Origin of the sequence: Flavobacterium frigidarium DSM 17623 (assembly GCF_000425505.1) — a bacterium.
In the GTDB taxonomy this organism is placed as follows: Bacteria; Bacteroidota; Bacteroidia; order Flavobacteriales; family Flavobacteriaceae; genus Flavobacterium; species Flavobacterium frigidarium.
Genome location: NZ_AUDO01000001.1, coordinates 403699 through 461369 on the forward strand (window position 1 = coordinate 403699; position 57671 = coordinate 461369).

At 34.2% G+C, this 57671-nt stretch carries 50 protein-coding genes (1 of these 50 running past the window's edge); 21 read left to right on the forward strand and 29 right to left on the reverse strand.

The genetic code is table 11. The features are described from left to right. Positions 1–8: 8 nt before the first annotated feature. The 13 genes from rpmC to rpsL form a co-directional block, all read right to left on the reverse strand. Positions 9–200, reverse strand: a complete 192-nt coding sequence (gene rpmC, locus H603_RS0101985) for a 50S ribosomal protein L29 (protein WP_026707011.1) — start codon at positions 198–200, stop codon at positions 9–11. A gap of 13 nt (positions 201–213) precedes the next feature. Beyond that, positions 214–639, reverse strand: a complete 426-nt coding sequence (gene rplP, locus H603_RS0101990; RefSeq protein ID WP_016989325.1) for a 50S ribosomal protein L16 — start codon at positions 637–639, stop codon at positions 214–216. An 18-nt stretch (positions 640–657) separates the two neighbouring features. Beyond that, complete coding sequence (gene rpsC, locus H603_RS0101995) at positions 658–1407, reverse strand: 30S ribosomal protein S3 (protein ID WP_026707012.1); 750 nt, start codon at positions 1405–1407, stop codon at positions 658–660. Positions 1408–1413: 6 nt separating this feature from the next. After that, entirely contained in the window at positions 1414–1824 is a 411-nt protein-coding gene (gene rplV, locus H603_RS0102000; protein ID WP_026707013.1) for a 50S ribosomal protein L22, read from the reverse strand. Positions 1825–1830: 6 nt separating this feature from the next. Further along, positions 1831–2109 (reverse strand): 30S ribosomal protein S19, encoded by a 279-nt coding sequence (rpsS, locus tag H603_RS0102005; protein ID WP_007136562.1) that lies wholly within the window; start codon positions 2107–2109, stop codon positions 1831–1833. A 6-nt stretch (positions 2110–2115) separates the two neighbouring features. Further along, positions 2116–2940: a 50S ribosomal protein L2 gene (gene rplB, locus H603_RS0102010; protein WP_026707014.1), complete on the reverse strand. Its 825-nt coding sequence runs from the start codon at positions 2938–2940 to the stop codon at positions 2116–2118. A 9-nt stretch (positions 2941–2949) separates the two neighbouring features. Beyond that, entirely contained in the window at positions 2950–3240 is a 291-nt protein-coding gene (gene rplW, locus H603_RS0102015; RefSeq protein WP_026707015.1) for a 50S ribosomal protein L23, read from the reverse strand. Positions 3241–3246: 6 nt separating this feature from the next. Further along, positions 3247–3876: a 50S ribosomal protein L4 gene (rplD, locus tag H603_RS0102020; RefSeq protein ID WP_026707016.1), complete on the reverse strand. Its 630-nt coding sequence runs from the start codon at positions 3874–3876 to the stop codon at positions 3247–3249. Continuing rightward, on the reverse strand, positions 3876–4493 hold the full coding sequence (gene rplC / locus H603_RS0102025; RefSeq protein WP_026707017.1) for a 50S ribosomal protein L3: 618 nt from the start codon (positions 4491–4493) through the stop codon (positions 3876–3878). The genes rplD and rplC overlap by 1 nt, the downstream gene beginning before the upstream one ends. A gap of 156 nt (positions 4494–4649) precedes the next feature. Continuing rightward, entirely contained in the window at positions 4650–4955 is a 306-nt protein-coding gene (gene rpsJ, locus H603_RS0102030) for a 30S ribosomal protein S10 (RefSeq protein WP_007803605.1), read from the reverse strand. 10 nt (positions 4956–4965) lie between these two features. Next, entirely contained in the window at positions 4966–7122 is a 2157-nt protein-coding gene (fusA, locus tag H603_RS0102035) for an elongation factor G (RefSeq protein ID WP_026707018.1), read from the reverse strand. A gap of 10 nt (positions 7123–7132) precedes the next feature. Further along, positions 7133–7609, reverse strand: coding sequence for a 30S ribosomal protein S7 (gene rpsG / locus H603_RS0102040; RefSeq protein ID WP_026707019.1), 477 nt, complete (start codon positions 7607–7609; stop codon positions 7133–7135). A gap of 73 nt (positions 7610–7682) precedes the next feature. After that, a complete protein-coding gene (gene rpsL / locus H603_RS0102045) occupies positions 7683–8066 on the reverse strand; it encodes a 30S ribosomal protein S12 (RefSeq protein ID WP_007136570.1) in 384 nt (127 codons plus the stop codon). An 847-nt stretch (positions 8067–8913) separates the two neighbouring features. On the opposite strand from rpsL, the gene H603_RS0102050 reads away from it, so the two are divergent. From H603_RS0102050 to H603_RS0102070, 5 genes are all read left to right on the forward strand, one after another. Beyond that, positions 8914–12039, forward strand: coding sequence for a SusC/RagA family TonB-linked outer membrane protein (locus tag H603_RS0102050; RefSeq protein ID WP_026707020.1), 3126 nt, complete (start codon positions 8914–8916; stop codon positions 12037–12039). A 17-nt stretch (positions 12040–12056) separates the two neighbouring features. After that, the gene (locus H603_RS0102055; protein ID WP_026707021.1) at positions 12057–13640 is read left to right on the forward strand and encodes a SusD/RagB family nutrient-binding outer membrane lipoprotein; all 1584 of its coding nucleotides are present in this window, start codon (positions 12057–12059) and stop codon (positions 13638–13640) included. An 84-nt stretch (positions 13641–13724) separates the two neighbouring features. After that, on the forward strand, positions 13725–14459 hold the full coding sequence (rlmB, locus tag H603_RS0102060) for a 23S rRNA (guanosine(2251)-2'-O)-methyltransferase RlmB (protein WP_026707022.1): 735 nt from the start codon (positions 13725–13727) through the stop codon (positions 14457–14459). A 932-nt stretch (positions 14460–15391) separates the two neighbouring features. Continuing rightward, positions 15392–18646: a SusC/RagA family TonB-linked outer membrane protein gene (locus H603_RS0102065; protein ID WP_026707023.1), complete on the forward strand. Its 3255-nt coding sequence runs from the start codon at positions 15392–15394 to the stop codon at positions 18644–18646. Between the two features lie 4 nt (positions 18647–18650). Beyond that, complete coding sequence (locus H603_RS0102070; RefSeq protein WP_026707024.1) at positions 18651–20102, forward strand: SusD/RagB family nutrient-binding outer membrane lipoprotein; 1452 nt, start codon at positions 18651–18653, stop codon at positions 20100–20102. A gap of 71 nt (positions 20103–20173) precedes the next feature. Here H603_RS0102070 and H603_RS0102075 read toward each other — a convergent pair whose 3' ends face one another. Continuing rightward, positions 20174–20941, reverse strand: coding sequence for a rhomboid family intramembrane serine protease (locus H603_RS0102075; RefSeq protein WP_026707025.1), 768 nt, complete (start codon positions 20939–20941; stop codon positions 20174–20176). 216 nt (positions 20942–21157) lie between these two features. Here H603_RS0102075 and H603_RS0102080 point away from each other — a divergent pair, with 216 nt between their 5' ends. Further along, positions 21158–22435 (forward strand): replication-associated recombination protein A, encoded by a 1278-nt coding sequence (locus tag H603_RS0102080; RefSeq protein WP_026707026.1) that lies wholly within the window; start codon positions 21158–21160, stop codon positions 22433–22435. 62 nt (positions 22436–22497) lie between these two features. Here H603_RS0102080 and H603_RS0102085 read toward each other — a convergent pair whose 3' ends face one another. From H603_RS0102085 to H603_RS0102110, 6 genes are all read right to left on the reverse strand, one after another. Continuing rightward, positions 22498–23274, reverse strand: a complete 777-nt coding sequence (locus H603_RS0102085; protein ID WP_026707027.1) for a hypothetical protein — start codon at positions 23272–23274, stop codon at positions 22498–22500. A 3-nt stretch (positions 23275–23277) separates the two neighbouring features. Then, positions 23278–23967, reverse strand: coding sequence for a YjjG family noncanonical pyrimidine nucleotidase (locus H603_RS0102090; RefSeq protein WP_026707028.1), 690 nt, complete (start codon positions 23965–23967; stop codon positions 23278–23280). Positions 23968–23977: 10 nt separating this feature from the next. After that, entirely contained in the window at positions 23978–24670 is a 693-nt protein-coding gene (gene radC / locus H603_RS0102095) for a RadC family protein (RefSeq protein WP_026707029.1), read from the reverse strand. A gap of 70 nt (positions 24671–24740) precedes the next feature. Further along, the gene (locus H603_RS0102100) at positions 24741–25202 is read right to left on the reverse strand and encodes a GNAT family N-acetyltransferase (protein WP_051219093.1); all 462 of its coding nucleotides are present in this window, start codon (positions 25200–25202) and stop codon (positions 24741–24743) included. A 3-nt stretch (positions 25203–25205) separates the two neighbouring features. Then, positions 25206–26561 carry a UDP-N-acetylmuramate--L-alanine ligase gene (locus H603_RS0102105; RefSeq protein WP_026707031.1) on the reverse strand — a complete coding sequence of 452 codons (1356 nt, stop codon included), beginning with the start codon at positions 26559–26561 and terminating at the stop codon, positions 25206–25208. Positions 26562–26583: 22 nt separating this feature from the next. Then, on the reverse strand, positions 26584–27267 hold the full coding sequence (locus tag H603_RS0102110; protein WP_026707032.1) for a tetratricopeptide repeat protein: 684 nt from the start codon (positions 27265–27267) through the stop codon (positions 26584–26586). A gap of 235 nt (positions 27268–27502) precedes the next feature. Between H603_RS0102110 and H603_RS0102115 the strand changes: the two genes are divergently transcribed. The 4 genes from H603_RS0102115 to H603_RS17010 all read left to right on the forward strand — a co-directional run bounded on the left by H603_RS0102115 (position 27503) and on the right by H603_RS17010 (position 36412). After that, the gene (locus tag H603_RS0102115) at positions 27503–28492 is read left to right on the forward strand and encodes a glycosyltransferase family protein (protein ID WP_026707033.1); all 990 of its coding nucleotides are present in this window, start codon (positions 27503–27505) and stop codon (positions 28490–28492) included. 202 nt (positions 28493–28694) lie between these two features. Further along, positions 28695–29156, forward strand: a complete 462-nt coding sequence (locus tag H603_RS0102120; RefSeq protein ID WP_026707034.1) for an Mpo1 family 2-hydroxy fatty acid dioxygenase — start codon at positions 28695–28697, stop codon at positions 29154–29156. Between the two features lie 100 nt (positions 29157–29256). After that, a complete protein-coding gene (gene lysM / locus H603_RS0102130) occupies positions 29257–29715 on the forward strand; it encodes a peptidoglycan-binding protein LysM (protein WP_026707035.1) in 459 nt (152 codons plus the stop codon). A gap of 193 nt (positions 29716–29908) precedes the next feature. Next, positions 29909–36412: an alpha-2-macroglobulin family protein gene (locus H603_RS17010; RefSeq protein WP_026707036.1), complete on the forward strand. Its 6504-nt coding sequence runs from the start codon at positions 29909–29911 to the stop codon at positions 36410–36412. 78 nt (positions 36413–36490) lie between these two features. Here the strand turns inward: H603_RS17010 and obgE are convergent, their stop codons facing one another. The 4 genes from obgE to hpt form a co-directional block, all read right to left on the reverse strand. Next, positions 36491–37492 (reverse strand): GTPase ObgE, encoded by a 1002-nt coding sequence (obgE, locus tag H603_RS0102140; protein WP_026707037.1) that lies wholly within the window; start codon positions 37490–37492, stop codon positions 36491–36493. 110 nt (positions 37493–37602) lie between these two features. Then, complete coding sequence (locus tag H603_RS0102145) at positions 37603–38889, reverse strand: hemolysin family protein (RefSeq protein WP_084157701.1); 1287 nt, start codon at positions 38887–38889, stop codon at positions 37603–37605. 84 nt (positions 38890–38973) lie between these two features. Continuing rightward, the gene (locus H603_RS0102150) at positions 38974–39546 is read right to left on the reverse strand and encodes an adenylate kinase (RefSeq protein ID WP_026707039.1); all 573 of its coding nucleotides are present in this window, start codon (positions 39544–39546) and stop codon (positions 38974–38976) included. A gap of 16 nt (positions 39547–39562) precedes the next feature. Further along, positions 39563–40093, reverse strand: coding sequence for a hypoxanthine phosphoribosyltransferase (hpt, locus tag H603_RS0102155; RefSeq protein WP_035675140.1), 531 nt, complete (start codon positions 40091–40093; stop codon positions 39563–39565). A 111-nt stretch (positions 40094–40204) separates the two neighbouring features. Between hpt and H603_RS0102160 the strand changes: the two genes are divergently transcribed. From H603_RS0102160 to purE, 3 genes are all read left to right on the forward strand, one after another. After that, a complete protein-coding gene (locus tag H603_RS0102160; RefSeq protein WP_026707041.1) occupies positions 40205–40735 on the forward strand; it encodes a hypothetical protein in 531 nt (176 codons plus the stop codon). A 54-nt stretch (positions 40736–40789) separates the two neighbouring features. Continuing rightward, the gene (locus H603_RS0102165) at positions 40790–41941 is read left to right on the forward strand and encodes a 5-(carboxyamino)imidazole ribonucleotide synthase (protein ID WP_026707042.1); all 1152 of its coding nucleotides are present in this window, start codon (positions 40790–40792) and stop codon (positions 41939–41941) included. Positions 41942–42044: 103 nt separating this feature from the next. Then, on the forward strand, positions 42045–42527 hold the full coding sequence (purE, locus tag H603_RS0102170) for a 5-(carboxyamino)imidazole ribonucleotide mutase (protein ID WP_026707043.1): 483 nt from the start codon (positions 42045–42047) through the stop codon (positions 42525–42527). 151 nt (positions 42528–42678) lie between these two features. On the opposite strand, the gene H603_RS0102175 is transcribed toward purE, so the two are convergent. Further along, positions 42679–43347 carry a hypothetical protein gene (locus tag H603_RS0102175; protein ID WP_026707044.1) on the reverse strand — a complete coding sequence of 223 codons (669 nt, stop codon included), beginning with the start codon at positions 43345–43347 and terminating at the stop codon, positions 42679–42681. Between the two features lie 221 nt (positions 43348–43568). Between H603_RS0102175 and H603_RS0102180 the strand changes: the two genes are divergently transcribed. Continuing rightward, the gene (locus tag H603_RS0102180) at positions 43569–45596 is read left to right on the forward strand and encodes a M3 family metallopeptidase (RefSeq protein ID WP_026707045.1); all 2028 of its coding nucleotides are present in this window, start codon (positions 43569–43571) and stop codon (positions 45594–45596) included. Between the two features lie 129 nt (positions 45597–45725). On the opposite strand, the gene H603_RS0102185 is transcribed toward H603_RS0102180, so the two are convergent. Next, complete coding sequence (locus tag H603_RS0102185) at positions 45726–46538, reverse strand: hypothetical protein (protein ID WP_026707046.1); 813 nt, start codon at positions 46536–46538, stop codon at positions 45726–45728. A 138-nt stretch (positions 46539–46676) separates the two neighbouring features. Between H603_RS0102185 and gcvP the strand changes: the two genes are divergently transcribed. From gcvP to H603_RS0102215, 6 genes are all read left to right on the forward strand, one after another. Next, positions 46677–49520: an aminomethyl-transferring glycine dehydrogenase gene (gene gcvP / locus H603_RS0102190; RefSeq protein WP_026707047.1), complete on the forward strand. Its 2844-nt coding sequence runs from the start codon at positions 46677–46679 to the stop codon at positions 49518–49520. A gap of 293 nt (positions 49521–49813) precedes the next feature. Beyond that, a complete protein-coding gene (locus tag H603_RS0102195; RefSeq protein ID WP_026707048.1) occupies positions 49814–50872 on the forward strand; it encodes a 3-oxoacyl-ACP synthase III family protein in 1059 nt (352 codons plus the stop codon). A 175-nt stretch (positions 50873–51047) separates the two neighbouring features. Continuing rightward, positions 51048–51569, forward strand: a complete 522-nt coding sequence (locus H603_RS0102200) for a methyltransferase domain-containing protein (protein WP_026707049.1) — start codon at positions 51048–51050, stop codon at positions 51567–51569. 87 nt (positions 51570–51656) lie between these two features. Next, entirely contained in the window at positions 51657–52505 is an 849-nt protein-coding gene (locus H603_RS0102205; protein ID WP_026707050.1) for a glycosyltransferase, read from the forward strand. A gap of 78 nt (positions 52506–52583) precedes the next feature. Further along, complete coding sequence (locus H603_RS0102210) at positions 52584–53333, forward strand: MlaE family ABC transporter permease (RefSeq protein WP_035675149.1); 750 nt, start codon at positions 52584–52586, stop codon at positions 53331–53333. Further along, complete coding sequence (locus H603_RS0102215; RefSeq protein WP_026707052.1) at positions 53330–54091, forward strand: ABC transporter ATP-binding protein; 762 nt, start codon at positions 53330–53332, stop codon at positions 54089–54091. Before H603_RS0102210 ends, H603_RS0102215 begins: the two co-directional genes overlap by 4 nt. Positions 54092–54157: 66 nt before the next feature. On the opposite strand, the gene H603_RS0102220 is transcribed toward H603_RS0102215, so the two are convergent. The 3 genes from H603_RS0102220 to H603_RS0102230 all read right to left on the reverse strand — a co-directional run bounded on the left by H603_RS0102220 (position 54158) and on the right by H603_RS0102230 (position 56703). Then, entirely contained in the window at positions 54158–54757 is a 600-nt protein-coding gene (locus H603_RS0102220) for a SprT-like domain-containing protein (protein WP_026707053.1), read from the reverse strand. A gap of 15 nt (positions 54758–54772) precedes the next feature. After that, a complete protein-coding gene (locus H603_RS0102225; protein WP_026707054.1) occupies positions 54773–55450 on the reverse strand; it encodes an SDR family NAD(P)-dependent oxidoreductase in 678 nt (225 codons plus the stop codon). 113 nt (positions 55451–55563) lie between these two features. After that, complete coding sequence (locus H603_RS0102230; RefSeq protein WP_026707055.1) at positions 55564–56703, reverse strand: acyl-CoA dehydrogenase family protein; 1140 nt, start codon at positions 56701–56703, stop codon at positions 55564–55566. Positions 56704–56919: 216 nt separating this feature from the next. Between H603_RS0102230 and H603_RS0102235 the strand changes: the two genes are divergently transcribed. Next, positions 56920–57671: the 5' portion of an anhydro-N-acetylmuramic acid kinase gene (locus H603_RS0102235; RefSeq protein ID WP_026707056.1), read on the forward strand. It continues 322 nt past the right edge of the window; 752 of the gene's 1074 nt are visible here — the first part of the coding sequence; it begins with the start codon at positions 56920–56922; its stop codon lies beyond the right edge, outside the window.

A 57671-nucleotide genomic window follows, 5' to 3' on the forward strand; every position in this document is an offset into this window, starting at 1 on the left:
GATTACAATTATTGTAACTCTCTTTTTGTAAGTTCTGTAGCTAATCTTGCAACTGTTCTTCTTACACCTCTAATTTGAAGTGGGTTCTCAATTGGAGAAATAGCGTGAGCCATTTTTAGGTCGGCATATGCCTTCTTAGTTTGACTAAGTTTTTCTTGCAACTCCGCTGCAGAAAGATCTTTTATTTCTGATTGTTTCATAATATAATATAGATTATGCTTCGAAATCTCTAGCAACAACGAATTTAGTTTTTACTGGAAGCTTTTGAGCCGCAAGACGTAACGCCTCTTTTGCAACTGATAAAGGAACTCCTCCAACTTCAAACATAATTCTTCCGGGTTTAACAACGGCAGCCCAATACTCAACTGCACCTTTACCTTTACCCATACGTACCTCAAGAGGCTTCTTAGTAATTGGTTTGTCTGGAAATATTTTGATCCATAATTGTCCCTCTCTTTTCATGAAACGAGTAGCAGCAATACGAGCTGCCTCAATTTGACGAGAAGTTAAAAACATTCCATCTTCATGTACAGATTTAATACCAAACATTCCATTAGAAAGTTCATGCCCTCTTCCAGAGTTCCCTTTCATTTTACCTTTTTGTACCTTACGGTATTTTGTTCTTTTAGGCTGTAACATTTTTCTTTAATTTAAAAATTACTTTCTTTTACGAGCGTCTGGTTTTCCACCTTTATTAAAGTTAGATTTCCCACGAGGAGAATCTCCACCTTTTCCGCCAGATTGTTTCTTGTCCATTCCAGCAAGCGGAGAAAGATCTCTCTTTCCGTAAACTTCACCTTTCATGATCCACACTTTGATACCCATTCTACCATAAGTAGTATGCGCCTCAGCTAGTGCATAGTCAATATCGGCTCTGAAAGTTGATAAAGGAACTCTTCCTTCTTTGAAACCTTCTGAACGTGCCATCTCAGCACCATTCAAACGACCAGAAATCAAAACTTTGATACCCTCAGCGTTCATACGCATAGAAGCAGCAATAGCCATTTTGATTGCACGTCTGTAAGAAATACGGCTTTCGATTTGACGACAGATGCTTGTAGCAACTAGATACGCGTCAAGTTCAGGTCTTTTGATTTCAAAGATGTTGATTTGAACCTCTTTGTCAGTAATTTTCTTAAGCTCTTCTTTTAACTTGTCTACCTCTTGACCACCTTTTCCGATAATAATACCAGGTCTAGCAGTAGTGATAGTAACGGTTACAAGTTTCAAAGTTCTCTCGATGATTACTTTTGATACACTAGCTTTTGATAAACGAGCATGGATATACTTTCTGATTTTGTGATCTTCGGCAAGTTTATCACCATAATCATTTCCACCATACCAGTTTGAGTCCCATCCTCTGATGATACCAAGTCTATTTCCAATTGGATTTGTCTTTTGTCCCATCTTGTATTAAATTGCTTGTGTGTTATTAATAGATCCAAGCACGATTGTTACGTGATTAGAACGTTTTCTAATTCTGTGCGCACGACCTTGTGGAGCTGGACGAAGTCTTTTTAACATCATACCACCATCTACTCTGATCTCCTTAACAAATAAACCAGCTTCTTCTAAATTAGCATCAGCATTTTTCTGCTCCCAATTGTTGATTGCAGATAAAACTAACTTTTCTAATTTTCTTGAAGCTTCTTTAGAACTAAATCTTAAGATGTTAAGTGCTCTTTCTACCTTCTGACCTCTTACCAAGTCCGCTACTAAGCGCATTTTTCTAGGTGAAGTAGGGCAGTTATTCAATTTCGCGAAAGCAATAGACTTATTAGCCTCTTTTCTCGCATCTGCTGTTTCTCTTTTACGAACTCCCATTGCTTCTTATTTTTTACCTTTATTTTTTGCTCCAGCATGACCTCTAAAAGATCTAGTTGGTGAAAATTCTCCTAATTTGTGACCTACCATGTTTTCAGTAACATAAACCGGTACGAATTGACGCCCGTTATGAACTGCAATAGTTTGTCCAACAAAATCCGGAGTAATCATAGAAGCTCTAGACCATGTCTTAACAACTCCTTTATTTCCACCTGCTATATTTTCTTGAACTTTCTTGTCTAACTTATAATGAACGAAAGGTCCTTTTTTTAATGAACGTGCCATATCTTATTATTTCTTTCTACGTTCTACGATATACTTGTTACTCGGGTTTTTCTTAGAACGAGTTCTATAACCTTTTGCTGGTATTCCATTTCTTGAACGTGGATGTCCACCAGAAGAACGTCCTTCACCACCACCCATTGGGTGATCGACAGGGTTCATCGCTACAGGTCTTGTTCTAGGTCTTCTACCTAACCATCTTGTTCTACCTGCTTTACCAGATACAACTAATTGGTGATCAGAATTAGAAACAGCTCCAATAGTAGCCGAACAAGTCAACAAGATTAACCTTGTTTCACCAGAAGGCATTTTAATTGTAGCATATTTTCCATCTCTTGCCATTAATTGAGCAAATGTACCAGCCGAACGTGCAATAACAGCACCTTGACCTGGACGTAACTCAATACAAGAAATAACAGTTCCTAATGGAATTTTACTCAAAGGTAACGTGTTACCAATTTCTGGTTGAGACTCAGGTCCTGAAACCAATTTTTGACCAACTTTTAATCCATTTTGAGCTATAATATACGTTTTCTCACCATCAGCATAAGCTAATAAAGCGATAAATGCAGTACGATTTGGATCATATTCAATTGATTTTACCGTAGCAGGAATTCCTTCTTTAGTACGTTTAAAATCAATGATACGATATCTCTGCTTGTGACCACCACCCGTATAACGCATGGTCATCTTTCCTTGACTATTTCTACCTCCAGAGTTTTTTATCGGCGCTATCAAAGAGCGTTCCGGCTTATCAGTTGTAATAGCGTCATAACCATTCACAACTCTAAATCGCTGACCTGGGGTAATAGGTTTTAATTTTCTTACTGACATTTTTCTATCTTAGATATTGTTGTAAAAATCAATTGTTTCTCCTTCTTTTACTTGAACAATTGCTTTCTTAATTGCATTTGTTTTTCCAGTAATTAAACCACTTTTAGTGTATTTTGTAGTTCTATCCGGTCTTACGTTCATCGTGTTAACACTCAAAATAGTCACACCATAAGCAGCTTCTACAGCTTTCTTAATCTCAACTTTATTTGCTTTTTTGTTAACAACGAACCCGAAGCGGTTTAAAACTTCACTTTCTTTGGTTACTTTTTCCGTTACTATAGGTTTAATTATGATACTCATATCCTATTATTTACTTAAATTTTCTTCAATTACTTCCAAAGAACTCTCCAAAAGCACTAAATTATTAGCGTTTAATATAGCGTAAGTACTTAACTCTAAACTACTTACAACACTAGCCGCTTTTAAATTACGTGACGACAAATATACGTTTTTATTCGTATTGCCCAACACAAACAATGATTTTTTATTCTCTAACTCTAATGCTTTCAAAACGTTAATGAAATTTTTAGTGTTTGGAGCATCAAAATTAAAGTCTTCAAGAACGATTATGTTTGACTCTTTTGCTTTCATTGAGAATGCAGATTTTCTAGCTAAACGTTTCAAGTTTTTATTCAATTTGAATGAATAACTTCTCGGTCTAGGTCCAAAAACTGTTCCTCCTCCTTTAAACAATGGATTCTTTGCACTACCCGCACGAGCAGTACCTGTTCCTTTTTGTTTTTTAATCTTACGTGTACTTCCTGCTACTTCAGCTCTTTCTTTAGCTTTGTGCGTTCCTTGTCTTTGATTAGCTAAATATTGCTTAACATCAAGATATACAGCGTGATTGTTTGGTTCAATTGCGAATACTGAATCAGAAAGTTGAACTTTTCTTCCAGTATCTTTTCCGTTGAAATCTACTACTTTTACTTCCATTACTTGTGAATGATTACATAAGAGTTATTATGACCAGGAACACATCCTTTGATCACAAGTAGATTCTTTTCAGTAACTACTTTTAAAACTCTAAGGTTTTGAATGTTTACATTTTCTCCTCCCATACGTCCAGCCATACGCATTCCTTTGAATACTCTAGATGGATAAGAAGAAGCTCCTACAGAACCTGGCGCTCTTAAACGGTTATGTTGACCATGAGTTGCTTGACCAACACCACCAAAACCGTGACGTTTTACAACCCCTTGAAAACCTTTACCTTTAGACACACCTTGTACATCTACAAATTCTCCTTCTACAAACATAGAGACATCAATAAGATCCCCTAATTTTTGTTCTGTTGCAAAATTTTGGAATTCAACGACTTTTTTCTTAGCTACAGTTCCAGCTTTTTTAAAGTGACCTAAAGCCGCTTTAGTGGAATGTTTCTCGTTTTTGTCATCGAAACCAAGTTGCAACGCTTCGTACCCGTCAACACCTTTGGTTCTGACTTGGGTAACAACACAAGGACCAGCTTCAATTACTGTACAAGGAATATTCTTCCCGTTTTCATCGAAAATGCTAGTCATGCCGATTTTTCTACCAATTAACCCAGACATAAATATTAATTATTAATTATTAAATATAAAAATAGAACACATCATTTAAGTGAACTCTTATTTTTAAAGTGGTGCAAAAGTATAACTTATTTACACACAATCCAAAAAAAGTTTTCACTTAAACGAAGTGCTCTTGATTTTCCTTGAAAAAGATACTTAAACTTTGATCTCTACTTCAACTCCACTAGGTAATTCTAATTTCATTAAAGCATCAATTGTTTTAGATGAAGATGAATAAATATCAATTAATCTCTTATATGACATTACTTCAAATTGTTCTCTCGCTTTTTTGTTAACGTGTGGAGAACGCAATACTGTAAAAAGTTTTTTGTGAGTTGGCAATGGGATTGGCCCTGTAACAACTGCACCAGTAGTTTTAACTGTTTTTACAATCTTTTCAGCAGATTTATCTACCAACATATGATCGTAAGATTTTAGTTTTATTCTGATTTTTTGACTCATTTTCTTAAAATTAAGCGTTTCCTTTTGCTTTTTTGATTACTGCTTCTGAAATATTAGAAGGCGTTTCTGCGTAGTGTGAAAATTCCATAGTTGAAGTTGCACGACCTGAAGATAAAGTTCTTAAAGTAGTAACATATCCAAACATTTCAGATAATGGCACATCAGCTTTAATTGTTTTTGCTCCATTTCTATCACCCATGTCATTAACTTGACCTCTACGACGGTTGATATCACCTACGATATCTCCCATATTTTCTTCAGGAGTAATAACTTCCATTTTCATGATAGGCTCAAGAATTACAGCACCAGCAGCTTTTGCCACCTCTCTATAACCCATTCTTGCAGCTAACTCAAAAGAAAGCGCATCTGAATCCACAGGATGGAAAGATCCATCCAATAAAGTTACTTTTAAACTATCAACCTGATATCCTGCTAAAGGACCAGTTTTCATAGCTTCTCTAAAACCTTTCTCTACAGAAGGAATATATTCCTTAGGAACGTTACCCCCTTTTACAGAGTTAACAAATTGTAATCCAACCGGAGCTTTACCATCAACTTCATCAGCAGGCTCTAAAATAAATACGATATCACCGAATTTACCACGACCTCCAGATTGTTTCTTGTAAGTTTCTCTATGTTGAGCAGTTCTAGTAAATGCTTCTTTGTATTCAACTTGAGGCTCTCCTTGGTTTACTTCAACTTTGAATTCACGACGCATTCTATCTACTAAGATATCCAAGTGAAGCTCACCCATACCAGAAATAATAGTTTGCCCAGAAGCTTCATCAGTTCTAACAGTAAACGTTGGATCTTCTTCAGCTAACTTAGCTAAAGCCATACCCATTTTGTCCACGTCAGCTTTAGTTTTAGGCTCAATAGCAATACCAATTACTGGCGCAGGGAATTTCATAGACTCAAGAATAATTGGGTGTTTTTCATCACACAATGTATCTCCAGTTTTAATATCTTTAAATCCAACTGCCGCCCCAATATCTCCAGCTTCGATATAGTCGATTGGATTTTGCTTGTTGGCATGCATTTGATAGATACGAGAAATTCTTTCTTTGTTTCCTGAACGCGTATTCAATACATATGAACCAGCATCTAAACGTCCTGAATAAGCACGGAAGAAAGCTAAACGACCTACGAATGGGTCAGTAGCAATTTTAAACGCTAAAGCAGCAAAAGGCTCTTTAACATCAGGCTTACGTAAGATTTTTGTTTGATCTTCTTCTAAAAGCTCAGCATCGTCAGGGTGAATTCCTTCAATCCCGTCTTTATCCATTGGAGATGGTAAGTATTTACATACTGCATCTAACATGAACTGAACTCCCTTATTTTTGAAAGATGAACCAGCAATCATCGGAATGATAGCCATATCCATTACAGCAGCTCTTAAAGCGATGTTAATCTCTTCCTCTGTAATAGATTCTGGATCTTCCATATACTTGTCTAGCAAATTCTCATCATAATCAGCAACTGCTTCGATAAGAATATCTCTGTATTCTTTTACTTCATCAACCATATCAGCAGGAATATCAACAACTTCATAAGTTGCACCCATTCCAGCATCATCCCAAACAATAGCTTGGTTTCTTACCAAATCCACAACACCTCTGAAATCATTCTCTTCACCAATAGGTAAAGTGATTGCAACTGCGTTAGATTTTAACATATCTCTTACTTGTTGACATACCATCAAAAAGTTAGATCCTTGTCTGTCCATTTTATTAACGAATCCAATACGTGGAACTCTATATTGATCAGCTAATCTCCAGTTAGTTTCTGATTGAGGCTCAACACCATCAACAGCACTAAACAAGAAAACTAATCCATCAAGAACACGTAACGAACGGTTTACTTCAACTGTAAAGTCAACGTGTCCCGGCGTATCGATAATATTGAAGTGATAAGGTAGCGTCTCAGGTAAAATTTTACCTTGAGTAGTTGGAAAATTCCACTCACAAGTAGTAGCAGCAGAAGTAATTGTAATACCTCTTTCTTGCTCTTGTGCCATCCAGTCCATTGTTGCAGCACCATCGTGTACTTCACCAATTTTGTGTGATTTTCCCGTATAGAATAATATACGCTCAGTAGTTGTTGTTTTACCAGCATCAATGTGAGCAGCAATTCCTATGTTTCTTGTATATTTAAGTTCTCTAGCCATTTCTTAAGAATTAAAATCTAAAGTGAGAGAAAGCTTTATTAGCTTCTGCCATTTTGTGAGTATCCATTCTTTTCTTAACTGCAGCACCTTCTTCTTTAGCCGCAGCTAAACATTCTGAAGCTAATCTCTGAGCCATTGATTTTTCGTTTCTTCTTCTTGAATAAAGAATCAACCATTTCATCGCCATAGAAATTTTTCTATCTGGACGAATTTGCATTGGAATTTGGAATGTAGCTCCACCAACTCTACGACTACGTACTTCTACGTGAGGCATAACATTAGTTAACGCATCTTTCCAAATTTCTAACGAAGGTTTTTCTGCATCTTGCTTCTTAGCTTCTATAATGTCAATTGCATCATAAAAAACTTTAAAAGCTGTTGATTTCTTACCATCCCACATTAGGTTATTCACAAAACGTGTTACCAATTGGTCGTTAAACCTAGGATCTGGTAAAAGTGGTCTTTTCTTTGCCGCTCTTTTTCTCATGTCTTTTTTTTAATAAAATACCATACCGATACAATTGCAATAAATCACAACTATACTAGTACATTACTTTAAATTACTTTTTTGCTTCTTTTGGGCGTTTTGCTCCGTACTTAGATCTTCTTTGCGTTCTTCCTGCTACTCCTGACGTATCAAGTGCACCACGAACGATGTGATATCTAACTCCTGGTAAATCTTTTACCCTTCCACCCCTAACTAATACTATCGAGTGCTCTTGTAAATTGTGTCCTTCTCCAGGGATGTAGGCATTTACTTCATTACCATTTGTCAAACGTACACGCGCTACTTTACGCATTGCAGAGTTTGGTTTTTTTGGTGTTGTAGTGTAAACACGCGTACAAACCCCTCTTCTTTGAGGACAAGAATCTAAAGCAACCGATTTACTCTTCTTAGTTATCTGAGTTCTTCCTGTTCTTACTAATTGTTGAATTGTTGGCATAATTAATACTAAAAATTTATTATGTATATTTAATTCCCGCTTTTTACGGGGTTGCAAATGTATAAAATATTTTTTACCCTGCAAACCATAAATCATTAATTTTCAACAACATTATTTATTTAAAGACCAAGCGTTTGCGAATTGACCTATATATTGAAAATATATAATGACATGATGCACCATGAAACTAACATTAATTCTTCGCCAATCTAGTACTAAAAAAAATAATCTTGCACAAAAACTAAAACACCCTAATTACTATATGACAACACTAGCCTAACCACAATAAACGAAATACCACAAAATATTTATTTTCCTTAAATAGCTCAAGGACAAATAAAGCCCCCCATACTTAAGTGTTAAGTTAAGAAAACATAAAATCAAAAGTTTGACTAGTAAATTTTACCTAAAATTCACGCAAGAATTAAGACTTCAAAATGTTAAAATTTTAAGAAGAATTCGCACCATTTACGACAGCCTTTGTCATAAGTCCATCTAACATTCGAAATAAAACGCTACAGATTAACAAATAAAAATTTTATAAAAGAACATTTTAAGATTTAAGCCAAGTAACACCTTGCTCTTTACTAATAAATAAATAAAATGCTTCTGAAGTTCATTACCATGAAAAACCTATCTAAAATCACAAATAAACAAGAGTAAACAATTAATTTTTGATAATTAACAATTATAACGCAATAAATAAAAACGTTTGATTGCACCCGTAATACATTGATAACATATTCAAACGTTAAATTTTACTTTACATAGAAAAATACTACAGCAGTTATTAGGATAGTTAACGAATTATTAAGATTTTCGCAATACTAATTCAAATAAACATAAAATGAAACTAAAATTCAATGGAATCTTAGTGTTATTATTAACGCTAATGGCGCAATTAACCTTCGCGCAAGAAAGGTCTGTAACAGGAAATGTTTCTGACGACTCAGGCATGCCTTTACCAGGTGTGAGTGTATTAATCAAGGGAACACAAAATGGTACGCAAACGGATTTTGATGGTAAGTTTACAATCAAGGCAAGTCCTACTCAAACAATTGTTTTTACTTACATCGGAATGAAATCTCAGGAAGTAAAGGCATCTTCAACTACTTTAAACGTTAAATTAGAAAGCACTGCACAAGAGCTTGAAGGCGTTGTTGTAACGGCCTTAGGTATAAAGAGAGAAAAGAAATCTCTTAGTTACGCCGCACAAGAGGTATCAGGAAGCACTTTAAGCGAAGGTGGATCTAACAATGCAGTCGCTGCATTGTCAGGAAATGTTGCAGGTGTGCAGGTAACAGCACCTTCTACAATGGGTGGATCTACTCGAATTGTCCTTAGAGGAATTGGTTCAACAACAGGAGAAAATAGACCATTGATTGTAATTGATGGAATACCGCTAGATAATGGAAACTATAATTCTACTAGCACTCAAAGAGGTGCTGGTGGTAGAGATTATGGTGATGCTTCTGCAGATATAAACCCTGATGATATAGCTTCCGTTACTGTTTTAAAAGGTGGGCCAGCTGCAGCATTATATGGTAACAGAGCAGGAAATGGAGCTATTTTATATACTACTAAATCTGCAAAAAGCGGAGCAGGTAAAGCAGAAATCTCAGTAAACACGGGTATTACGTTTGAAAGTATTAATGTAATGCCAAATTTACAAACAGAATATGGTGGAGGTAGCTCAAGTACTTTCCAACAAGAAACAATCAATGGTAAAACATATAACATTGCTGATTATGCAACTGATGAAAGTTGGGGACCAAAATATGATCCTAATTTAAAGTATCTAGCATGGAATGCATTTGACCCAGAGTTTGCAGATGAATATTTAAAGGAAAGATCTTGGGTTAATCCTAAAAATGGTGTGAGATCGTTTTTTGATACTGGAATAACTAGAAACAACTCTGTTTCATTCTCAAAATCAGCTGTAGATTCAGGCGTAAGATTCTCATTCGCAAATCAAAAGACAGAAGGAATAGTTCCAAATTCAACTTTAAGCAAGAACACTTTCTCATTGAATGGTAATGCTAAATTATCAGAAAAACTTAAGGTAGAAGGAATGATGACATATGTTCAAACTAGAGGTTTTAATAGACCTGAAGTTGGATATGGAGATAACGGACTAGCTCAGAAATTCTTTCAATGGAGCCAAAGACAGTTAGATTTTGACGAGTTGAAAAACTACAAATTGGCAAGCGGAGCACAACGCTCATGGAATAGAATAGCATTTGATAATGCTACACCTAACTATTCAGACAACCCATATTGGATTATAAACGAAAATACATCTTCAGATAAAAGAAATAGAGTTTATGGTAATGGGAAAATTACCTATAACTTTACTCCAGAGTTTTATGCTGTAGGAAATGTTTATGGAGACACTTATTCACTTAACATTGATGAAAGAGTAGCAATTGGTTCTCAAGCAACATCTAGTTATGAGACAACCGCTAGAACTTTAACTGATTTCAATTACGAAGGTCGTTTGCATTACGACAAAAGGTTTGACAAATTTAGCGTAAATGCTTTTGCTGGTGTCAACAGAAGAAGTTATAGTTTAACACGCGTTGAAGGTTTCACTGTAGGTGGTTTAGTACTACCTAACATCTACAACTTATCGAACAGTTCAACCGCTTCTCAATCAGCTAATTACGAAGAGAGAACAAGAACTAATAGTGTATATGGTTTCCTATCATTAGGATATGACGATTTCTTATTTCTAGAAGTTACTGATAGAAATGATTGGTTTAGTACAGTAAATAAAGATGTTAATTACGCCTCTGTAACTGGTAGTTTTTTGTTTTCTGAATTAACAGATTTACCTTGGTTAAATTATGGTAAAATTAGAGGAGGTTGGGCTCAAGCAGGGAATGCTACTACACCTTACAGATTATCTTTTGATGGTTTAGCAGATACTCCTTTCCAAGGAGACATTAGATATAGCCAACCTAACATAGCATCGAACCCTGATTTAGTTCCAGAACTTAAAACGACTAAAGAGGTAGGATTAGAATTAAGTTTATTTAATAGAAGAGTTGGATTAGATTTAACTTACTATGATGTACTAACAACAGATTTAATTACACCTGTACAAACTGATCCTTCGGTTGGACACACTTTTGCACTTAAAAATGCAGGAAAATTACAAAATAGAGGTATTGAAACAACTCTAACACTTAATCCTGTTAGAACTGAAGACTTTAGCTGGGATATCACTTGGAATTTTGCAAAGAACAACAACAAGCTTCTAGAATTATCACCTGGACTAAATGAACTTATCATAGGTTCAGCTCCATTTCAAGCGACATTGTTAGCCGTTACAGGACAACCTTATGGACAAATTTATGGAACTGACTTCACTTATGATGGAAACGGTAACAAAATTGTAGATGCATCAGGTGCATATGTTGCTTCAGAGAGAAAATCTTTAGGTACAATTACACCAGATTACAATATGGGAATCAGAAATGCATTCAAGTATAAAAATTTATCATTAGGCTTCTTAATTGATATCCAAAAGGGTGGTAGTTATTTTTCTACAACACACATGTGGGGAAGCTATTCTGGTTTACTTGAGGCAACAGCAGCAAATGGAATTAGAGAAAATGGTATTACTGTTGACGCTGTATATGCAGATGGAACGAAAAATACATCAGTTTTACCAGGTCAAGCATGGGCACAACAACATTATGGATTAGATGCATTAAATGTATTTGATGCAGATTATATAAAACTAAGAGAAGTTACATTTGCTTATAATGTACCTAAGAGTGTTTTTGGATCTGTATTTAGTAATGTGAAATTCTCATTATTTGCAAGAAACTTGTTCACTTGGGGATTAGATTGGAAAGGAATGGATCCTGAGATGGCATCTTATGGAAGTGGAAACACACAAGGTCTTGAAGGTGGTTCATTACCATCAACTAGAACATACGGAATGAACCTAGAATTTAAATTCTAAAAATTAAAAAAATCAAGATGAAAAAAATATTTATATCACTATTATCAATCACAGCTTTACTTACCACGACGGTGAGTTGCAGTGATCAATTAGAGGACTTTAATGTAAATCCTAACGCTCCAGCTGTTAATAACATTCCTGGATACGCATTTTTTAATAATGCTTCAGTTTTTCTAATGGATGAATCTAGAGGTAGCTTTTCTTCAGGAAGAATGGCATTGCCATGGGTACAGTATTCAGCACAGAGAAACTACACCGAAGAGGACAGATTCCAATTTAGAGAAACAACAAATCAAAGTCTATATCAGAATTACTATTTAGCTGCCAAAGATTTTAAAACTGTGATTGATTTAAATACAGACGCTTCAACTAAAGACGTAAATTCTGCTTATGGTAATAATAAAAATCAAATTGCCGCTGCAAGAGTTATGCTTGCATATACTTTTTTACAATTGGTAGATGCTTACGGAGATGTTCCTTATTATTCTTATGGTAATGATGATCCAGATTTCCAAGCATTGAAATTATTAGATGGTTTCGAAAAACCGAAATTCGCTTCACAGCTAAAGATCTATACGGATTTAATGAAAGAACTTAAAGAAGCATCTGCAATGATAGTAACTTCTGAATCATCAGTATTTACTAATGGTGATCAACTTTTTGAAACACCTGCTAAATTGAAAAAATTCGCTAATTCATTAAGATTAAGAATTGCAACAAGAGTAAAAGGAGTTGTACCAGGGGCAGAAACACATATCACAGAAGCAATTGCTAGTGGTGTAATGACTTCAAATGATGACAACGTTGGTGTAACTTATGAAGCTAATGATGTTAATCCAAGCCCGTTCTATAATGATTTTTTCTTAAGTAATAGAACAGATTTTGCCATTGCAAATACTTTTGTAGATTTATTAAAAGGTGATTTGGGAACTTTCGGAGTTGATCCTAGATTGCAAAAATACGCCGCACCTACTACGGCGAGTTCTAAAACTACAGTTCAAAATAATGCTTATACAGAAACGGACGATTTAAGTAAATATGTTGGTATGCCATATGGTATCACTAGTGCTCAAGCAGCAGGACAACGTACAGGAACGTCGTTTTGGAGTTATAATGTTCTAAGACAAGACTACACAGAAATTTTAATGGAATATGCAGAAGTAGAATTTTTACTTTCAGAAAACAACGGTTTTAATTTAACAAATTATCGCAACGGAGTAAGAGCTTCAATGGAGCGTTGGGGAGTTAGCACTGCTAAAATTGATGCATATGTCGCTACTTTAAATACAGCAAATTTACAAAATGTAATTACTCAGAAGTACATTGCTCTTTTTATGCAACCTTATGAAGCTTTTGCTGAATATAGAAGAACGGGGTTTCCTAATACACTTTTACAACCAGGAGGTACTTATAAATTAAACAATCCAGTGAACGGCGCTACAACTTATACGTTTGTAGCCCTAAATGGCTTATCGACTGTACCAGCAAGATTTACATATCCTGTTAATTTGCAGCAAATTAATAGCGAAAATGTTACTGCAGCTGCTAGTGCAATTGGAGGAGACGAATTAAACACAAAATTAATCTGGGCAAAAAAATAAATTTTATCCATTTTTATAAATTTAGCCACCTTGTATAATCGAGGTGGCTATTTTTTTTACAAAACATTTAACTATATTTGCACCATGGAAAAAGAACATCAAATATTTGGAATTAGAGCGATTATTGAAGCAATACAAGCGGGTTCAACAATTGACAAAGTATACATACAAAAAGAAATTTCGGGTGAGTTAATGAAAGACCTTATGAAGGTTATGAAACGTGCTAACGTTAATTTCTCCTATGTACCAGTTGAAAAATTGAATAAATTAACACCTAATAATCACCAAGGTGCTGTCGCAAATATATCGCCAATTTCATTTTTTGATTTAGAGAATTTAATCGAAACTGTTGTAGAAAACGGTAAAACTCCTTTGTTTTTGATATTAGACCAAATTTCTGATGCACGTAACTTTGGTGCCATCATTAGAACTGCAGAGTGTACAGGTGTTAATGGTATCATTATACAAAAATCAGGTGCAGCTCCGGTAAATGGAGACACCGTGAAAACATCTGCTGGTGCCGTTTTCAATATCCCTATTTGTAAAGTAGAACATATAAAAGACGCGATATTTTTGTTGCAAGCAAGTGGTATTAAAACTATTGCAGCAACTGAAAAAACAGACCAGAATATCTATGATTTATCTCTCAACGAACCCATCGCAATAATCATGGGATCGGAAGACCGAGGTGTAAATCCATCTGTACTAAAAATAGTGGATGAAAAAGCTAAATTACCGATGTTTGGAACAATTGGATCACTAAATGTATCTGTGGCATGTGGTGCATTTCTATACGAAACTGTAAGGCAAAGAAGTTAATAATTACAACTTCAAAAATAATGTAAAGCGTTAGTAAGTATTTCTTACTAACGCTTTTTTTATGTGCAAAATCATCAATAAGTTAAAATACTACTTGCGTTCATTTTATATAATACATCATGAAACAAAACATTTCCTTCTACACCCCCTCCTCTATCATATGTTCCTCATATAAAAATCCTTTAATGATAGTAGCAAAAATTTATAAAGTGCAAGAAAACTTTACAGGAGATAGCAATATATACACATCCATCACATAATTTTATATTAAACTAAACAACACATGTTTCCTCTAAAAAAAAAGATTAAAAACCCAAAAGATTAGAAAGGACATTAGCAGTATTCCTACATACAAAACCGGCCTAACAAGCAGACAAATAGAAAAACAACCTCTTTTCCAATCTTTACTTTGACATAAGAACAACATCCAATCTTTGTTTTTTTTCAATCTTAGCCTACAAATAGTAGCAATGGACCAATTAGAAGCAAACTTATTAATACCTGAGGTTGATTGATTGTTATTTCACACCTCACCGTTCTAATACTTACGCAATCAGCATTAAGCGTTGTCTATACCTAATTACCTAAATAGTTAAGAATAATTTTATTTAAACCTAAATTCTTACATAAATTATTCATTAAAAATCACAAAAAGAAAGAATATACCTCGCTAAATGTTAAATTTTATAATTTATCTACTAAAAATTCAACACCTAAGTATAAAAATAGATCACAACAACCCCAAATTCCAATAATGAAAATAACTTTGGCAGTAAGTGCAAAATAAGGCAATGAAGAGAATTTTCAAACCATTTAAAAGAGGTTAAAAATAAATTCATTACAAAACTATACGGAAAAATTCAACTGAAACCTTTAATAAAACATTAACATTTTTTTATGATATTTGCGTCACAAACCAAAACTTATAAATAATGAAACTAAAGTTGAATCAAATCTTAATACTATTATTAGTATTAGTGACACAAGTCTCTTTCGCTCAAGAAGGAATTGTACGAGGAATTGTGACAGATGCTTCAGGCATGCCGTTACCAGGAGTGAGTATATCTGTAAAAGGTACCACTAATGGTGCGCAAACAGATTTTGATGGGAAATACACCATTAAAGCTTCTACTAGTCAAATTCTTGTTTTTAGCTACATCGGTATGAAAACACAAGAACGTAAAGCCTCATCATCTTCGATTAATGTAAAACTTCTAGGGGATGCATTAGAGCTAGAAGGAGTTACAATTAACGTTTTTGGTATCGAAACCAAAAAGAAATTATCTAATTCATCATCATCAAAAGTAAAGGGTGAGGCACTTGCCACTACTGGAGAAACTGGTTTACTTAATTCGTTGTCTGCTAAAGCATCAAATGTAGTAGTGACATCAAGTTCAGGAGATCCTGGAGCTGGGTCTTATGTACAAATACGTGGACAAAACACTATTACAGGAAACACACAACCATTATACGTTGTAGATGGTATCCCTATTTCTGGACAAGAATTAGACAATGGTAATCAAGTTGGTGGCGTAAACCAACAATCAAGAGTGGGAGACATTAATCCTAACAGCATCGCAAGCGTTACAATCCTTAAAGGAGCATCTGCTTCTGCACTATGGGGATTTAGAGCTGCAAATGGTGTAGTGCTTATTACAACTAAAAAAGGTAGAGGAAAACTATCTATAGAGCTCAACTCATCTTATTCTATTGATGATGTTAATGTTCGTTTTAAAACGCAAAATCTTTTTGGTCAAGGATCTAATGGCTCATTTGTTAGAAACACAGGTTCATCTTTCGGAGATTTGATTAGTAGTCGTAGTGGTGCAGCAGACGATGTTAATACTGCCGGTTCGTACTTTGTTTCTGATAGAGGTAATACCTATTACGGAATCACGAAAAAAAACAGCACTGCTAATTTTAATAATTCAAACTATGATGAAATCTTAGGCACTGGAAATACAAGCAACCAAAATATCGCATTTAGCGGAGGAAGCGAAAACGGAAGTTTTTACTTAAGTTTAGGTAACACTAAACAAGATGGTGTTGTTAGAAATAGTTCTTATGAAAGAACAAATATTGATTTTAACACTGTTTACAAATTAGGAGAAAAAACAACTTTTACTGGAAAAATGAGCTATTCTACCTCAAATTCAAATAGAGTGCAACAAGGATCAAACACAAGTGGATTACTACTTGGTCTATACAGAACTGCACCAGATTTTGATAATAGAGATTTTTTAGGAACAAACTTTACAGCAGCTGGTGTTGCAACAGTTGGAAGTCATAGATCATATAGAAAGGATTTAGGTACGACAGAAACTTCAACAAGTCCTATATACAATAACCCGTTTTGGTCAACTGACATACAAAAGAACCCAAATACAGTTAACAGATACATCGCAGGTATCCAATTAGAGCACCAATTTACTGACCAATTTAGATTAATTGGACGTGCAAATGTTGATGGATATTCAGATGATAGACAATCAATGTATCCAATATACTCTTCTGAGAATGGTGGAGGTGGATATGCATCAGAAGACGGTGTAACGCACAGACAATACAACGTTGACGTTTTAGGTATTGGTAATTTTAATTTTACAGATGATTTACGTTTTGAATATACTGCAGGATTAAACACAGCTGAAATAAACACTGTGTTTAGAGGTGGTGATTACAAAAACTTTTTAATCAATTCTCCTAAATTTGTTTACTCTAATTCGCTACTAGCAAATAGAACAACTTATTTAAATAGAAGTAATACTAAAACAAATGCAGCATTTTTATCTACATCTTTAAACTATAAGGATTATTTGAATGCAAATGTGGGAGCTAGAGCAGAAACTTCATCTGCACTTGATCCTAACTTAAAAACCTATGTATACCCATCAGTTGAACTATCTTACTTATTTACACATCATTTGAAAAGCGAAGCTTTAACATTTGGTAAAATTAGAGCAACATACGGACAGGTAGCTATTATGCCTGGAATCTACAATGGATATACTTACATCACTGGAGCTACAGGAACAGAATCTTGGGGACCTGCATATGATGCAGCAGCATACAATGGTGGATTTGAAAGAGAATCACTAGCAGGAAATCCTGATTTAAAACCAGAAATTAAAACGCAATATGAAGCTGGAATCGACTTAGGATTTTTCAATAGAGTGAATTTAGGCGTGACTTATTACACTGATGTTATTAGAGACAACTTAGTTGCAGCGGCAAATAACCCATCATCATCTGTTAGTGATCTTTATGGAAACTTCGCTCAGTTATCAAACAAAGGTTTAGAAATCGACTTCGACGCAGCTATTCTAAAAAATTCAGATTTTAAATGGAATATCGCAGCAACATTTGGTACTAACAAGAATGAAGTAACTAAATTAACTGGATCAGAGTCAATATTATTAAATGGTTTTGCTGGAACATCATCTAGAGCGGTACTAAATCAGCCTTTAGGAGTTCTATGGGGAGGTCGTTGGGATAGAGACGATTCTGGGGAATTAATATTAGATTCAAGAGGTTTTCCAATAGCTGCAGCTACAGAAGGAGTAATTGGAAATCCTAATCCAAAATTTAGAGCAGGTTTAACCAACACGTTCGAATACAAAGGATTGTCTTTAAATGTATTATTTGATGCGTCTGTAGGTGGCGATTTATGGGATGGAACTAATGGAGCGTTAAATGTATTTGGAAAGTCAGTTGAAACTGCTAACATCTTAAACTTGACAGCGGCAGAAGCAACAGCACTTACGGGGTCAAACGGAGCAACAGCAATCTCACAAGGATGGTTAAACAGCGACGGTTCATATAGCGTAAGAGGTAATATAAAAGATTTTGGAGCTGGACCTAGATTACTTAATCAATCATGGTACAGTGCATTAGGTGGTGGATTTGGAGCAGTATCTGAACAATTCATTAAATCTGCTACTTGGGTAAAACTAAGAGAAGCTACCGTAGCATACCGTTTGCCAAGTAGCTCATTTTTAGAAAAAGCAGGAGTAGAAGCTATGACATTCTCACTTACAGGAAGAAATCTATGGTTATGGACTGAAGACAAGACATTAGGCCAAGATCCAGAAACGAACTTAACAGGTGGATCTAACGGTAGAGGATTACAATACTTCAACAGTCCTAATACTAAATCTATTATTTTCTCACTTAACGTAAAATTCTAAAAAAATGAAAAAATATAATAAATACATAACACCACTACTACTAGCACTTGCTGTAGTTAGTTGTACAGATTCTGTTGAGGGTATCAATGAAAATCCTAACAAACTACAAGCAGAAGATGCTCAAGCTAAAAATATATTTCAGTCTGTTTTATTAGCTAATCAATATTTCCAAACTACCAACAATGTAAGAAATACAATGTTGTGGCTTGGTCAGGCAACTGGAATTGATAGACAATATATTCCGTTGAATGACTGGAATGCCAACACATCTGCAGATTCTGATTCTGCTTGGGGTCTTCTTTATGTGAACTTTTTAACACAAGATAGAATCACACAGCAAAAAGCAATAGAAGAAAACAATTCAAAAGTACTTGGAGCAATGCAAATTGTGGAAGCTCACAGTATTGGTACTGCTACTTCTTTATGGGGAGACATTCCCTACTCTGAATTCATTACTAATGATCCATTTAACAAACCTAAATTTGACAAACAGTCAGATATCTATGCTAAATTGCAAACGTTACTTGACGATGCAATAGCTAATCTTGCAAAACCTGGATTAATCCCAGCAAACCTTGACTACCATTACCAAGGTAACACTGCAAAATGGACTCAACTTGCATATTCTCTTAAAGCTAGATATTACTTACATGTTAAGAATTACACTGCTGCTAAAGCAAATGCTTTAAAAGGATTTAATACCGCAGCTAATGATTTTAATGCGCTTTTTCAAGGGGCAACTTCTCAGCAAAACTTTAATCCTTTCTACGAATTTTTAGAATATGAGAGACAAGGATATATGAATGGTGCTGGATACGCAGTAACACTTTTAAATAGTACTTCGGCAATTACTAGAACAAATAGTAAAACAGATGAAGCAGCACGTTTAGCGTTCATATACACTGGAACGGAGCTAAATGTTAATGGTTTTGACTTTGATACAGAAACGGGTAAATTTGGATCAGATTCTAACTTACCATTAGTAACTTATGGTGAAATGCTATTAATTATTGCTGAGGCAGATGCACGTCTTTCTTTCAGCGCTGGATTAGCATCTTACAACACTTACAGAACACTGTTGAATACTGGTTATTCTATTGGTAATGTAACTAACGGAGTAGCAAGTTTAGGATATAAAGGCCTTACTTTTAAGTATTCAAACTATGTCGCTGCTGATTTTGCTGCCGGAGGTATGGAAAACGTGAGCGGAACACTAACTGATCAAAATGCTTTACTTAGAGAAATATATGAAGAAAGATATATTTACTTCTTAGGAAATTATGAAGCTTTTACAGACTTTAGAAGAACTAATAACATTGCTGGTGTAAAAATTAATAGCTTATTTGCTGGAACACCGCAACGATTAGTTTACTCTCAAGATGAGATAAATGCAAATGGAGCTAATATTCCAACTCCACTACCAAAAATTACAGATAAAACGGAGGTACATCAATAAAACCTAATTGTTTTTTAATACTAAAAAGGCTGTCCCACCAAGGACAGCCTTTTTTATTGACATGTAATTGACTAATTAGATTCATTTTCTTTGGCACCACTAAGCTCTGTATAACTATAATTTACTCGAATATCACCGGTAAAATAGGAATATGTTATTACCGCCTCCTCTACCACGGGTAAGTTTACAAAATTTCCATTATCGTCAAAACGTTGCATGAATTTATCTTCTGCTACATCATATTCTGGATGCTCCCATTCGTATTTTGGCACTTTCTTATATTCAGGTGATTTTAAAAGAATAGCAAAAATCACTCCGGAAATAAGCCCTGCTAAATGTCCTTCCCACGAGATTGAATTGTCGACATCAGGAAGTACATACCAAATCATCCCTCCATATAAAACAATGACAGTCAATGATAGTGCCACCAATCTAAAATATCTAGTAATAATACCTTTAAAGAAAATGAATCCTACTAGAACATAAATGAGACCGCTTGCCCCAATATGATAGCTTGTTCTACCAATCAACCATGTAAGCATCCCAGAAAGTAAGATACCATAGCAAATTACTTTAAAAGAATGCCGAGGATAAAAATATTGCAGCGCAGCTAAAAGAACTAGCAGGGGAATAGAATTGTTATATAAATGACTCAAATTAGAGTGAATGAACGGACTAAAAAGTACGCCCTGCAGTCCACTTATTTCTCGAGGCATAATCCCATTTTTGACAAAATTAAAATGAAAACGGATTTCGAACCAATAGACTAGCCACAACGATAACACGAAAAAAAGTGGCACTGCTATGACAGCATTTGTATATTTAAAATCTTTTTCCATATTAAAACTAGTTTATTAAATACAGAGATTGCAAAAATGAAACCAAAAATATAATATGCTATTCTGTCACTTTTACTACAACCGTTATTGCCATGCTACTCATATTAGCCCAGATAGGAACGGCATCCTTTTTATAATCTGCGAGGCACGAGCTGTTTATAAAAAGATATAGTGGATAGCTGGAATAGCTTCAAATAAATTGATTAATTTTGCAAAATGGAAGCACCATTAGCAGAACGCATACGCCCACAGAATTTAGAAGATTACGTTAGCCAAGCTCACTTGATAGGGCCTAACGGATCATTGACAAACCAAATTACGAAAGGAATTATTCCCTCATTGATATTATGGGGACCGCCCGGCACAGGGAAAACAACATTAGCGCAGATAATTGCTCAGGAATCAAAACGTCCATTTTACATTTTGAGTGCTATCAATTCTGGCGTTAAAGATATTAGAGATGTTATAGAAAAAGCCAAACAAAGTGGCGGACTTTTTACAGCTAAGAATCCAATATTATTTATAGATGAGATTCATCGCTTTAGCAAATCACAACAAGACTCTTTACTTGCAGCAGTCGAAAAAGGTTGGATCACACTGATAGGTGCAACAACTGAGAACCCTAGTTTTGAAGTAATACCTGCCCTCCTATCGCGTTGTCAAGTGTACATTTTAAACGCATTTACAAAAATTGATCTTGAAGCTTTATTGCAAAGAGCTTTAAAGAAGGACGCATATCTACTTACAAAGAATATTATTTTAAAAGAAACGGAAGCACTACTAAGACTTTCTGGTGGTGATGGCCGCAAGCTTTTAAATATTTTCGAACTTGTCATCAACGCATCTGCAGAGGAAGAAATTGTTATTACAAATGATCGTGTGTTTGCATTAGTACAACAAAATACCGTTTTATATGATAAAAGCGGAGAACAACATTATGATATCGTCTCAGCTTTTATTAAATCGATACGTGGTAGTGATCCCAACGGAGCAGTATATTGGCTAGCTCGAATGATTGAAGGCGGAGAGGACGTAAAATTTATAGCGCGACGCATGTTGATCTTGTCAAGTGAAGATATAGGCCTAGCAAATCCCACAGCGTTCATTATGGCAAACAACACTTTTCAAGCTGTTGCAACAATAGGTTATCCTGAAAGTCGCATTATTTTGAGCCAATGTGCTATCTATTTAGCGACATCGCCTAAGAGCAACGCTTCCTATTTAGCGATAGGTTCAGCACAGCAATTAGTGAAGCAAACTGGTGATTTATCAGTTCCTATTCACTTGCGTAATGCTCCTACTAAGTTAATGAAAGAGCTAGGATATGGAGACGAATATAAATATTCGCATGATTATCAAAACAATTTTGCTGAGCAAGAGTATTTACCCGAGTCTATAAGAAATACTCCCTTATACACTCCCGGAATTAACTCTCGTGAAAACACAACAAGAGATTTCTTGAAAAACCGCTGGAAAGAAAAATACGGCTATTAAACAAAAAGGTCCTAAATGATAGCAATACATTTAGGACCTTTCTATATTATTTAAAAGTTAATTTAAAATTTGACCTCAACTTTTTCTGAAATTAGATTTTGGTCTTTATAATACTCAAAATACCAACTTCCATTTTTTGATACAAGCACACCCTGAGTATCCCCTTTGACTGCAATATAGGTTGAAGGATTTGAGGTTTTAGTCACTCTCATCACAACTTTAGGAGTCGCATCAATTAATTGGTACCCATTTGCTATAGGTTGTGCATATAACAAGCCTTCGGTAGCGGTAATTGTAGTTGCCTTCGTCTCTTCTACCTCTTGTATATTAACTTTAGTCGAAGGAGCGTAAACCGTTTGATTGTTACTATATGTTTGGTTTTGATCTACATCATTTGAACTTACATTAGCAGCAGGACCTTCGTATTTATAATGTAAAGCATATACTGATTGAAAAGCCTCATTTAAGGCTTCCATATAAGCTGCTTCAAAATCTTTTTCTTTACTTCTACCCACCTCAGATTGGAATACAACGTTGCCATTACAATCTTTAAAAGTGACAAACAATTTTGTTACTAAAAAACCACTTTCTTTCTCAACATTAAGATATAATAAATCACATCTATTGTTCATTTCTTTGGGAATAGACTGATTAGCATAGAAAGCTTCAAATCCTGCTTTCTTGGTATTGAATTTTGATATGGTATTTAAACGATATGCATTTTCTGATTTTAAAAAATCAAATTTTAAAGGAACGATTACTGCTTTAAAATTGTTAACAGTTTGAGCATTAAGCACGCTACCTACAACTAGCAGTAGTAATAAAATGTATTTTTTCATGATCTAAAGGTATTTCTTTAATTCTAATAAATGATTAACTTGTTTGATATTCTCAGCAACTTCAATTCTGCTTTCATTGAAAAATATAGCGTCTAAACCCATACTTAAGGCTCCTTCAACGTCTGCTTCTAATGAATCTCCTATCATAATGCTACTTTCTTTCTTTGCATCAGCAAGGTTCAAAGCATATTCAAAGATAATAGCATTAGGTTTCTTCACACCGGCCAGCTCTGAGTTGGTAATGGTTTTAAAATAGTTTTCAATTTTCGAATTTTTTATTTTTCGATCTTGAACTTCAGCAAAACCATTTGTTATAATGTGCAATTTATAATTCTCGTTTAAATAGTCTAAGATTTCCAGCGTACCATCAAATAAATGATTATTATCTGGTAAATAGGTCAAATATTCTTGAGCGATAATTTCGATATGACTATCGCTAACATGGTATTTTATTGCGTCAAAGGAATCTTTTAAACGATTGTAGCGCAATTCGTCATGTGTGATTTTGTCAAATTGATACAATTGCCAACACGCTTGATTTATAGGAACATATTTTGCTATAAATTCTTTGACATCCACAGTAGGATGGTTATTTGCTAAAATCTTAGCAAAAGTAATTTCAGAGTTTTTATCGAAATCCCACAGAGTGTGATCCAAGTCAAAAAAAACATCACTTATATTATTAATCTTCATTTTTTATTTTTTAAAATATTCCCGAATCTACAAAACTGAAATAACTGTTTTCAGTTACTATAACATGATCCAAAACTTTAACTTCTAAGCTCTCTCCTGCTAATTTCAATTTTTTAGTAATATGTTTGTCTGCCTCACTAGGCACAAGCGTTCCCGACGGATGATTGTGGCATAAAATTAATGCCGTGGCACCTAATTCCAATGCTTTTTTAAATACGATTCTAACATCTACTAATGTTCCTGTAATTCCACCCTTACTTAATTGCGATTTAGAAAGCACTTTATTAGAGTTATTCAAGTATATAATCCAAAATTCTTCATGTGGCAACTCCCCTACTATAGGTTGCATCAGTTCAAAAATTGCCTTGCTAGAAGTTATTTTAACTAACTCTACAGCTTCTTCTGTTCGACGACGTCTTCCTAGCTCTAGCGCAGCGATAATAGAAATAGCTTTTGCTTCCCCAATACCCTTATATTCTGTCAACGAAGCCATAGACAATTTACCTAAAGCATTTAGATTGTTGTTTACTCCAGATAGAATTCTTTTACTTAAATCAACTGCTGACTCATTGCGATTTCCCGAACCTATCAAAATTGCAATTAATTCTGCGTCGCTCAATGCACTTTTACCTTTAAGCATCAATTTCTCTCTAGGCCTATCATCTTCTGACCAGTTTGTAATTGGAAAATTATTCTGTTCCATTGTTACCGATTTAAATTAAGTCTCGCGACAACACTTGCCGCTAGCACAAATCCAATCTTAACAATTGAATCTAAATATCTTTACCCATACATATACTTGCTGTACGCCCTATATAAGGTTCATAATTGGCAATAATAGCATAACCCGACTTACTATACATTTTAATAGCGGACTCCTGCTTATTAAGCGTTTCTAAAATTGATCTTGTAAAATTTAAATCGCTAGCCCAAGATTCTAATTCAGATAGCATCATTTGAGCCAAACCATTTCCCCTAAAATCATCAGCAACAAACATGCGTTTAATTTCAATAGTTTTGGCATCTTTTTTCTTAAAGCAGCTGCAACTTACAGCTATATCATTTTGATATACAATCACAACATTCGGATTGATTTCCAAAATATTATTACCCCAATAATCATTGCCTAAATCAGGATAAGAAGCCCATAGGCTCGCATCTAAAAGTGCTACTAATTGAGCAAAATCAGGATTCTCTGAAGTGGTTCTTACTATCTCGAAATTATCTTGTACCACTACTTAAGCTATAATCTTTTTTACTTCGTCAAAATTTAATCCACCGTAATTCCCTGAACTCATTAATAAAAGTGCCGAATTATCAAACTTTAAACCAAACAAATATTCTTTAAACTCAGTTGGATTAGTATAAATAATCAAATCTTTTTTATTAAAAGCCGTAGCAATTTGCTCATAGCTTACTTCCTCTAACTGCTTAATTTTTACAGCGTCAGGTGAATAGAATACCACAGCTACATCTGCATGTTCAAGAGCTCCTTCATATTCTTTTAAAAATTCAGCGTTCAAGCTACTGTAGGTATGCAATTCTAAACAAGCAATTAAGGTACGATTAGGATATTGCTCTTTTACGGCTTTTGTTGTAGCAGCTACTTTACTAGGTGAATGTGCAAAATCTTTATAAGCCACTTTCCCATTTCCCTCAGCTATTTTTTCAAGACGCTTCGAAGCGCCTTTAAAACTAGCAATAGCTTCATAGAAATCAGCTTCGTCAACACCCATGTTTTGACAAATCCACTTCGCTCCAGCCAAGTTATTCAAATTATGAGCTCCAAAAACTTCAATGGGCATATCGCCTTCTGGAGTCTCCAATAATGTTTTTCCGTTCTCTACTTTATAAGACGGAGTTGAGTAAGGTAATTTTCTAATTGGGTTTGTTGCTGCTTCAGCAACTCTTTTCACTTCTAAATCGTCTTCATTATAAACTAGAATTCCACCATTTGTAATTTTCGAAATAAAAGTTTCAAACTGTGCTACATAATTTTCATAAGTTGGAAAAACATTAATGTGATCCCAAGCAATTCCTGAAATTAATGCAATATTAGGTTGGTATAAATGAAATTTTGGTCTCCTATCAATCGGAGATGACAAATACTCGTCCCCTTCCAAAACGATAAAATCATTCTCTTCTGTAAGATGAACCATGGTATCAAAACCTTCTAACTGTGCTCCAACCATGTAATCAACAGCTATATCATGATAATGCATCACGTGTAAAATCATTGAAGTTATTGTTGTTTTACCATGTGAACCTCCTATTACAACACGCGTTTTATTTTTTGACTGTTCGAATAAAAATTCAGGATATGAATAAATTTTTAACCCTAGCTCTTGTGCTTTCAACAGCTCAGGATTATCTGCTTTTGCATGCATTCCTAAAATAACAGCTTCAATATCGGCAGTTATTTTCTCAGGAAACCAACCCATTTCTACTGGCAAAAGTCCCTTTTTATCAAGACGCGATTTTGATGGCTCAAAAATAGCATCATCGCTTCCCGTTACTTGGTATCCCTTATTTTTTAATGCTAAAGCTAGATTATGCATTGCGCTACCTCCAATAGCTATAAAATGAGTTTTCATATCGTATTCTTAAATGTTCAATTTATTTTTTTAATTGTTCTAGTAGTGCGCTAGCCTTTGCAGGTTCGTTCATTTTATTTTTATACAAGTCTGCCAATTTTTTACAACTTTCGGCCGAATTATTACTAGCTACAATTGCTTTTTTATAAGACACTTCAGCGGCCTTATATCTTTTAAAATACTCCTCGATTCTCCCTCGGGACATATAGCCGTCGACCGGTGAAATAGCCAGCAACTCATTAGAATATTTTTTAGCTTTAGACTCACTTCCACCCACTATTCCCGGCAACTTTATATAAAGCTCCACTAAGGCCCATCGTGCACCTATGTGTTTTGGATTTAATTGAATTGCTTTTTCAAATGATTCTTTAATATCATCAAGCATTCCTAATGCTTTAAACTTATTAACCTCTAAAGCATACATTCCGCTCGCTCCTCCATATTTATAATGGTAATTAGATTCGTCTGGTCTTAACCTTTTAAGTTTCTTATAGTATGTAATTGCCTCAGGCCAATTTTTATAATAACCAGCAATATCTCCTAAATTTTCAATAATATTCAAGTTAGTAGTATTCGACTTGTATAATGTCTCTAACAATGGTTTAGCTTGATCATACTTTTTCTCATCAAAAAACCGCTGGGCTTTATCATAATTAGTTTGAGCAAAAAGCATGAAAGGAAATAGTAGAAATAATAAGTGTTTCATTTTTCAAAAATAAGAAATTTATACTAGCAAGGAAAAGTTTATTGACCAACATTGAAAGGAAAAAGTATAATAAATTAGAAATCTTTAAAACACTTTCGCATAACACACACTGCTTAAATTAGCCATTAAAACAGTATTACAAACAGTTCGCATTGTGCTACTTCACAAAGTTCTTGCCAATAATATTTAATTAATAATGTTACAAAGCAACTATCTCAGTAATAAATCACCACTTATGAAAATATTTTATGCTATTCAAGCCACAGGAAACGGCCATATTAGTAGGGCGTCACAACTATATCCATACTTACTGAAATACGGTAAAGTCGATTTTTTTCTCAGTGGTAGTAATGCAACATTAGATATGAATTTTCCAGTTACTTATCGCAGCAAAGGCTGTAGTTTATACTATAGCAAATGCGGCGGACTAGATTACTGGAATATAACTAAAAACATTCGGCCCAAACAAATCTATGATGACGCATCTACTTTACCGCTTGATAAATACGATATAGTGATCAATGATTTTGACGCCATAACATCACTAGCTTGTAAATTGCAAAAAGTCCCATCAGTTCAGTTTGGACACCAAGCTAGTTTTATATCACAAAAAACCCCAAGACCTATCAAAAAAAGTATTGTAGGTGAAATGGTTCTCAAGCATTACGCATCTGCACCTCATAATATTGGTCTTCATTTTGAGAATTACGACAGCTTTATTAAACCACCTATTATTAAGGACGCAATCGTCGCTGCAAGCCCCAGAGATCTAGAACACATAACTGTATACCTTCCCTCATTCGACAAAGAGTGTATAGAAAAAGCTTTCAGAAAATTAAAAAAGATAAAATTTCACTGGTTTCTAGCTGGGACAGTATTCAAACATACTATTGACAACATCACATATTACACTGTGGACCAGCTACAGTTTAATCAAAGCCTTATAGATTGCCATGGTATCATTACAGGTGGTGGTTTTGAAACTCCTGCAGAGGCATTGTTTCTTGGAAAAAAAGTGCTTTCCATTCCTATCCGAAATCATTATGAACAAGAATGCAATGCTGCCGCACTTAAAAAAATGGGAGTTCCAGTTATTTATAAAATTGACCAAAACTTTGATCAAATTATCATGAACTGGCTCAACTCAGATACAATGTATCCAAAAATTGAAGCCAACAACATTCCAGAAACATTAGACTATCTCTTTAATAATTATACTCGTTAGAAATCTATATATGGGCTGCCCCACCATAATCCCAAAAGGTGTTAGGTGCGTCGGGCTATACATTACAATCTTTTATGAGTAAAAACACATAAAAGGATTTTCATTACTATCCCTCATCCAAAAATAGAGACCCAATCCACAACCAGACTACGCTTTCGTAAAGAACTTTATTATTTTTTATTAAATTAGTAAAAAATTAAAAATGAAAACATTAGACGAATGGTTTGAAGAATATGGAGTAAGTCACAAGAATATTACCAATAAAAAAATACACTATATCTGTGTTCCTCTAATATTTTTCTCAGTAGTAGGTTTATTTATGAGTATCCCTAATCAGTCATTGTTAGCGCTTGCCGCTATTCACCCTCTATTTGCAAATTGGGCATTTATTGTTATATTATTTGTGTTGTTTTTTTACTATAGACTTTCATTTACCATGGGATTAAAAATGACATTGTTTACTACCTTTTGTTTAATAGGTAATTACTTAATTGATCAAACAGTTCCCTTACTCTGGTTTTCTGTTGCAGTCTTTGCTATTGGCTGGATAGGACAATTTTATGGACACAAAATAGAGGGTCAAAAACCCTCATTCATCAAGGACCTCCAATTTTTACTTATTGGGCCAGCATGGGTAATCGATTCAGTACTAAAAATTAGTTAACAATTCCTTCTGAAAATTTCACAAAACTTTAAAACTGTGAACACTTTTAAATCTAAAAAATTCGGTAACTTGTTCTGTATTAACCAAAATAAATAAAAACATGGGACTACTATCATTTATAAAAGAAGCTGGAACAAAATTATTTGGCAAAAAAGAAGAAGAGGCAGCTGTGGCTGAGAAAGAAACTTTAAAAGCTAGTGCACTTTTAAATCACGTGCAATCAATGAAATTGCCTTTTAAAAGTTTAAAGATATATCTTCAAGGAGGAACTGTTACCTTGAAAGGAGAAGTAGACAAACAAGTAGATGCAGAAAAAATTGCCTTAGCAGTGGGAAATATTGAAGGCGTATCTGAAGTTGACAATCAAATGGATGTTGCAGTAAAAGAACCAGAAGCGAGATACCATACGGTAGAATCTGGCGACTGGCTATCTAAAATTGCAAAAAAATATTATGGTGATGCAAATAAGTACAATCTAATTTTTGAGGCAAACAAGCCAATGCTCTCTGATCCAGATAAAATTTACCCTGGTCAAGTATTGAGAATACCCAATGAATAAATTGTGTATAATTAAACAAAAAAATCCGTTTCAAAAATTTGAAACGGATTTTTTTGTTTACCACTCAGTCGTCAAGCAAATACTTAAGCATTAATTTAGTATTGTAAGATAACTATTCAAAAAAGACAAGGTTTTTCCAAAATATTTGCAATAAATTCACAGTCCTAAGCTTATAGCTTTTAAACTCCCATTTATGAAAAAAATTTTACTATTAGTATTGTTAAGTTCTTTATCAGTTTTTAGTCAGCAATATGACAAAAGATGGAAGAAAGTAATTGAAAACGAAAATGCCGGTAAATTTAAATCGGCAAATGCTATCGTAGAAAAAATTTATAACAAAGCGAGTCGGCAGCAAGACGAAGCTCAGTTAATTAAATGTTTCTTTTATCAATCCAAATACAGCCAAGTAATAGACGAAAATGCGCAATCAAAGATAATTGATAACTTAAAAATAAAAATTGATCACGCTACCATCCCTACAAAAGCCCTTTTAAATGTGATTTATGCAAAAATTTTAAATCAGTATTATGTTAAAAACGGCTATATCATTAGAAATAGAACCAATACAACTGTTGAGAATGATGATTTTCTTACGTGGACTAAGTTAGATTTTGAAACGCACATTGAAGAAGCACTTACAGAATCTTTAGAAAACGAAACTATTTTAAAGCAAACACGCTTATCAAAATACGATATACTATTTGATTATACTGAGGCTATTATATTCGAAACACAAACCCTACTCGACTATATTTTAAAAGAGAATATAACTTTATATACTTCTAAAATTAATTATTGGCAAATTAAAGAGGATGACTTCATACCCTATCATGACATTTTATACGGCAGTAGCACTAACTTTTGTAATTTAAAACTAGATTTTATTACCAATGAAAATTTAAACAAGACACTATCATTATATCAAAAACAGGAACTCAATAGCACCAGTAGCGATTTGAAATGGCAACGTTTCCTATTTGTAAAAACACATATACTACCATCAGAGATGGACTGGCTTTCTATTTTAGAAAATTTACAAAAAACAGTGGATTCTAAAGTTGTAAAACAAAAAATAAAGTTTGAAAAAGCAAAAAGTTACATTAAACAAGCTTCTAAAGATGCACATCCAGACTACAATATTAAAGCTTCGGAAGTTTTAGATAGCATCATTACCCTTAACGATCGTTCTGACGTTTATAAAAGAGCCATTCAAAGTAAGCATGAATTGGAATTAAAATCAGTAAGTATTAATTTTGAAAAATACACCTACCCCAAACAAAATTCAAGAGCATATATTACGTATAAAAATATAGATAGCCTGCGCATTAGTTTTTATGAAATAAATCAGCGCGATAGCAATCTTTTTGCATATAACTACCATTCACGAGATAGTGTATTAAATGATCTTATTGTAAATCGCATGCCAATAGCATCAAAGAACTATCAATTAAAAAACCCAAAAACTTACTTTGAATACACCACCGAAGTAATCTTACCACAATTAGAATTAGGAACTTATCTTGTTTTTTTCGAAAGCGAAAACGATATTAAAAATACCAAAGCTTTTGGTTATGAGACAATAACAGCTACTAATTTCTCAATTATTGCATCTGCAAATAGCAACATACAGGAATTTCAGATAGTAGATAGACATACAGGGATACCAATCGAAGGAGCTAAAATTCTAACCGATAAATTCATTGCTACTACTGATAAAGAGGGAAAAGCATATAATTCTAAAGAATATGATCGATTAACACCTTATTTAACGATCATAAAAGAAAAAGATACTTTAAATCTAAATAACAGTTTTATCAATGTTGTTACACCTTATCCCGAAAAACAAAAAGCTAAAGCTAAAGTTGAAATTTACTTAGACCGAGCGATATACAGGCCAGGACAAACAATTTATTTTAAAGGGATCGCATTTCAAAAAAAACAAGGTAAATCTGCTGTTGTTCCTTTTACCTCTTTTAAAGTTACAATTAACGATCCAAATAACAACACTATAAATGAGGTTGATTTAGTTACAAACGAATTCGGATCATTCTCAGGAGAATATATTTTGCCTAAATCTGGTTTAGTAGGAGGTTTCAAAATTGAAGTTGAACAAGCTGACCACTATGAAAATGACCTTCAATACAATTCCAAGTTAGAGAAACATTCTTTTTGGGATGAAGTTGATTTTGAGAATTCCTTTAACTTTTTTACTGTCGAAGAATATAAGAGACCCAAATTTGAAATTACCTTCAATCCCACAAATGAGACTTACACAGTGAACGACGAAATAACTATAACGGGAGTTACAAATTCTTTTACCGGTTCTGCTGTATCCAATGCTGTTGTAAAATACAGTGTAAGACAAGAAACTTATAACTCTAAATCTGGTACAAACTATGAATGGTCTAGTGGAAAATCACAGATAGTATTAGAAGCCGAAACGAAGACAGATGATACAGGAAAATTCAACATTCAATTTATAGCCAAACCTGATCTCGACGCAAAAAAAGAAGATTTGCCTATATTTAGCTACCGTTTAACTCTTCAGATTACTGACAACAACGGTGAAACACAAACATTGAACCAACAGTTAGTCACTAATGTGGGATATCATGCTTTAAAATTAAAAGCAACATTACCCAAGGAAATTGAAACCAAAGATAAAAACACTCTCTTACTAGAGAGCACGAATCTTAATAATACTTTTATTCCTACTGTAGGAGTATTGAAGTTCTACCGTGTTAGAAAAGCTAATAACAAAATTAAGCCTAGGATTTGGGAAAAACCAGAGCTGGAAAGTATTTCTGACACAGAATTTGAAAAACTATTTCCATTCGAACAAAATGAGAAAGCTATCTCTGAAGACGAGTTGGGAGAATTGGTTCATACCACAAACGTAAATACCGAAAAACGGAAGACAATTGATTTAAACTTTATTTCAGATTGGGAAACTGGAATGTATAAGCTAGTTTTTTCAGCAAAAGATAAGTTTGGAAATGATATTGAAACAAAAACTCAATTTAATTTAATACAAAGTAGCCAACTATTTAATCCTAATACATTATTTACAGCTGAGCAATTAAATAGTAATCCTGCGCAAGATGGCTTTATCAAAATCAAGATTAAAAGCATCATACCATCACTACATATTAATAGTAGTGCTTATTATAAATATTGGAACTTTTATGATATGGTTACCACAATCAATGGCAACGAGGGTATTATCACTATTCCATTGCGAAAAGAATTTGAAAAAGCAATTACAATTAATTTTACAAGTGTTTTTGAAAACACAGTATTCGAAAAAAAATTAGAAATTATTCTTAATAATATTCAACCAAAATTAAACTTTGAGGTAGCTAGTTTTAGAAGCAAAATTGAACCAGGTAAATTAGAAAATTGGTCTTTTAAATTGAATGCCATAGGAACAGAGAAAGAAAGTGAAATCTTAGCTAGTATGTATGACAAGTCATTAGACCAGTTTACTAAGAAAGATTGGGAGTTATTAGACTTTCAAGATAACAATTACTATTACGCATCCAATACAAAAACCGCCCTAGGCTTTCAAAAAACCTACAGTTATATTCAAAATCTAAACACGCATTTAAACGAAATAAAATTTAAAGATGTCGACACTGATTTATTGTGGTTTGGATTCAATATTAATACTATCGAGAACAAATATACTTTGTTAAATTATAAAAAACAGCATTCAAAAAAGTTACAGGAACCAGCAAACGCCAAGCTTATTTCAGGAATCGTTTCTGATCCATACGCGGTGCTACCTGGAGCAACCATTAGCATAAAAGGCACTAAGAGACAAACTGTATCCGATTTTGATGGCTATTATGAGATAGCAGCTACATTGAATGAAACATTGATTTTTAGCTTCATTGGTTACACAACTGTAGAACATAACATAACTAGTAATACAATTGACAAACAACTCAAGCCCGATGAAAGCACCTTAGAAGAAGTGATTGTTGTAGGCTATGGAACGATGAAAAAGAAATCATCGACTACTACTCTATCAGGGATTGTAGATGAAGCAGACTATCAGGTGTATAACACTGCCGGTATTATTCTTCCATTGACAGGTAAAGCAGCAGGTATTAATGTGGCAGATTTAAAAACAAAAATTCGAGGCACTAGTACTATTAGTCAGAATAATAATCCCTTATATCTTATTGATGGAAAAATAGTACTAGAGCAAGCTGTAAAAGATTTAACCGCCTCAGACGTCATTTCTGTAGAAGTATTAAAGTCCGATCAAGCCACGGCATTGTATGGCGGCAAAGGTGCTAATGGCGCCATAGTAATCATCACTAAAAAAGGGTTAGGCGAATTGAATCAAATCAAAGCAAGAACTAATCTTTCTGAAACTGCATTCTTTTTACCTGATTTAAGAACAGATAAAAAAGGAAATTTGAGCTTCAATTTCAAATCACCAGAAGCTTTGACAGCATGGAAATTTCGCCTACTAGCACATAATAAAGAGGCTGTTTCAAGTTATCTTGAAAAAAATGTAATTACACAAAAAGAATTGATGGTTATTCCGAACTTCCCTCGTTTCTTTAGAGAGAAAGACTCTATTGTTATTACTGCAAAAATCTCCAATATGACTAGTGAAGTCAAAACAGGAATTGCACGATTACAATTTTTTGATGCCACAAATATGCAAAATGTTGATGTCGCTATGGCAAACACAAAAAACGCAAGAAACTTCAACGCCAATCCTCTGGGGAACACCACGGTAAGCTGGAAAGTATATGTACCTGAAGGATTACAAGGGTTACAATATAAGATTGTTGCTAAGGCAGGAAATTACTCTGATGGAGAGGAAAGCGTACTTCCTGTCTTAACCAATAATATTTTAGTAACAGAGAGTATACCTGTTTGGATTCGTGAAAACAGCAAGAAAGAATATGTTTTCGAAAATTTAAAAAACACTAGTTCGCCAACTTTAAAAAACCACCAGTTCACATTAGAATATACCTCAAACCCCGCTTGGATTGCCATCCATTCTTTACCGTACTTGATGGAGTACGAGCATGAATCTGCTGAACAATCATTTGCTCGATATTATGCTAACGCGTTAGCAGCGAACATTATCGACAGTAATCCTAAAATTGCGGCGGTTTTTGAATCTTGGTCCAAAAACGGAAAAGATGAATCTAAGTTAAAAGATAATGAAGAGCTAAAATCAATAATCTTAGCAGAAACACCTTGGATCAACGATGCTAAAACTGAAGATGAGAAGAAGACCAACATGGCCCTTTTATTCGATCTAGAAAAAATGAAAAATATGCAAGAAGTTGCTTTTAAAAAATTGACTAATCAACAAACAGCTGCAGGAGGATTTACTTGGTTTGGAGGTAATGAACCAGACGAATATATTACAAGACATATTGTTGCCGGCTTAGGACACTTATTAAAGCTTAATGCTGCAAAAGAATCTAATTCGAAAGTCCTCGAAATCACATCAAAAGCGATTCCGTTTATAGATGGTAAATTTTTATTGAATTATAAATCACGTAGGCAGGAAACAAATCGAATTGACAAAATAATTTGGACAAACCCTCGTACTGATCTGCACTATTTATATAGTCGCAGTTTTTATTTAAAAACAAACCCGCCTAGTGACTCTTTGAAATTAGTCATGAATCGTTTTATAGAAAATATAAAAACAAATTGGCTCAGCTACAGCCTTTATGAGAAAGGCTTAGCCGCTATTACTTTGAATCGATTTGACGACAAAGAAACTGCTAAAAAAATTATCGTTAGTTTGGAAGAGACGTCCTCTACTAATGTGGATTGGGGAATGTATTGGATTGACAATAAAGAGGGATGGCACTGGTATCAAGCTCCTATTGAAACACAAGCCTTACTAATTGAGGCTTTCGCCGAAATTACTAATGACAAAAAATCAGTCGATGCAATGAAAGTGTGGTTGTTAAAAAACAAACAGTCCAAGAATTGGCCGTCTACAAAATCTACCACTGAAGCAATTTATGCTTTATTATTGCAAGGATCAGACTGGCTCTCAGTGAAGGATAACACGGTGATCAAAGTGGGTGATCAAAAAATACTTACTAAAAAATTAAACGAAAATAAAAAAGAAGCTGAGACTGGTTATCTTAAGATCAATTGGAAATCGTCTGAGATAAATGACGAAATGGCTAAAATTGAAATTAGTAATAAAAGCGACATCCCTGGTTATGGCGGCATATATTGGCAGTACTTTGAAAATTTAGATAAAATTAAAAGTGATAGCAAAAATAGTTTATCAATTTCTAAGGAGCTTTATTTAAAAACAGGTAATGGTAAAGATGCTGTTCTAACTAAAATAAAAGCACCTTTAACTATTGGAGATTTGATTATTGTACGATTAATTATTTCGACAAATGAAGATATGGAATTTGTCCATTTAAAAGACATGAGAGCATCCTGCTTTGAACCAATTGATGTACTTTCCAGTTATCAATATCAAGGGAATTTAGGCTTTTATAAAGCGACAAAAGATGCTGCCACACATTTCTTTTTTGACAAAATAGGGAAAGGAACTTATGTGCTAGAATACGACACTAGAGTTAATAATAAAGGATCTTTCTCTAATGGAATCACAACTATTCAAAGTATGTATGCCCCAGAATTCTCGAGTCATAGTCAGGGAATACAAGTCAAAGTGAAAGATTAAATAATATAATTAAACCCAAAAATCCGTTTCAAAAATTTGAAACGGATTTTTTTATTTGGTTAGAACACAAATGACTAATTAGTCATTTAACATCTTCCATAGCTTGTCTTTCAATTCAGTTAGTCCTTGCTGAGCAACAGACGAGATGAACATATAAGGAACATCCTTAAATGCGACATCTAATTCAGTCTTAAGCTCTGCTCTTAACTCATCATCTAACATATCAATTTTAGATATCACTAGTAAACGCTCTTTGTCTAACATCTCTGGGTTGTATTTTGTCAACTCATTTACAAGAATATCATACTCTCCTTTAATATCTGGCGTATCAACAGGAACAAGAAACAATAAAGTAGAATTACGTTCAATGTGACGCAAGAAATAATGACCTAAACCTTTTCCTTCGGCTGCGCCTTCGATAATTCCAGGAATATCTGCAATCACAAAAGATTGATAATCTCTGTATGCAACGATACCTAAATTTGGCTTTAACGTAGTAAACGGATAATCAGCAATTTTTGGTTTAGCAGAAGTTAATACTGATAATAAAGTTGATTTCCCTGCATTAGGAAAACCTACTAATCCGACATCAGCAAGAACTTTAAGCTCAAGAATCACATCCATCTCTGTACCCGGCAATCCTGGTTGAGAGTAACGAGGTGTTTGATTAGTAGAACTTCTAAAATGCCAGTTTCCTAATCCACCCTTACCACCTCTAGAAAGCACTTGTCTTTCTCCATCTTCGGTAATTTCAAATAAAATTTCTCCAGTTTCTTTATCTTTAACCACAGTTCCTAATGGCACTTCGATAATTTTATCGTCTCCATCAGCTCCTGTACTTCTGTCTCCACTACCATCTCCACCGTTTCCAGCTTTTACGTGTCTTGCAAATTTAAGGTGAAACAATGTCCACAACCCTTTGTTACCTACTAGATAAATGTGTCCACCACGACCTCCGTCACCTCCGTCAGGTCCACCTTTTTCAATAAATTTTTCTCTATGCAAGTGCGTAGATCCTTTTCCTCCTTTACCAGAAGAAACAAATATTTTTACGTAATCTACGAAGTTCCCTTCAGTCATAATTTCTATTGTATTTATTTAGCTACATCAAAAATGATTTTCATCAGCACACTAAATTTTCTGTAATCTTAATCTATTATTTCTTGCAAACTCTTGACTTAACAAGCTGCTTACAAATTGCTTTTTTTTCGAAGTGACTTTACAATCACCTTGTCAATTTTGATACCATCCATATCGATTACCTCGAGCTGAAATTTATTCCAAACTAACTTTTCCCCTTGTTTAGGGATATGTGATAATTCTGTCATCACTAAACCGCTAACTGTTGTAACGTCATAATCGTTTATCAAATCATCCAACTCAAAATAGGTTAGAAAATCATGTAATGAGTAGTGCCCATCTACTAACCAAGTTCCGTCCTCACGTTCTACCAATTGGAAATCATCCTTGTAAAACTCTGAGGCATCTCCCACTAAAGCTTCAAGAATGTCATTCAAAGTTATAATTCCTTGAAATATTCCGTACTCATCAGAAATGAAAGCATAATGAATACCCGTTTTCTTGAATTGTTCTAATGCTTTATAAGCAGTAGTATATTCCATCATAAATGGAGGATCTGTCATGATCGAAGCCAAACTGAAATCATCTGCATCAATATTTGCAAACATATTTTTTAAATTGGCTACCCCCACAATATCATCATAATTGTCGTTGTACACCGGATAGATAGAATGAAGCTCTTCAAGCATATAACTTTTTACCTCACTCTTAGTTGCATTCAATGGAAGAAAAACTACTGATTTTCTATGTGTCATCAGTGAATTAATTTTCCTGTCTCCAATGTGAAATACACGCTCTACAATGTCTTGTTCTATCTCTTGAACTTCTCCACCTTCTGTACCTTCTTTAATGATTGCTTTAATTTCTTCCTCGGTGACTTTACCGTCAGTATTAGGTCGAATTTGCAGGATATTCATTAAAAACTCAGTCGAATTTGTTAATAGCCATATGAAAGGCGCTGTAATTATTGAAACCACTTTCATAGGCATTGCAACCTTCTTAGCAATCATTTCAGGATAATTCAATCCAATCCTTTTTGGTAACAACTCTCCTAAAACTAGTGAGAAAAAAGTCAAAATTACAACTACAATTACTACCGAAATTGTCGCAGCATAAGGCTTTAACGAATCAAATGAACTAACAAAAAGTTGGACATCACTAGTTACTTTGTCACCACTATAGATACCCGTTAAAATACCAATAAGTGTTATACCTATTTGTACAGTCGACAAAAACTTATTGGGAGCATTTGCAAGTTCTAGTGCAACTTGAGCACTTTTATTACCTTTTTTAGCAGCCGACTCCAGACGATTTTTCCTTGCAGAAATCAACGCGATTTCTGACATCGAGAAAAGTCCGTTAAGGATAATTAAAAAAAGAATTATTACTATTTCCATGTATCGCGTATCGCAAAATGTAATTTAAACTAAATAATGAGCAAGTATTGTTTATATAAATCACCAACCTTTAACAGCGGCTTATTACAATTTTTCAATAACCGTGCTCAACCTTTTTGTTATTTCATCAATAGATCCAATTCCGTCAACAGCATGAAACTTATTTTGTTCCTTGTAATAACCCATTAAAGGAGCTGTTTTCTCATTGTATTCTTGGTAACGATTTCTGATTTTACTTTCATCTTGATCGTCAATTCTTCCACTTGTTTTTCCACGTTCTAATAAACGTTGAATCAAAATTTCGTCATCTGCTTCAAGAGCAATCGTCGCTGCAACCTTTGAACCTATAGATTCAAGAAATGCGTCTAAGTCTCTCGCTTGCGACAGTGTTCTAGGATATCCGTCAAATAAAATCCCGTTAGTATCTGGATGTTTATTAACCTCATCGATCAACATTTTAGTTGTCAATTCATCTGGAACTAAATCTCCAGCATCCATAAAAACTTTACATTGTTTCCCTAGTTCAGTATCATTCTTTAAATTGAAACGAAATACATCACCTGTCGAAATGTGAGTTAACTTGTATTTCTCTTTTAAAAATTCTGCTTGCGTTCCTTTTCCTGCTCCTGGTTTCCCAAATAAGACGATGTTAGTCATAATGTGTGTTGCGTGATTATTCTTTTAATTGATATACTTCTGAAAGATTTCTTCCATGACCATCATAGTCTAGACCAAAACCTACTATAAATTTATTAGGAATAGCGATCCCTACATAATCGATTTTAATATCTTTTTTATAAGCTTCTGGCTTGTAAAAAAGAGTAGCTATCTTAAGCTCCTTAATATTACGAGCTTCAAATAAAGCTTTAATTTCTACAAGTGTATTTCCTGTATCTACAATATCTTCAATGATAACTACAGTGCGGCCTGTTAAATCTTGGTTTAATCCAATTAATTGTTTTACTTCCTCTGTAGATGACGTACCTTCATATGAAGCCATTTTAATAAAACTTAGCTCACACGCCCCTTTGTAAGCTTTCATAAAGTCCGAAACAACCATAAAAGAGCCATTTAATACTCCTATAAAAACTGGAATTTCGGTACCCAAATCAGCTGTTACTTCAGCCGCCATTTTATCGATTGCTTCAGCAATTTCGTTTGCTGATATAAACGGAACAAATTGTTTATCGTGAAGTTGGATCATTATTTTTCTGTTTAAAATAATGGACAAAGATAGGAATTTCTGAGTTGCCAAATCAGAATTAAAAGCAGAAGAATAGCGTACAACTAAAAAAAGTCCTAATTTTGATCTTAGATGGACGACCAACTTTATAAAAACATTGCAAACAGCACCGCTCACCGTAGTAGCCGAATAGCTAACGTTGATGTTGTTTTAAACGACCTAGCATTACTCCCTAATTTGGTTACACTCTCATTTGACATTTTGGACTGCAATCATTTTAGAGCTTGTTGGATTCTCGAAATGGTGATCGATGCACAACCTCACTTACTGACTGACCATTTAGATTTTTTCTGTCTAAATTTAAACAAATTCACGCATGATAGTGCTATGCGATCAGCCGCAAAAACCTGCCTTCATCTAAGCAAGCACCTAACTTTAAGTAATCTACACCAAAATTTAATAGCAGAGAATTGCTTCGATTGGTTGATGAATGATGATGGTAAAGTAGCTACAAAAGCCTATTCCATTCGAACATTGTTTGAGCTCGGGAAAGAAATAAGTTGGATTCACCCAGAATTAAAACAAATTATCATTAAAGATTATCCTACACACACCTCAGCTTACAAAGCTGTTGCACGCGAAATATTGAAGAAAATAAAATAGCGCTTCTCCAATTGCATGATAAAAAGTATCTTTGCTTGCACAAACTACAACACAATGAACTATTTCTCTTCTGATTTCAAATTAGGAATCTTAGGCGGCGGTCAACTAGGTAAAATGCTGCTTTTTGATACTCGAAAATTTGATATTCAAACTTATGTATTAGATCCAAGCGACGAAGCTCCTTCTAGAATGGCTTGTAATAAATTTTTCAAAGGCGACTTAATGAATTTCGAAACCGTTTACCAATTTGGGAAAATGGTAGACGTACTTACTATCGAAATTGAATTAGTAAACCTTGACGCTTTAGAAAAACTAGAAAGTGAAGGAGTCAAAATATATCCCTCACCAAGTACACTAAAAGCTATTCAAAATAAAGGCAAGCAAAAGGACTTTTATGTCGAAAACAATATTCCAACTTCAAAACACCTTCGTTTTGTAGATATCGCCGATTTAAAAAAATCACTAGAAAAAGACGAATTAGAATTTCCTTTTGTCTGGAAATGTGCCGAATTTGGTTACGATGGAAATGGTGTAAAGATTGTGCGCTCTACTTTTGACCTCATCGACTTACCAGATGTAGAATGTATCGCAGAAGATATGGTGCCATTTAAAAATGAACTTGCCGTAATTGTATGTCGCAATCCTTCCGGTGAAATCAAAACATATCCTGTAGTTGAAATGGAATTCCATCCTGAAGCTAATCAAGTAGAATATGTAATTTGCCCTGCAAGAATTAATGATAAAGTAGCCGAAAAAGCACGAGCAATTGCCCTGAATGTTTCGGAGAAATTTAATCACGTAGGATTGCTGGCTGTAGAAATGTTCCAAACAGAAGACGACGAAATCCTAGTAAATGAAGTCGCTCCTCGCCCACACAACTCGGGTCACTATTCAATTGAAGCTAGTTATACTTCGCAATTTGAAAACCACATACGTGCTGTTTTGAATCTGCCTTTAGGTAACACCGATAGTAAAGTTGCGGGAATTATGGTGAACCTAGTAGGTGAAGATGGATTTTCTGGAAATGTAGTTTATAAAAACATTGAAACGATTTTAGGTTGGAATGGTGTAACGCCTCACATATACGGTAAAAAACAAACACGTCCTTTTAGAAAAATGGGACACGTAACAATCGTAAATCAAGACATTAAAGAAGCCAGACGAATTGCTGAGGATGTTAAGAATACTATTAGAGTGATCGCTTAAATAAAATAATTAAAAGATTTAATGATTTAAAAATTGCTAGAACTAAATGAAGTTTCAAATAATTTTGCAATCTTTAAATTTTGCAATCTTTAAATAATAAACAATGAAAGTAGCCGTAATCATGGGAAGCATCTCAGATATGCCCGTAATGCAAGACGCTATAGATATATTAAAATCATTTGATATAGAAGTAGAAGTTGATATCGTATCAGCACATAGAACTCCCGAAAAATTATTTGATTTTAGCAACAATGCCCACACACGTGGTATTTCAGTAATTATTGCAGGCGCTGGCGGAGCCGCTCATTTACCAGGAATGGTCGCTTCTATGTCACCCTTACCCGTTATTGGAGTTCCTGTAAAATCAAGCAATTCGATTGATGGATGGGATTCGGTTTTGTCTATTTTACAAATGCCGGGCGGAGTTCCTGTGGCAACTGTAGCTCTTAACGGAGCCAAAAATGCTGGGATATTAGCAGCACAAATCATTGGTAGTCACGATAAAGAAATTATGGATAAAATGATTGCGTATAAACTGAGCTTGAAAGAGGCGGTTTATAAATCATCTGAAGGTTTAAGAAAATAAATCTATTCATAGAACCTAACTTAGAAAAAGTAAAGATTCGCTACGAACTTGTCTTGAATCACAAAAACTTTGTGACACTTGGCGAATCCATAGCGAATCTTTATTTAACAACATCTCTATAATGACCTATAGAATTTCTTAGCACAAGTATTTAATCCTCTTCCTCAATTTCTTCCAGAACCGCTTCAAATTCAGATGCAATAATGTCATCATTATTAATCCAATTTTCTGAAGTAACCAAGTTGAAGTTTATATTATCAGTTGTATTCAGCTTCCAAATAATTGCTGAAGCATTAGGAAACGGAATGTTTTGTGTCATTTGATCATCAAACAAACGCTTGATTAAATTACGATCAGATAAACCGTTATTCAATAATTTCAATACATCTTCGGCAGTTAATTCTTTTACTTCACTGTCAATGGGTGTCATAGAAAAATGAACAATAGATGCTTTTGCGTTAGGAAACTTTCCGTTGTAAGCTTTAAAAAGCAATTGATTGACATGAAACAATCTTCCTTGCATGTGAATTTCAGGATATTCCTCGCAAACTTTATCAATTAACATATTGTGCGAAATCTGTTCGATTTGACCTTCGTTAAGTTCTTCACCCAATTTGTAGTCTAGCACAATCGCAGCTGCTTCATTTGGCTCATAATCTGAGATTGCCATTTCTAATAATTCTGGTAAATTTCTCACCTCTGCAGTTGCTGCATCTGGAAAATTAAATCGTACACACAAATGTATTAGATCTTCGGTAGACCAATATCCTTCTACTTCGTTTACCGTATCAATTCTTTTTATAGCTATTTGATATTTCATTTTTTCTTATTTTTTATAATCGACTCAATAATAGTCAATATTGATTTTTACAATTTAGTCTTTTTAAACGTGCTCAATACATAAATAACATTAAAATAACAGAAAATCAAGAGGTAGCTTTAGCCAAGAATCCGTTTGAAATTTTCAACTATATTTTTATAAATCACTACCTTTACATTACAAATAGATTTGACACCAAATCACAAAATAATTACATTACAATGAACGTTTTACTATCAAAATTCACAACAAAACACGATACAGCACCTTTTTCTCAAATTAAAAACGATGATTATGCTCCTGCTATTCAAGAAGGAATCACCTTAGCAAAAGCTGAAATTGATACTATCGTAAATAATCCTGAAGCCCCTACATTTGAAAATACGATTGTAGCTATGGATTATGCTGGCGACATCTTAGATCGTGCTTCGAGTATCTTTTTTAATTTGAACTCGGCAGAGACTAATGACGAAATGCAAAAAATCGCTCAAGAAGTTTCTCCTTTATTATCTGAATTTGGAAATGACATTCGACTAAATCCAGAATTATTTGCTCGTGTAAAAGCAGTTTATGATTCAAGAGAATCGTTGTCATTAACTCCAGAACAAGTTACTTTGTTAGATAAAAAATACAAAAGCTTTTCTCGAAATGGTGCCAACTTAGCTGAAGACAAGAAAAATAAATTACGCGAAATAGACAAAGAACTATCAAAGTTGAGTTTGCAATTTGGCGAAAATATCTTGGCTGAAACCAATGCTTTTCAAATGCATTTGACAGATGAAAAAGACCTTGCTGGTTTACCTGAGGGAACTATCGAAGCCGCTCGCTTTTTGGCGAAAGCCCAAGAAAAAGAAGGTTGGATTTTCACCTTAGACCATCCAAGCTATGTGCCCTTCATGACATATGCAAAAAATCGTGAATTGCGTAAAAAACTGGCAATCGCTTTTGGTGCAAGAGGATTTCAAAAAAACGAGTTTGACAACCATGAGATAGTGTTAAAAATTGCTAAGCTTCGATTTGAACGTGCTCAGTTATTGGGTTACGAAACCCATGCCCACTTTGTATTAGAAGAACGTATGGCCGAAAGTCCAGAAAAAGTCTTTTCATTCTCTCATAATTTATTAGCCAAAGCAAAACCAGCGGCTCAAAAAGAGTTTGCTGAATTACAGGCTTTCGCCAAAGAGACTGATGGAATTGAAACTCTAGAAAAATGGGACGGCGGATATTATGCTGAGAAATTAAAGCAAAAATTATTTGATTTTGATGACGAAAAATTAAAGCCTTATTTCCAGTTAGAAAAAGTATTGAACGGTGCTTTTACAATTGCTGAAAAATTATATGGCTTGACTTTTACCGAGGTTTCTGATATTGACAAATACCATCCAGAGGTCATGACCTATGAAGTAACTGATGAAAAAGAAGATTTAGTAGCTATTTTCTACGCCGATTTCTTTCCTCGAAAAGGAAAACGAAATGGTGCATGGATGACTTCCTTCAAATCACAATATGTAAAAGATGGCATAAACGAAAGGCCACATGTTTCTAACGTATGTAACTTTACACCACCTACAGAAAGCAAACCATCTTTATTAACTTTTAATGAAGTAACGACTTTATTTCACGAATTCGGACATGGCCTACACGGAATGTTGGCTAATACCACCTACCCTAGTTTATCCGGAACTTCGGTGTATTGGGATTTTGTTGAACTCCCTAGTCAAGTCATGGAAAACTGGTGTTACGAGCCCGAAGCTTTGGCTTTATTCGCAACACATTATCAAACTGGAGAAGTAATTCCGATGGAATATGTAAACAAAATTAAAGAAAGCGCCAGTTTTCAAGAAGGTTTAGCAACGATGCGTCAGTTGAGTTTTGGATTATTAGACATGGGATGGCACGGTCAAGATCCGACAGCAATTACAGATGTAAAAGCTTTCGAAACCGAGCAATTTGCAGCTACACAACTATATCCTGAAGTAGCCGAAAACGCGATGAGTACAGCATTCTCACACATCTTTCAAGGAGGATATTCCTCAGGATATTACAGTTATAAGTGGGCCGAAGTTCTGGATGCTGATGCTTTTGAATATTTTCAAGAATACGGCATTTTCAATAAAGAAGTAGCCACTAAGTTCAAAGAGAATGTACTTTCTAAAGGAGGAACAGAACATCCAATGATTTTATACAAACGATTTAGAGGTCAAGAACCTAAGCCAGATGCTTTGTTGAAGAGAGCAGGGTTGTTGTAGATTTTAGAAATCAGATTTAAACCATTAAGAGATTAAGATAATTAAGAAAACAATCTTAATAAAACTTAATTTCTTAATGGTTTTTATGTTTAAAAAAATAACTCATTTGATTTCTATTTGACCAGCTTATTAAAAAAACACCACCATAAGCCACCAGATTACTGGAATGCTTTCTACCCAAAAGGCGGTATAGTATTTGGAACGTTTTTCATTGGCAAAAATCAAAGACATAGAAAGTAGAATTAGCAATATGGCATTGACAATCAACTGCTCTTCTACAAAATGATATTTCAAAAATTCTAAGCAATAAAAAGGCACGAGCAATAATAAGCCAGTTAGCTTAGTGCCTCTAATTCCTATTTGTTGCGGAACTGTATGCAAATGCGGATCATCATTGGGCATGTCGATGATTTCGAAAACTAAAATAAGGACAAAAACAAGAATAAAGCGTTGTATACATTTTAAGAAAAAGTCATTTCCTAATGTCACATGAGCATTTATTAAAGGCAAAACTAGCGTAATCCCAACCCAACAGAGAGCCACAATATATATTTTGACACCAGCCCAATTGCGAGCATTTTTACGATTTGGAAAGAAAGGTAAGGTGTATAAAAGCGTCAATGCTAAGACCAGAATAGAAACAATTTGGGTAATGCGCTCCAGTTGAAAGAAATAGTAACCTACTCCTATTAATGAAAGAAGGCTTAGGAAGGCAATCAATTTAAGTTCGGTGCGCATCGCTCTTTTTTTAGCTCGAGCTAATGCGTCGTACTTCACAAAATTGTATCCAACTATAGTTCCTAAAAAAGCAAAATTTGCAACAGTCTCATCCGCATTTATGTTGAACATATAATGAGTCATGCGAACTAAGGCATATACCGATAAAGCCACGTGTACACTACTACGCAGATAAAAATCAAAAACTCGCTTTATACTAACCATTAAACAAAATTAATCAATTGTGAACAAATACAAGATTTAGTTGAAAAATTGCTAAAAAATCAATCTTAAAACACGAATTAGATTGTTTATAATACTTATTTTTGCAACACTAAAAAAACACAACATTACTACACTTACATGAAAACAGACTCATTTGCTTTAAGACACTTAGGCCCAAGGGAAAACGATTTACCACAAATGTTAGAAACCATAGGTGTTGATTCTCTAGAACAGTTAATCGATGAAACTATTCCATCTGACATTCGTTTAAAAAACACATTGGAACTAGAGCATATTATGACTGAATACGAATATGCAAATCACATTCGTTTATTAGGTCGTACAAATAAAGTTTACAAATCATATATTGGATTAGGGTATCACCCAACGATTGTACCTCCAGCAATTCAAAGAAACATATTTGAAAACCCAGGATGGTACACGGCTTATACACCATATCAGGCAGAAATTGCTCAAGGTCGTTTAGAAGCTATTTTGAATTTCCAAACTATGGTTATCGAACTAACAGGAATGGAAATTGCTAATGCGTCTTTACTTGATGAAAGCACTGCTGCTGCAGAAGCGATGGCTTTATTGTTTGATGTACGTACTAGAGATCAAAAGAAAAGCAATGTATGCAAATTTTTTGTTTCTGAGGAAATATTACCACAAACATTGTCTGTTTTACAAACACGTTCAACTCCTATAGGTGTTGAGCTGGTTATAGGAAACCACCAAGAATTTGATTTCTCAAATGAATTTTTTGGAGCAATCTTACAGTATCCTGGAAAATACGGTCAAGTTTATGACTATGCTGACTTCATCAAAAAAGCAAATGATAACGAAATAAAAGTGGCTGTTGCTGCAGATATTTTATCATTAGTAAAATTAACTCCTCCTGGAGAAATGGGAGCAGCTGTAGTTGTGGGTACAACACAACGTTTTGGAATCCCAATGGGTTACGGCGGACCTCACGCAGCGTATTTTGCTACAAAAGAAGAGTACAAACGTTCTATGCCAGGAAGAATCATTGGTGTTTCACAAGATGCAGATGGAAACCGTGCCTTGCGTATGGCTTTACAAACTCGTGAGCAACATATTAAACGTGAAAAAGCAACTTCTAATATTTGTACTGCCCAAGTATTACTCTCTGTAATGGCTGGTATGTTTGCAGTATATCATGGTCCTAAGGGATTAAAATATATCGCAAATAAAGTTCACTCTACTGCTGCTACACTTGCAGAAGCGTTAAACAAATTAGGAATTTACCAAACAAACACTGCATTTTTTGACACCATCGTTGTAAAAGCAGATGCTCAAAAGGTGAAAGCAATCGCCGAGAAAAATGAGGTGAATTTTTATTATATCGATAACGAAACTATTTCCATCTCTATAAACGAAACTATCCTTGCTCAAGATGTCAATCAAGTAATTGCAGTTTTTGCGGAAGCAGTAGGAAAAGAAGCTTTTGAAATTGAAGAGTATGTTAACGAAAATAACTATCCTGACTTCTTAGATAGAAAAACTGAATTTTTAACGCACGAAGTATTTAATAAATACCACTCAGAAACGAGTTTGATGCGTTATATTAAAAAATTAGAGCGTAAAGATTTATCATTGAATCACTCGATGATTGCTTTAGGGTCTTGTACTATGAAATTAAATGCAGCAGCTGAGATGTTACCACTAAGTATGCCTTACTGGAATACAATTCACCCATTTGCTCCACTTGATCAAGTAGAGGGATATACTAAAATGTTAAAAAAACTAGAGCATCAGTTAAATGTTATTACTGGTTTTGCTGGTACTACATTACAACCTAACTCAGGTGCCCAAGGAGAATATGCTGGTTTAATGACCATTCGCGCTTACCACCAATCAAGAGGTGATAATCAAAGAACAGTTTGTTTAATTCCTGCATCTGCTCACGGTACAAATCCAGCATCTGCAGCTATGGCTGGAATGAAAATTATCGTTACAAAAACAATGGAAAACGGTAATATTGATGTAGAAGATGTGCGTGAAAAAGCATTACAATACAAAGACGAATTGTCTTGTTTAATGGTAACATACCCATCTACTCATGGCGTTTTTGAAAGTGCTATTAGAGAAATTACTCAAATTATTCACGATAATGGTGGATTAGTTTATATGGATGGTGCTAATATGAATGCACAAGTTGGATTAACAAATCCAGCCACTATTGGAGCTGACGTTTGTCACTTGAACTTACATAAAACATTTGCTATTCCTCACGGAGGTGGTGGACCAGGTGTAGGACCAATTTGTGTAAACGAAAAATTAGTTCCGTTTTTACCTACGAATCCACTAGTACAAGTGGGTGGCGAAAAAGGAATTACAGCTATCTCGGGAGCCCCTTATGGATCGGCTTTAGTTTGCTTAATTTCTTACGGCTACATTTGTATGTTGGGAGCAGAAGGAATTACTAATGCTACTAAATATGCCATACTAAACGCAAATTACATGAAAGCGCGTTTAGAAGAGCACTACCCTATTTTATATTCTGGAGAAAAAGGAAGAGCAGCACACGAAATGATCTTAGATTGTCGTGGCTTTAAAGCCAAAGGCATTGAAGTTTCTGATATTGCTAAGCGATTGATGGATTACGGATATCATGCTCCTACAGTTTCATTCCCTGTAGCTGGCACATTAATGATTGAGCCAACTGAGTCAGAAGATTTAAGTGAGTTAGATCGTTTTTGTGATGCAATGATTTCTATTCGAAAAGAAATTGACGCTTCATCAGTAGAAGAGCCAAATAACGTATTAAAAAATGCGCCGCATACTTTACATATGTTAACTTCTGACTCATGGATTTTACCTTATTCAAGAGAAAAAGCAGCTTACCCATTAGAGTATGTAGCTGAGAATAAATTCTGGCCAAGTGTTCGTCGTGTCGACGAAACATACGGTGATAGAAACCTTATTTGCAGCTGTGCTCCTATAGAAGCATACATGTAAAATAGAAATCATTATATATTTAAAGATGCCTCAATTAGATTGAGGCATTTTTTTGCTCGAATTTAAAGTGTAAATAACATTAATCTGCAATTCCAAATATACATATATGAGCACAATATAACCTAAATTTATAAAAATATAAAAACTACAACGTTTTCGAAAAATCATTATAAAATCATCAGTATTTAAGCCAAATACCTATTATTCGATAATTATATGCATGCATAGTAAATATCATAGCTATATTCATTATTTTATCTTTATTTTAGCCTAAATTTTTGGAAAACAATTCGATGAAAATAAAAATAACTGGAATAGGAAGTTATATTCCTGAGAAGAAAGTAAGCAATACAGACTTTGGTAATCATGTATTTTTAAATGAAGATGGAACCCCATTTGGGAAACCTAATGATATTATAATTAATAAATTTAAGGGAATCACAGGAATTGAGCACAGGCGCTATGCAGAAGACCAATACACATCTTCTGACTTAGCATTCTTTGCTTCTCAAAAAGCAATTGAAAATGCAGGAATTGACCCAGAAACGATTGACTATATCATTTTTGCTCACAACTTTGGAGAAGTTAAATTTGGTACAACACAAGCTGATACTGTACCTAGCTTAGCAACTAGAGTAAAACAAAAGCTACAAATAAAAAACCCTAAATGTGTTGCATTTGACATCCTTTTTGGTTGTCCAGGATGGATCGAAGGTGTTTTACAAGCAAATGCATACATAAAATCTGGGATGGCAAAACGCTGTTTAGTGATTGGAGCTGAAACGTTGTCAAGAGTAGTTGATGCGCACGATAGAGATTCGATGATCTATTCAGATGGCGCAGGTGCTTCTATCATTGAAGCTTCTAATGATGAATCAGGAATGCTGTCATATGAAAGTGCTACTTATGCTTTGGACGAGGCAAATTATTTATTTTTTGGACAATCATATAATAAAGATTTACCCGAAGACACTCGTTATATTAAAATGCATGGTCGTAAAATCTACGAGTTTGCATTAACAAATGTACCTACAGCAATGAAAAGCTGCTTAGATGAAAGCGGACTTAAAATAGATGATGTTACAAAAATACTTATCCACCAAGCAAACGAAAAAATGGATGAGGCAATCATACAACGTTTTTATAAACTTCATGATAGACCCGTACCTCAAGATATCATGCCTATGAGTATTCATGAGTTAGGAAATAGCAGTGTTGCTACTGTTCCTACTTTATTAGACTTATTAGTAAGAGGAGAAATTAAAGATCAAGAAATTAAAAAAGGAGACATACTACTTTTTGCTTCAGTAGGAGCTGGAATGAATATCAATGCATTTTTATATAGATATTAAGTTTCAATAACTTAACTTTTTATAAGTCCGCTATTATTAGTAATAGCGGACTTCTAGTTTAAATTAATTACAACATCATACAGGATATCATTGTATCGCAAACAAACCAAGTATAAATCTACAGTAGAAGAGATATATCTTTGTACATTTGCACTTTGGATAAAACATAATTTAAATGTACGAGAAAACGTTTCCTAATAAAAGATTCAAACACACTTTAGAATTTTTAAATAAGCACATTACCAAATCTGAAACTATACTTGATCTAGGGGTCGAAAATCCTTTTTCGAAAATAATGAAAGAAGATGGCTATACAGTAAAGAACACCACTGGCGAAGATCTTGATCTTGATCAATCAGTGCTTTCTAGAGAAAATCAGGATGTTGTAACAGCATTCGAGATTTTTGAACATTTATTAAATCCCTACACGATTTTAAAAGAAATAAAGTCAGATAAGCTTTTAATCTCTGTTCCTATGCGCTTGTGGTTTTCTCCAGCATACCGCAGTAAGACTGATATGTGGGACCGTCATTACCATGAATTTGAAGACTGGCAATTAGATTGGTTATTAGAAAAAGCAGGATGGAAAATTATAGATCGTCAAAAGTGGACTAACCCGGTAAAAAAAATAGGACTGCGTCCGTTGCTACGTTATTTCACAAACAGATATTATATTATATACGCTGAACGAACATAATTAGCATCAAGCTTTTAGCCTAAAATATCAAACGGTTTCCCCCTTAAACAGTGCTAGATATAAAATTGGAATTTTATCACATTCATCATGAATTACTACCTAGTTATACCTGCTCACAACGAAGCTACTTTAATAAACCTTACACTTCAATCACTTGTTTCACAAACAGTTTTACCTAAAAAAATTGTTGTGGTCAATGATAATTCTACTGATGATACTGAGGCAGTAGTCAACGCTTTCGCGAAAGCGCATCCGTATATTTCATTAGTCAACAAAAAATCAACAGCAGTACACTTACCTGGCAGTAAAGTAATTCAGGCGTTTAACACAGGCTTTGAAACACTAGACGAGGAATATGATGTAATCATGAAAATTGATGCGGACCTTATTTTCCCTACCAACTATTTAGAAACTCTAACGCAACATTTTAAATCAGATCCAGAAATTGGTATGGTGGGTGGATTTTGTTACATAGAAAAAGATGGTAAATGGATCTTAGAAAATTTAACTGACAAAGATCACATTAGAGGTGCACTAAAAGCATATAGAAAAGAAACTTTTAAACAAATAGGTGGCTTAATATCACAAATGGGTTGGGATACGGTAGACGAATTACTTTGTAAATATTACAATTGGAAAGTAATTACTGACGCTTCTTTACAGGTCAAACATCTAAAACCAACTGGAGCAAATTACAACAAAACAGCTAGATACAAACAAGGTGAAGCATTCTACACGTTGGGTTATGGTTTTTTAATTACAGCTATTGCTTCAGCTAAATTATCTTTCATGAAAAAGAAACCTTTACTGTTTCTTGATTATATTAGAGGATTTTTCAAAGCAAAAAGCGCTGGCACAGCTTTAATGGTTACCAAAGACCAAGCAGAATTCATTAGAAAATACCGTTTAAAAAAAATGAAGGAAAAACTATTTTAGTTAAATCATTTATTTTACTATTTATAAAATACTATTTACAATCGCTAAATTTGTAATTTAGCCCATATTCGCAAAATTATGATGCTCATTAGATACTTATCGCAAGTAGGTCGCTACTTTTTAATGTTACGAGAAATTTTCATCAAGCAAACCAAGTGGTCAGTGATGAAAAAATTAATCTTTAAGGAAATTGATGACTTGATAATTGATTCACTAGGAATTGTAGCCTTCATCTCGTTCTTTGTTGGTGGGGTTGTTGCAATTCAAACTGCCTTGAACCTTACTAATCCTTTGATTCCAAAATATTTAATAGGATTTGCTACGAGACAATCGGTTATATTGGAGTTTGCTCCTACATTTATTTCTGTAATTATGGCAGGGAAAATGGGTTCATTCATTACATCCAGTATAGGAACGATGCGCGTAACCGAACAAATTGACGCTCTAGAAGTAATGGGAGTAAACTCATTAAACTATTTAGTTTTTCCTAAAATTATCGCACTACTTATGTATCCTTTTTTAATAGGAATAAGTATGTTTTTAGGCGTACTTGGTGGATGGATGGCTGGTGTTTACGGTGGTTTCACATCTAGCGATGAATTTATATTAGGAGCGCAAATGGAGTTCATCCCGTTTCATATTGTATATGCTTTTATTAAAACATTAATTTTTGCCATGTTGCTAGCAACAATACCTTCTTTTCATGGGTATTATATGAAAGGTGGAGCACTTGAGGTAGGTAAAGCGAGTACTGTTTCGTTTGTATGGACATCTGTTTCCATCATCCTTTTCAATTACATATTAACGCAATTATTACTTGGATCATGATAGAAATAAAAAATATAGAAAAGTCATTTAATGGCAATAAAATCTTAAAAGGTATTTCTACTGTTTTCGAAACAGGAAAGACAAACCTAATCATAGGACAAAGTGGATCTGGAAAAACAGTTTTACTAAAAAGCTTACTTGGAATACATACGCCAGAGTCTGGACAAATTTGTTTTGATGGTCGTGTATATTCTGAATTAGAAGATGATGAAAAAAGAGAACTACGTACCGAAATAGGAATGGTATTTCAAGGGAGTGCCCTTTTTGACTCGATGACTGTAGCTGAAAACGTGGCATTCCCACTAAAAATGTTTACACGAGACAATAGAGCTGCCGTTAAAGAAAGAGTTGATTTTGTTCTTGAAAGGGTAGCATTAAAAGATGCTCATGATAAATTACCCTCAGAAATATCTGGAGGAATGCAAAAACGTGTTGCAATTGCCAGAGCGATTGTTAACAAACCAAAATATCTTTTTTGTGATGAGCCTAATTCAGGACTAGATCCTAATACAGCAACCTTGATTGATAACCTGATTAAAGAAATCACCGAAGAGTATGATATCACAACTGTAATTAACACTCACGATATGAACTCTGTTATGGAAATAGGAGACAACATATTATTCTTAAAAAATGGTATAAAAGCTTGGCAAGGAAATAAAGACGAAATTTTTAAAACAGACAATGAAGATGTTGTCGCATTTGTTTACTCTTCAAATTTATTTAGAAAAGTTCGCGAGGCTTATTTAAGAGAATAATTCAAAAATATTTAAGCTTAGACAGAAAAACGGAGGTCGATTTTAAATCAGCCTCCGTTTTTATTTTTAGTTAGGCAGCAATTCAACCTCTGCATTTGGATTAAAGAGATACAATTTACCTGAACTTATTTCTAAACATTCAAATCGCTTTGTTCTCACCGCCATTTTTTTAAATATTTTACCGTTTTTTATTCTGAAAACGCTACCAAAAGGAATTTCGAAAACGTAATTATTATCATTTTGCTTATCAAACTGTTTTAGTGCTAGCGCTAAGGTTGCATCAGTATCACTGCTTGCACTAGGATTTCTAAAATGCTTAGCCAACAATGGTAAGAGATGATTAGGAAAAATCTCTGGCCTAATGTAAGGTACCATTAACTGCTGAAAGGTATATTTCCACTCCTGCCCGTGCGGTTTAATCTTTCTACCAAATTTTTCAAAAGCAACTAAATGTCCGATTTCGTGAATAAGCGTAATTAGAAATTTGTATTTATTTAAACTTGAATTCACCGTAATTTCATGCTTGCCACTGGGACCTTTTCGGTAATCACCATGACGCGTCGCTCGTTCATTTACAATTTTTAAATGCACTTGATTAGTTACAATTAAATCAAATACAGGTTTAACAGCATGTTCGGGAATGTATTTAGCAAGTGTTTCAATCAAAACTAATAATAACTTTTATGGATTAGTCGAAGAAACTTCGAGCACTTTTCCGTTAAAAAATTTATTTCCCGTTAAGGTAAAATTATAAATGTATTCTGCCATTTCAGTTGCACTTATAGGCGCTTGGTAACCAGGAAAAGCTTCTTCTAGCATTTCAGTTTGCACAGATCCTAATGCGAGCACATTAAAAGAAATCCCTTGTTCCTTATACTCTTCTGCAAGTAATTCTGACAGTGTAATTACAGCTCCTTTACTCGAACTGTATGCAGCAAGACCTGCAAATTTCAAACTGCCTTGGATACCACCCATAGAACTAATCGTAACAACATGACTCCCTTTTTGTAAATAAGGAATACAAATACGTGTTAAATTTGCTACAGCAAAAACATTCACTTTATAAACACTTTCAAAATCAACTTGCCTCAATTCTTGAAAAGGCTTGTTTACTAAGCTTCCAGCATTATGGATAATGGCATCAACATTTTTCCATGTTGACGAAAGGAAATTTTCAACTTTATCGAGCTGTGATTCATCAGATAAATCTACAGACAAACAATTTATATTTTTATGATCAACGAGTGCCGGCGGCATTTTTCTAGATAACGCTAGAACGTTGTATCCAGCATTAGCAAATTGCAATGCCATCTCATACCCTATCCCTCTACTTGTTCCTGTGATAATAATATTTTTCATAGTACAAAAATAAACAAAACAACTAAAATACTGCTTATCACAATTGGCAAAAAAAAATCCATTTTCCTAAATAAGGAAAATGGATTTTTTAAATGATTTTTATAGTTCTTAAACTACGAAGTCAATCCTCTCGAAATTACAATTCTTTGAATTTCAGATGTTCCTTCATAAATTTGAGTGATTTTAGAGTCGCGCATCATACGTTCTACATGATATTCAGCAACATAACCGTTACCACCATGAATTTGAACTGCTTCATTTGCAACTTCTAACGCAATTTCAGAAGCATATAATTTTGCCATTGCTCCAGAGTGTGCTATATCTTTACCTTCGTCTTTTTCACAGGCTGCTTTCATAACTAATAATTTAGCAGCTGTAACTTTTACATACATGTCAGCTAACTTAAAAGCAATCGCTTGATGGTTAAATATTTCTTTACCAAAAGCTTTACGCTCATGTGAATATTTTAATGCAATCTCGTATGCTCCAGTAGCTATACCTAATGCTTGAGAAGCAATACCTATTCTTCCTCCATTTAAGACATTCATTGCAAACGCAAATCCAAATCCATCAGCACCAATTCTATTTTCTTTAGGAACTTTTACATCATTAAACATTAATGAATGTGTATCAGATCCGCGAATACCCATTTTCTTTTCTTTAGGACCAATATCAAATCCTGCCCATCCTTTTTCAACAATAAAAGCATTAATTCCTTTATGCCCTTTTTCGATATCTGTTTGTGCAATTACTATATAAGTAGACGCTGTAAAACCGTTTGTTATCCAGTTTTTTGTCCCATTCAATAAATAGTAATCTCCTTTATCAATAGCCGTTGTTTTTTGAGACGTAGCGTCAGAACCAGCCTCTGGCTCAGACAAACAAAAAGCACCAATCACTTCTCCTTTTGCCAAGGGAACTAAATATTTCATTTTTTGTTCTTCATTACAATAACGCTCTAAACCTGCGCATACTAATGAATTATTAACTGACATAATCACAGCTGATGAGGCATCAACCTTTGCAATTTCAGTCATTGCAAGAACATAAGAAATGCTGTCTAAACCTGATCCGCCATATTTAGGATCTACCATCATCCCCATAAATCCCAAATCAGCCATCATTTTAACTTGTTCTGTTGGGAATTTTGAATGTTCGTCACGTTCAATAACTCCTGGCAACAATTCTGCTACAGCAAAATCTTTAGCTGCTTGTTGAATCATTAATTGTTCTTCGGTTAGATTAAAATCCATAATTCTATTTCTTTTTTATTAATTTTTTTTATTGTTCTTATTCTTTACCTTTTGATGTAAATTTACATTTTAGTTCTATTTACAGCGTCCTTAATAAGCAATAAAAATTGATGATTATTTGATGTTGTTTACTAATAGTACATATATACATAAAAATAGTAGTCAAAGATACTTTATTCTTATGAAATTTTCAATTTTGATTTATAATTTAGCATCATGATAAAAGAAAACTATAACGTTATCGGAGTTATGTCAGGAACTTCGCTCGACGGAGTTGATTTAGCTTATATCGAATTTACGATTATTGGTAAAATTTGGCATTTTAATATCAAGGAAACACAAACTGTTCCCTACAACTTTGAATGGGTCACGTTGTTAAAAAATGCAATCTCTTTTTCGAAGACAGACTTAGAACTATTAGATCAAACATACACCCAGCTCCTAGCATCAATTATTAAAAATTTTATCAACTCTAATAAATTGAGTAAAATCGACGCTGTATGTTCACACGGACACACTGTTTTGCACCAACCACATAAAGGTATCACTTTACAAATAGGAAACCAAAAAGAAATCGCCCATTTGATAGGTCAAGACGTAGTATGTGATTTCAGAATTGATGATGTTAAATTAGGTGGTCAAGGAGCTCCTCTAGTACCTATTGGTGATAAAATACTATTTTTACAATATGATTATTGCATGAATCTAGGTGGATTTTCGAATATATCATATAGCCATAACAATGTACAGGTTGCTTACGATATCTCTGCAGTTAACACAATACTTAATCATTATGCAAATCAATTAGGACTATCTTATGATGATAAAGGAGGTATTGCGAAGAGAGCAATAGTAAATGATGAGCTGCTAACTGAACTTAACAATTTAGAATATTATAAAAAGAACTATCCTAAATCATTGGGATTCGAATTTGTCAAAGAAATTGCTTTACCGCTAATCGAAAAATA

What these genes read in the sequence shown, in the direction of transcription:
- lysM (WP_026707035.1), top strand. Translation starts at nt 29,257, where the DNA reads ATGGGACTACTATCATTTATAAAAGAAGCTGGAACAAAATTATTTGGC.
- H603_RS0102205 (WP_026707050.1), top strand. Translation starts at nt 51,657, where the DNA reads ATGAATTACTACCTAGTTATACCTGCTCACAACGAAGCTACTTTAATA.
- H603_RS0102185 (WP_026707046.1), bottom strand. Translation starts at nt 46,538, where the DNA reads ATGGTTAGTATAAAGCGAGTTTTTGATTTTTATCTGCGTAGTAGTGTA.
- rplW (WP_026707015.1), bottom strand. Translation starts at nt 3,240, where the DNA reads ATGAGTATCATAATTAAACCTATAGTAACGGAAAAAGTAACCAAAGAA.
- obgE (WP_026707037.1), bottom strand. Translation starts at nt 37,492, where the DNA reads ATGACTGAAGGGAACTTCGTAGATTACGTAAAAATATTTGTTTCTTCT.
- H603_RS0102145 (WP_084157701.1), bottom strand. Translation starts at nt 38,889, where the DNA reads ATGGAAATAGTAATAATTCTTTTTTTAATTATCCTTAACGGACTTTTC.
- fusA (WP_026707018.1), bottom strand. Translation starts at nt 7,122, where the DNA reads ATGGCTAGAGAACTTAAATATACAAGAAACATAGGAATTGCTGCTCAC.
- H603_RS0102055 (WP_026707021.1), top strand. Translation starts at nt 12,057, where the DNA reads ATGAAAAAAATATTTATATCACTATTATCAATCACAGCTTTACTTACC.
- H603_RS0102180 (WP_026707045.1), top strand. Translation starts at nt 43,569, where the DNA reads ATGAACGTTTTACTATCAAAATTCACAACAAAACACGATACAGCACCT.
- H603_RS0102110 (WP_026707032.1), bottom strand. Translation starts at nt 27,267, where the DNA reads ATGAAACACTTATTATTTCTACTATTTCCTTTCATGCTTTTTGCTCAA.
- H603_RS0102070 (WP_026707024.1), top strand. Translation starts at nt 18,651, where the DNA reads ATGAAAAAATATAATAAATACATAACACCACTACTACTAGCACTTGCT.
- H603_RS0102200 (WP_026707049.1), top strand. Translation starts at nt 51,048, where the DNA reads ATGTACGAGAAAACGTTTCCTAATAAAAGATTCAAACACACTTTAGAA.
- rplB (WP_026707014.1), bottom strand. Translation starts at nt 2,940, where the DNA reads ATGTCAGTAAGAAAATTAAAACCTATTACCCCAGGTCAGCGATTTAGA.
- H603_RS0102065 (WP_026707023.1), top strand. Translation starts at nt 15,392, where the DNA reads ATGAAACTAAAGTTGAATCAAATCTTAATACTATTATTAGTATTAGTG.
- H603_RS0102050 (WP_026707020.1), top strand. Translation starts at nt 8,914, where the DNA reads ATGAAACTAAAATTCAATGGAATCTTAGTGTTATTATTAACGCTAATG.
- H603_RS0102105 (WP_026707031.1), bottom strand. Translation starts at nt 26,561, where the DNA reads ATGAAAACTCATTTTATAGCTATTGGAGGTAGCGCAATGCATAATCTA.
- gcvP (WP_026707047.1), top strand. Translation starts at nt 46,677, where the DNA reads ATGAAAACAGACTCATTTGCTTTAAGACACTTAGGCCCAAGGGAAAAC.
- H603_RS0102150 (WP_026707039.1), bottom strand. Translation starts at nt 39,546, where the DNA reads ATGACTAACATCGTCTTATTTGGGAAACCAGGAGCAGGAAAAGGAACG.
- rpmC (WP_026707011.1), bottom strand. Translation starts at nt 200, where the DNA reads ATGAAACAATCAGAAATAAAAGATCTTTCTGCAGCGGAGTTGCAAGAA.
- rlmB (WP_026707022.1), top strand. Translation starts at nt 13,725, where the DNA reads ATGGAAAAAGAACATCAAATATTTGGAATTAGAGCGATTATTGAAGCA.
- rplC (WP_026707017.1), bottom strand. Translation starts at nt 4,493, where the DNA reads ATGTCTGGGTTAATTGGTAGAAAAATCGGCATGACTAGCATTTTCGAT.
- rplV (WP_026707013.1), bottom strand. Translation starts at nt 1,824, where the DNA reads ATGGGAGTTCGTAAAAGAGAAACAGCAGATGCGAGAAAAGAGGCTAAT.
- H603_RS0102195 (WP_026707048.1), top strand. Translation starts at nt 49,814, where the DNA reads ATGAAAATAAAAATAACTGGAATAGGAAGTTATATTCCTGAGAAGAAA.
- H603_RS0102165 (WP_026707042.1), top strand. Translation starts at nt 40,790, where the DNA reads ATGAACTATTTCTCTTCTGATTTCAAATTAGGAATCTTAGGCGGCGGT.
- H603_RS0102075 (WP_026707025.1), bottom strand. Translation starts at nt 20,941, where the DNA reads ATGGAAAAAGATTTTAAATATACAAATGCTGTCATAGCAGTGCCACTT.
- purE (WP_026707043.1), top strand. Translation starts at nt 42,045, where the DNA reads ATGAAAGTAGCCGTAATCATGGGAAGCATCTCAGATATGCCCGTAATG.
- H603_RS0102090 (WP_026707028.1), bottom strand. Translation starts at nt 23,967, where the DNA reads ATGAAGATTAATAATATAAGTGATGTTTTTTTTGACTTGGATCACACT.
- H603_RS0102160 (WP_026707041.1), top strand. Translation starts at nt 40,205, where the DNA reads ATGGACGACCAACTTTATAAAAACATTGCAAACAGCACCGCTCACCGT.
- H603_RS0102225 (WP_026707054.1), bottom strand. Translation starts at nt 55,450, where the DNA reads ATGAAAAATATTATTATCACAGGAACAAGTAGAGGGATAGGGTATGAG.
- rpsL (WP_007136570.1), bottom strand. Translation starts at nt 8,066, where the DNA reads ATGCCAACAATTCAACAATTAGTAAGAACAGGAAGAACTCAGATAACT.
- rpsJ (WP_007803605.1), bottom strand. Translation starts at nt 4,955, where the DNA reads ATGAGTCAAAAAATCAGAATAAAACTAAAATCTTACGATCATATGTTG.
- rpsG (WP_026707019.1), bottom strand. Translation starts at nt 7,609, where the DNA reads ATGAGAAAAAGAGCGGCAAAGAAAAGACCACTTTTACCAGATCCTAGG.
- H603_RS0102210 (WP_035675149.1), top strand. Translation starts at nt 52,584, where the DNA reads ATGATGCTCATTAGATACTTATCGCAAGTAGGTCGCTACTTTTTAATG.
- hpt (WP_035675140.1), bottom strand. Translation starts at nt 40,093, where the DNA reads ATGATCCAACTTCACGATAAACAATTTGTTCCGTTTATATCAGCAAAC.
- H603_RS0102085 (WP_026707027.1), bottom strand. Translation starts at nt 23,274, where the DNA reads ATGAAAAAATACATTTTATTACTACTGCTAGTTGTAGGTAGCGTGCTT.
- rpsC (WP_026707012.1), bottom strand. Translation starts at nt 1,407, where the DNA reads ATGGGACAAAAGACAAATCCAATTGGAAATAGACTTGGTATCATCAGA.
- H603_RS0102175 (WP_026707044.1), bottom strand. Translation starts at nt 43,347, where the DNA reads ATGAAATATCAAATAGCTATAAAAAGAATTGATACGGTAAACGAAGTA.
- H603_RS0102120 (WP_026707034.1), top strand. Translation starts at nt 28,695, where the DNA reads ATGAAAACATTAGACGAATGGTTTGAAGAATATGGAGTAAGTCACAAG.
- H603_RS0102215 (WP_026707052.1), top strand. Translation starts at nt 53,330, where the DNA reads ATGATAGAAATAAAAAATATAGAAAAGTCATTTAATGGCAATAAAATC.
- rplP (WP_016989325.1), bottom strand. Translation starts at nt 639, where the DNA reads ATGTTACAGCCTAAAAGAACAAAATACCGTAAGGTACAAAAAGGTAAA.
- H603_RS0102080 (WP_026707026.1), top strand. Translation starts at nt 21,158, where the DNA reads ATGGAAGCACCATTAGCAGAACGCATACGCCCACAGAATTTAGAAGAT.
- rpsS (WP_007136562.1), bottom strand. Translation starts at nt 2,109, where the DNA reads ATGGCACGTTCATTAAAAAAAGGACCTTTCGTTCATTATAAGTTAGAC.
- H603_RS0102230 (WP_026707055.1), bottom strand. Translation starts at nt 56,703, where the DNA reads ATGGATTTTAATCTAACCGAAGAACAATTAATGATTCAACAAGCAGCT.
- rplD (WP_026707016.1), bottom strand. Translation starts at nt 3,876, where the DNA reads ATGGAAGTAAAAGTAGTAGATTTCAACGGAAAAGATACTGGAAGAAAA.
- radC (WP_026707029.1), bottom strand. Translation starts at nt 24,670, where the DNA reads ATGGAACAGAATAATTTTCCAATTACAAACTGGTCAGAAGATGATAGG.
- H603_RS17010 (WP_026707036.1), top strand. Translation starts at nt 29,909, where the DNA reads ATGAAAAAAATTTTACTATTAGTATTGTTAAGTTCTTTATCAGTTTTT.
- H603_RS0102115 (WP_026707033.1), top strand. Translation starts at nt 27,503, where the DNA reads ATGAAAATATTTTATGCTATTCAAGCCACAGGAAACGGCCATATTAGT.